This is a genomic window from Bradyrhizobium sp. CCBAU 65884, from assembly GCF_028128835.1.
GTDB lineage: Bacteria > Pseudomonadota > Alphaproteobacteria > Rhizobiales > Xanthobacteraceae > Bradyrhizobium > Bradyrhizobium ottawaense.
Genome location: NZ_LBJU01000089.1, coordinates 1 through 51,385, shown reverse-complemented (window position 1 = coordinate 51,385; position 51,385 = coordinate 1). Strand labels below are relative to the sequence as shown.

Below are 51,385 nucleotides of genomic sequence, written 5' to 3'. Positions count from 1 at the left end.
CCCGGCAAGCCTGCAGCCGGGCGACGAGGTCGTCACCGAGCCGCCGGCCCAGAAGATCGTGAACAAGAAGGCGACCTTCTCCGGGCTCGACAAGATCACCGGGCGCATCATCAATTTCGACGAGGAGATCGGCGAGACCGTCCAGTTCGGCGCGCTCAGGGTCAAGACCGACGCCTGCTACACGCGGCCGGCGACCGAGGCCACCAACACCGACGCCTTCGTCGAAGTCGACGAGATCACCTTGCAGGGCGAGGTGAAGCGGATCTTCTCGGGCTGGATGTACGCGGCAAGCCCGGGCCTGCACGGCGTCGAGCATCCGATCTACGACATCTGGCTCACCGACTGCAAAGAGCCGCAGCAGACCATTGCGACTGCAGCGCCGGATCCCGCGACCAAGCCCGCACCTCCGCCGCCGCCCGCGCAGAAGAAGGCCGCGCCGAAGCAGGTGCAGCAGCGTCCGCCGCAGCCTCTGCCGCCGATCCAGCAGCAGCAACCGGCACCGCCGCCGCCTCCGCCGCCGGAGCAGCGGCCGGGTCTGTTCGGTATCCCGGGGTTTGGCCGCTAGGCCAAATCCCCCCCCCGGGGTTGGGCCGCTAAGCCTGGCTGTCGATTATTGCCGCGCGGCGATGATCTCGAGCGCGCGTGCGCCCGGGATCGCCTCACCCGCAGAGAGCTTCAGGAAATCGCCGGGCTCGCCCGCAAGCGCCTTGTCGAGCAGCGCGGTGTAGCGCCGCCGCGAGATCTCGGCCGCGCCAAAGCTCTTCAGATGCTCCGTGACATATTGGGTGTCGAGCAGCTCGAAGCCGCCATGGATGAGCCGCGCGACGAGATGCACCAGAGCGACCTTGGAGGCATCGCGCGCGGTGTGGAACATGCTCTCGCCGAAGAAGGCTCGTCCGAGGCTGACGCCGTACAGCCCGCCGACGAGGTCCTCGCCCTGCCAGGCCTCGACGCTGTGGCAATGGCCGAGCTCGTACAGGCCGCCATAGAGGTCACGGATGCGCTTGTTGATCCAGGTGTCCTCGCGTCCGGCCTGCGGCGCGGCGCAGCCGGCGATCGTCGCCTTGAATGCGGTGTTGACGGTTACGCGAAACACATCCGAACGGACGGTGCGCGCGAGCCGCGAGGCGACACGAAATCCATCGAGGGGGATGACGCCGCGCAGCTCCGGCTCGACCCAGAACAGGGTCGGATCTTCGGCGCTCTCGGCCATCGGAAAGATGCCGCAGGCATAGGCGCGCAGCAGCACGGCCGGTGTGATTTCAGACGGGGCGGAGTCGCGCGAAGTCATGGTTCGCAACCATAGCAGGATCGCGACGCGGTTGCGATGGGGGTGAGCAGTTGGGGCAGCGAGATCAGCTCGCGGCGGCGGTGCTGGTCCTGCCGGGGGCTGCGGGCATGCGAGCGAATTTTAGCACGATCCGGGTTCCGGAATGGGCGGGATCGCGCTCGACCGTGGCGTCGAGCTTGGAGGCCATGGCCGCGACGATGCGCTGGCCCATGCCGGTGGAGCGCGGATCGGCCTTGACGTTGTCACCGACGCCGTCGTCGGTGATCGACAGCAGGACATCGTCGCCCTGCGCGTGCAGCTCGACATGGATCGGGCCGGCGCCGTCGGGATAGGCGTATTTCACCGCGTTCATCACCAGCTCGTTGACGATGATGCCGACGGCGACCGCGCGATCGGGATCGATCTCGATCGGCTCGGCCTTCAGCGTCAGGCGCGACATCCGGTTGCCTTCGGCCGAGCGGCGGAGATCCTCGAGCAGCGAGTCCAGATACTGGTTCAGGACCACGCTCTTCAGATCCTGCGAGGTGTAGAGGCGGCGGTGCACCTGCGCGACCGCGGCGACGCGGCCCATCGCGTTGGTCAGTGCCGCCTTGACCTCGTCCTGCGCGGCGGAGCTTGCCTGGAGGTGCAGCAGCGAGGCGATGATCTGGAGCGAGTTGCCGACGCGGTGGTTGACCTCGCGCAGCAGCAGCTCGCGTTCGGCGGCAAGGGCGGCGTAGCGGTCGCGCGAGGCATGGATCTCGGCCTCGGCTTCCTCGCGTGCCTTCTGCAATTCGGCCTGGCGCAGCGCGCCCTCGGTTGCGACGTGGAGCAGGGGGATGAAATCGCCCGTGACGTCCTTGACGAGATAATCGGCCGCGCCGGCCTTCAGCGCGGTGACGGCGATGCTGGAATCCTGCGAGGCCGTGACGAACACCACGGGCGGCGCACCCGGGATCGCCATGATCTGCTCCAGCGTCTCCAGCCCGTCGAGGCCGGGCATGTACTGGTCGAGCGCCACCACGTCGATGCCGCCCTCAACCGCGGCGCGGCGGATGCGCTCCAGGCCTTCCTCGCCGCTCGCGGCATGGACGACCCTGTAGCCGCGCCGCGTCAGGCCGCGATCGACCAGGCGCGCCAGCGCGCTATCGTCGTCGATGTAGAGCAGTGTTGGCGTGCGCTGGTTCATGGGGCGGCGGGAGGGACCTGGATGACCGAGAAGAACAGGCCAAGCTGCCGGATGGCATTGGCGAAATTCTCGTAGTTGACGGGCTTGGTGATGTAGACGTTGCAGCCGAGCTCGTAGCAACGCTTGATTTCCTGGGAATCGTCGGTGGTGGTCAGCACCACCACGGGCGAAGCCTTCAGATATTTGTTTTCCTTGATCTGCCTCAGGATGTCGATCCCGGTCATGTCGGGCAGGTTGAGGTCGAGCAGGATCAGCAGCGCGTTGCCCTTCTGCACGAGCCCGCTGCCGTCGGCGCCGAACAGATGCTGCATCGCGTCCGTGCCGTTGGGAAACGAGACGATCTCGTTATTGACTCCCGAGCGGCGGATGTTGCGCTCGATCAGGCGGGCGTGGCCCTCGTCGTCCTCGATCATGATGATGGTGACAGGCTGGGTCATCGATCTGCGTTCCGGTTGCTCACATTCCAGGCGATCGGCAGCGTGATCGTGAAGGTGCTGCCCGCGTCCAGTTCCGATGATACCGACATGGTGCCGCCGAGGCGACGCACAAGTGCACGCACATGCGCAAGACCAATGCCCTGGCCGGGCTTGTCCTGGGTTCCCGCGCGGCGGAACAGGTCGAATATCCGCTGATGATCCTTCGGATCGATGCCGCGGCCATTGTCGCTGATCTCGAAGATAGCGTAGCCGAGTTTGGTCCGCCCGCGAATTCTGATTTCGCCGGGCACCCCGCGCTTCAGGTACTTGATCGCATTGTCGATCAGATTGGAGAAGATCTGCTCGAGTGCGAGCCGGTCGCTGACGATGTCAGGCAGGGGCTCGAGGTGAATCTGGGCCTGTGCCTCGGCGGCCTGGTGCGCCAACGTCGACACGATGGCCTCGATCAGCTCGCTGGTGTCGATCTTCACCGGCTGGAATTCGCGTCGGCCCTCGCGGGTGAGGTTGAGGATGGCCGAAATCAGCCGGTCCATCTTGGCGATCGACGTCTTGATGAAGCCGAGCGCTTCGGAAAAATCCTCCGAGAGCTGCTTGTCGGCGCCTTCGAGCACGATCTCGCCGGGCGCGCCAGGCGCCAGCGGCGGCCCGCCGGCGGGGACTTGGGTGAGGCTGCCGAGGCGGCGGAAGACATCGCCGCTGAGCTCTTCGAGCTCGCTGGTGAAGCCCATGATGTTGACGAGCGGCGAGCGCAGATCGTGGCTGACGATATAGGCAAAGCGCTGGATCTCTGCGTTGGCCTCGCGCAGGTCCGCGGTGCGCTCGTCGACGACGGACTCCAGGTTGACGTTGGCATCGCGCAGGCGCGCTTCGGCCTCGTCACGGGCGCGGGCCGAGCGCCGCACCAGCCAGGTCGAGATCAGGGCCAGCAGCACGACGAGGCCGGAGCCGATGCCGGTCATCGATGCAGCCAGGGTCTGACTCCGGTCGGAGTTGGCGGTTCGAACCCGGAACAGCCGCTCCTCTTCGCGGATCATCGCGTTGGCCAAGTTGGTGATCGTCGTCGTGGTGTTGCCGGCCGCGGCCTCGCGGATCAGCGCCGTGGCCCTCTCCGGTTGGCCCTCCTTCACGAACTTCATCTCGCGCGAAAACTGGTCGAGCCGGGTCGCAATCGCCGCACTCAGCTTCTCGATGCTGTCGCGTTGCGCCGGATTGTCGCCGATCTGGCGCGTGAGCTTATCGAGTGCCGGAATGATCGCTGCGACGGCCTTCTCGTGGTCCGACTGGAAATCCGGTCCCTGCGTCAGGAGAAAGCCGCGGGCGCTGCTCTCGGCGCGGCGGATTTCGAGCAGCAGGGCGTTGATTTGGCTCTCCGCCTCGATGGTGTGAACCACCCATTTGCTGTCGTCCCGCGCCTTGTTGACGAGGTAGACCGAGCCGGCGCTGATCACAGTCAGAATCAGGAGGCCCGCCGAGATCAGCAGGATCTGCCAAAATGCGCGCCGTCGTTGGGCCTCGGCCGTCACGACGGCCTCGCTCTGTCACGTTCAGCGGAAGTCAAAACGCCCCCTTGGACTGTCCCCGCGTCGAGAACGCGATAAGGCCCAAAGGGTTCCACGACGCAAGTGGATTTATCGCGGAGCGGGTTCCGTCTTGCCGGCCAGATACTGTTCCAGCCAGTGGATGTGATAATCGCCGTTGATGATGTCGTCTTCACGGACCAGCGCGCGGAACAGCGGCAGCGTGGTCTCGATGCCTTCCACCACCATCTCGTCCAGCGCCCGGCGTAGCCGCATCAGGCATTCGGCGCGGGTCTTGCCGTGCACGATGAGCTTGCCGACCAGGGAATCGTAATAGGGCGGGATCGTGTAGCCCTGGTAGACCGCGGAATCGATGCGGACGCCGAGTCCACCGGGCGGATGGTATTGCAGTATGCGGCCGGGCGAGGGCCGGAAGGTCTGGGGATTTTCGGCGTTGATGCGGCACTCGATCGCATGGCCGATGACCTGGACCTCTTCCTGCCTTGCCGGCAAATCGCCGCCCGCGGCGATGCGGATCTGCTCCAGCACGAGGTCGATGTCGGTGATGCTCTCGGTGACGGGATGCTCGACCTGGATGCGGGTGTTCATCTCGATGAAGTAGAACTCGCCGTCCTCGAACAGGAACTCGATGGTGCCGACGCCGAGATATTTCATCTCGCGCATCGCCTTGGCGCAGGTCTCGCCGATCTTGGCGCGCGCGGCGGCGGCAAGGACAGGCGAGGGGCCTTCTTCCCAGACCTTCTGGTGGCGGCGTTGCAGCGAGCAGTCACGCTCGCCGAGATGGATCGCGCCGCCGCGGCCGTCGCCGAGAATCTGGATTTCGATGTGACGCGGCTTCTGGAGGTATTTCTCCAGATAGACCGAGGCATCGCCGAAGGCGGATTTGGCCTCGTTGGCGGCCGTCGACAGCGCCACCTGAAGGTCGACCTCGCTCTGCGCGACCTTCATGCCGCGGCCACCGCCGCCGGCCGCCGCCTTCACCAGTACCGGAAAGCCGATCTTTTTGGCGATCGCCAGCGCGTCGTCATCGGGACCGACCGCACCGTCGGAGCCGGGCACCACGGGGATGCCGAGCTTCTTGGCGGTCTTCTTTGCCTCGATCTTGTCGCCCATCAGGCGGATGTGCTCGGCCTTGGGGCCGATGAAATGCAGATTGTGCTCGGCGAGGATCTCCGCAAAGCGGGCATTCTCGGACAGGAAGCCGTAACCGGGATGCACGGCATCGGCCCCGGTGATCTCGCAGGCCGCGAGCAACGCGGGCACGTTGAGATAGCTGTCCTTGGATGCCGGCGGTCCGATGCAGACGCTTTCGTCCGACAGGCGCACATGCATGGCATCGGCGTCGGCGGTGGAGTGCACGGCGACGGTGGCGATGCCGAGCTCCTTGCAGGCCCTGAGGATGCGAAGGGCAATCTCGCCGCGATTGGCTATGAGGATCTTGTCGAACATGGTGCCTCAGGGGGCGAACGGGGAATAGCGATTGGCGAACAGGGAAGAGTAACTATTCGCTCCTCGCTATTCGCCAGTCCCTCACTCAATGATGACGAGCGGCTCGCCGTACTCGACCGGCTGACCGTCCTCGACCAGGATCTGCGTCACCGTGCCGGCGCGCGGCGAAGGGATCTGGTTCATGGTCTTCATGGCTTCGATGATCAGCAGGGTCTGTCCGACCGAGACCTTGCTGCCGACCTCGATGAACGGCTTGGCGCCGGGCTCCGGTGCCCAATAGGCGGTGCCGACCATCGGCGAGGAGACAGCGCCAGGATGCTTCGACAGGTCGGGACCGGCGGCGGCAGGCACGGCGGAGGCGACCGGCAGGGCGGCGGGAGCGGCTGCCATCTGCATCGGCATGGTCGCGGCAACGCTGACGTTGCGGGCGACGCGCAGGCGCAGGCCCGCACGTTCGATCTCGATCTCGGTGAGGCTGGTCTCATCGAGCAGCAAAGCGAGCTCGCGGATGAGCGCGGAATCCTCGCTGGAAAACTTTGCGGCTGCTTTGTCGTCTGGCGGGCGCGCCATGTTCTTTGATCCGAATGTTCTGTTTGATGAAGGGGGCTTCAGGCTTTGGGCTTGATGGCAAGCTTGGCGGCAAGGCCCTGGATGGCGAGGCGATAGCCCTCGATGCCGAAACCGCAGAGCGAGGCGAAAGCCGCGCGTGCGGTGTAGGAGTGGTGACGAAAGCTCTCGCGGGCGTGGATGTTGGTCACGTGCACTTCGACCGTCGGGATCTGCACCGCGAGCAGCGCGTCGTGCAGCGCGATCGAGGTGTGCGAATAGCCACCTGCATTGACGATGATACCCTTCATCTTGCGCGCATGCGCCTCGTGAATGAAGTCGATCAACTCGCCCTCGCGGTTGGACTGCCGGCAATCGGCCTTGAGGCCGTACGTTGCCGCGGTCTCCCGGCACAGTGCCTCGACGTCGGCCAGCGTGGCGTGGCCGTACTTCTCGGGCTCGCGGGTCCCCAACATGTTGAGGTTCGGCCCGTTGAGGACGAGGATCGTATCGGTTGCAGGTTCTGCCATTCCAATCCCGGGAAGAGGTGCTCGGCGTGGCGGGGTTATAGGTAACAAAGCGGCCTAGGGGAAGCCTTGAAGGGCCTCCCAAGGGGCTTCAGGTAGCTCATCCCCGGTGCAAAAACCTGTGCGGAAGCTACGGAAATTGCTTGTTAACCAGTTCTAATCGTGGCTGCCGGAGGGAGGCTCGCAGGGGAGGGCGTCGCATCGGCCAAAGGCCCCTGCCGATCTCTCGGCAAGGGCCCATTTGGGCTTCAGCGAAGCAGCTTAGCCTTCGATGATGTAGACGATTTCGCGCGTCTGCGGACGGACGATCACGTACTGACCGCGGACGAAAATCACCTCATAGCCACGCCACTCCGGGTAGATCTCCACGATCCGGGGCGGAAGCGGATGGACTCGAACGGAGGCCGGGATCGCGGTGCCGACCGAGATGTTGAAGTTGACGTTCGTCGTCTCTTCGATCTTGGTCGACTTGATCGCCGTCGAGATTTCAGTCCGCTTTTCGGCCGGCGGCGCGGAAGCCGTCGCGGAGGCGGTGCCGGTCGTGGTCTGGGACTTGTCGGTCGTAGCCGCATTATTGGTCTTGGCGGCGCCGCCGGCCTTGTTGTCCTCGGCCTTCATGTCCTTGGCAGACTTGGCGGGGTCAGACTTCGTCGTCGAATCCGAGCTCATGCTCTTCGACTTGTCCTGCTGGGACTTGTCCTGCGCGCGTTCGTCAGTGCGCTGGCCCTTGGTGGCGCCGGCCTTGTCCTCGGCCGCGTTCTTGTTCATCGCGCCGCCCGGGCGCTCGTCCTTCATCGCGCCGGATTTGTCCTCGGAAGGCCGATCGGACTTCATGGTGCCAGCGCCACCGGCCTGGCCGACGGTGCCCTTGTCATGGCTCATGGAATCGCGGCCCGTCGAGCCGCGCTCGGCGGCGCCGCCGGAGGGCTGCGAGTGCTGCATCTGCTGCGAGCCAGCGCCGCTGTCACGGCCCTTGTCTTGTGCGTTCGCCAGACCGGCGCCCGCGACCAGGGCGACTGCGGCGACAGAAATCATAAAGCGGTTCAACATCGAATTCTCCTCACGTGTTTCTTTGCGTCATTGCCCGTGCGCCGACAACGAAAGGAGATTTGAGTTGTTCCGGAACTTCGCCTGTTCCGCGGCATTTGTTTGTTGAATGCCAGATGAATGACTTTGCACGAACGTTCGGCGCAAGAGAAAGGCCGGCTTGCCAGCCGGCCTTTTCGGGGTTTCAGGATCGTAAAAAGTATGATCAGCAGGTTGCCTTGCCGCAGCGGGCAATGCCGATCTTTTCCTTGAGGCCTTCGACGCCGACGGCGCCAATCACGATCTGCTTGCCGATGACATAGCTCGGCGTGCCGTTCATGCCCATCGCTTCGGCGAGCTTGAAGTTCTCCTCGATGGTGGCGCGCACCTCGGGGCTGGCGATGTCCTTTTCGATTTTTGCGGTGTCGAGGCCGGCTTCCTTGGCGGCTTGAAGCGCGCGCGCCTTGTCGGCAGCGCCGCGGCCGCCGAGCAGCTTCTGGTGGAAGTCGAGATATTTCTTGCCGGAGGGGTCCTGCATGCGCACGGCGACCGCGACCTGCGCCGCCTCGACCGAGCCCTGGCTCAGCACCGGAAATTCCTTCAGCACCACCTTCAGCTTCGGATCGGCCTTCATGAGGGTGAGCATGTCGTCCATCGCGCGCTTGCAGTAGCCGCAATTGTAATCGAAGAACTCGACGAAGGTGACGTCGCCGTCCTTGTTGCCGAGCACGACCTGGCGCGGCGAGTTGAAGATCGCGTCCGCATTCTGCGCGATGCTGGCCTCGTGCTTCTGCGTCTCGGCCGCGGCCTGCCGCTTGCTGAGCTCGGCCATCGCCTCCTCGAGCACCTCGGGATGGCTGATGAGATAGTTCTTGATGATATTCTCGATGTCGGTGCGCTGGGTGTCGGAGAAACTGTCGGCCGACGCGGGCACGGCTGCGCCGAACAGGGCGAGCGCAAACAACGCGGGAGCAATCAGGCGCAGCGAAGGCATAGGTAAATCCTCTTATCCAAAGCAGGTTTCGGAATACGTCCCGGCGGACTTAAGCTCGGTGTCGTGACGTCGTGGTATCGGGCGTCGTTCGAGTTGCGTCAGTTGCGCGGCGGCTTCGCCGCCACGATGTCGTCGGCCTTGACCCATCCGGGCGTGCCGACGGCGAAACGGGTTTTCGCGCGCGTAGCGAGCTCGCGGGCGGTCTTGTTGTCGCCGCGCAGGTAAGCGGCTTGCGCCGAGGCGAGATCCGCTTCGGCATAGTCGCCCTTCCGGCCATAGGCCATCGCGAGCTGGGTATAGCCGAGCACCGCCTCGGGTTCTCGCGCCACCGCGGCGCGGAGAATCCGAACGGCGTCGTCGGTGTAGGTCTTATTATCGGTTCCAACCAGAGCCTGCCCAAGTAACATCTCGATGAGGGGCGCGTTGTTGGAAAGCTGTGCGGCCTTGCGCAGCGGAGCGATCGCCTCGGCGGCCTTGCCGCTCTCCAACAGGGCCTGGCCGCGCACCTCGTAGAAGTACGGATTGTTGGGTTGGACCTGGATCAGCGCGTCGATCTGGGCGAGCGCGCTGCGCAGATCGCCGTGCAGATAGGTGCTGATGGCGCGGGCATAGCGCGCCGGCATGCTGTCGTTGGTCTGGGGATAGCGGCGGTACACAGTCTCCGGCCGCTCCATGAACGCGGAGATCTTGGCGCGAACCATGTCGTGGCGGAGCTGCAGCGCGGGATCGTCCTTCTTGTTCCAGTAGGAGCTGGAGCTGGCGAATTCCTGAAGCGCGGCGACGCGCTCGGCCGGCATCGGGTGCGATTGGAGATAGGGATCGGCGCCGCGCGCGGCGAACAGGCTCTCACTGGTGAAGCGCTTGAAGGTCTCGTACATGCCCTTCGGCGATTGCTGGGTCGCGGTCAGGAATTTCACGCCGGCGCGGTCGGCGTTCTCCTCTTGCTGGCGCTGATAGGACAGCAGCGTCCGGCGGATCACCTCCTGGGGAGCCGAGATCGCGGCGGCGCCGGCATTGGCGAGCCCGTTGTTGCCTGCGCTGCTGCGCTGGGTGCTGCCTGCGGCGATCGCGCCTGCGCCGAGCAGCATCGCGATGATCATCTGGGTCTGGGCGGCGGCGAGCTGCTCGCGCAGCTTGGACAGATGGCCACCGGCCAGATGCCCGGTCTCGTGCGCGAGCACGCCGATGATCTGGTTCGGGGTCTCCGATTGAAGGATCGCGCCGTAATTGACGAAGATGCGGCGGCCGTCGGCGACGAACGCGTTGAACGAGCCGTCGTTGAGGATCACCATCTGGATGTTCTGCTTCTCCAGACCCGCGGCGCGCAGGATCGGGCGCGTATATTCGCGCAGCAGTTGCTCGGTCTCGGTGTCGCGCAAGACCGGCGGCCCCTTCTGCTGCGCCCGCGCCGCCGGGAGCGGCAGCAGCGCGATCGCCGCAGCCGTAACGAGGGCGGTGAGGGCGGAGGCCTTCTTGCGCAATGCGATCTGGAGAAACATCAAACGGTCTGGAGAGCAGTTTCGTGATTGGTTTTGGCGATTGGCGGCGAACCGGATACGCGATATGCCCTTGTGAGCGTTACCCTTATGAGCCGTACAATGCGGCCAGTCTGGGGCGCAAGCGCCCCGTTCCCGGGCCGGACGCTCCGGCCCGCCAGCGAAATAGCAGAAATCGATGCACGATGCGACATTGAGGAACCGGTTGGGGCAGTGGCTCGAGCCCTCCCGCCGCAGCGATGTTCCCCCGTTCATGGTGATGGACGTCATGGCCGCGGCGGCCCGAATCGAGGCCGCCGGCGGCCATGTCGTCCATATGGAGGTCGGCCAGCCCGCGGCGGGGGCGCCCAGCACCGCGATTGCGGCCGCCCACGCGGCGCTCGAGGCCGGGCGGATCGATTATACCTCCGCGCTCGGCATTCCCAGTCTGCGCGAGCGCATCGCGCGCCATTATCGCGATGCCTATGGCTGTGCCATCAGCCCTGACAGGATCGTGGTGACCACCGGCTCCTCCGGCGGGTTCATCCTGGCCTTCCTGTCGATGTTCGAGCCTGGCGACCGCGTCGCCGTGACGGTGCCGGGCTATCCGCCTTATCGCCATATCCTCACTGCGCTCGGTTGCGAGCCGGTGCTGATCGAGACCACGAACGAGACGCGCCATGCGCTCACCGGCGAGGCATTGCTCGCGGCGCATCGCAAGGCGCCGCTGAAGGGCGTGCTGGTCGGCAGCCCCGCCAATCCGACGGGGACGATGATGTCCCGCGAAGCGCTCGCCGGCTTGATGGCGGCCGCCGAAGATGCCGGCATCCGGTTCATCTCGGACGAGATTTATCACGGGCTTGATTATGCGTTTCCAGCGGTCACCGCGGCCGCGCTGTCCGAGCACGCACTCGTGATCAACTCGTTCTCGAAGTATTTCTGCATGACGGGCTGGCGCGTCGGCTGGATGGTCGTGCCTGAAATTCTGGTGCGGCCCATCGAGCGGCTGCAGCAGAACCTGTCGATCTCGGTGCCGTCGCTGTCGCAGATCGCGGCAGAAGCCGCCTTCGACGGCGCGGCCGAGATGGAGGCGATCAAGCACGGCTATCAGGAAAACCGGCGGATTTTGATCGAGGGATTGCCGAAGGCGGGCCTCAGCAAATTCCTGCCCGCCGATGGTGCATTTTATCTCTACGCCGACGTCTCGGACTTCACCTCCGACAGTTTCGAGTTCGCCAAGCAGATGCTGGAACAGGCGCGCGTCGCGGCTACGCCCGGGCTCGATTTCGATCCCGTTCACGGCCGCTCGTTCATTCGTCTTTCCTATGCGCGCTCGCCCGGGGAGATGCGAGAGGCAGTTGACCGGATCGCTCACTGGCTTAAATAGCCGCCAGTTTTCGACCACCTCCGGAGTTCATCTTGTCTGACCGATCTGTCCCGACCGCTGCCACACCGCATTTTCCTCTCGCCGCATTGATGTGGCCGACCCGACCGGGCGAAACCGTCGGCGCAGTGCGCGCCGTCGTGCTGGTTGCGCTCGGCACTGCGTTGATGGCGCTGTCAGCCAAGGTCAGCCTGCCGCTGCCTTATGTGCCCATGACGTTGCAGACGCTGGTGGTGCTGATGATCGGCGCCGCCTATGGCTGGCGCCTTGGGAGCGCAACCATGATCGCCTACCTCGCCGAAGGCGCGCTTGGCGCGCCGGTATTCGCCGGGCCGGTGGGTGGAATTGCACCGCTGGTTGGCCCGACTGCGGGCTATCTGTTCGGTTTCATTGCGGCCGCCTTCGTGACCGGCTGGCTCGCCGAGCGCGGCTGGGATCGCAGTGTCATGCTGCTTTTCGCAGCGATGGCCGTCGGCCATATCGTCATTCTGGCCGCCGGCTTCGGCTGGTTGGCGTTCGGCCTTGGCCTCGGCATTGCGAAGGCCTGGCAGGTCGGCATCGTGCCGTTCATTGCCGCTTCGCTGGTCAAGAACGCGCTTGGCGCGGCGTTGATGCCGGCGGCGCGCAGGCTGATCGATCGCCGCCGGTAAAACGCGCAACAGCAAGCGGTTCCAATTGACAGGGCCGGCCAAGTTGATCTTGGCTGGCCCAGTGTTTTGAGGGGGAGTGAAACGATGACGACGACAACGATGGCGGGGGCGCCGGTCGCGCCGCTCGTCGCCAAGCCGTGGTACAAGGTTCTCTACGTCCAGGTGCTGATCGCCATCGTGCTCGGCGCCATCGTCGGCTGGCTCTGGCCGACGGTTGCCACCAACGAATGGATCAAGGCGCTCGGCGACGGCTTCATCAAGCTGATCAAGATGGTGATCGCCCCGATCATCTTCTGCACCGTCGTCTCCGGCATCGCCCACATCCAGGATGCCAAGAAGGTCGGCCGCATCGGCGTCAAGGCGCTGGTCTATTTCGAGGTCGTCTCGACCTTCGCGCTGGTCATCGGTCTCATCGTCGGAAATCTCGCCAAGCCGGGTGCGGGCTTCGGCAATGCGGCGGCAAACGAGGCCGCCGTTGCAAATTACGCCAAGCAGGCCGCCGGCCAGAAGTCCGTCGACTTCGTGCTGCACATCATTCCGGACACCGTGGTCGGCGCCTTCGCGCAAGGCGAGATCCTCCAGGTGCTGCTGTTCTCGGTGCTGTTCGGCTTCGCGATCATGAGCCTCGGCGAGCGCGGCCACACCATCCGCAGCTTCATCGATGATGCCGCCCATGCCGTGTTCGGCGTCATCTCCATCGTGATGCGCGCGGCGCCGATCGGTGCGTTCGGTGCGATGGCCTACACGATCGGCAAGTTCGGCACCGGCGCTATCCTCAACCTGGTCGGGCTGATCGCCACCTTCTACCTCACTGCGGCGCTGTTCGTTTTCGTCGTGCTCGGCATCATCGCGCGCCTGGCAGGCTTCTCGATCTTCAAGTTCCTGGCCTACATCAAGGACGAATTGCTGATCGTGCTCGGCACCTCGTCCTCGGAAAGCGCGCTGCCGTCCCTGATGGAAAAGCTGGAGCGGCTCGGCTGCTCCAAGTCGGTGGTCGGACTCGTGGTGCCCACGGGGTACTCGTTCAACCTCGACGGCACCAACATCTACATGACGCTGGCGACGCTCTTCATCGCACAGGCGCTCGGCTACGATCTCAGCTTCAGCCAGCAATTGACCATCCTGGTCGTGGCGATGCTGACCTCGAAGGGCGCTTCCGGCATCACCGGTGCGGGCTTCATCACGCTGGCGGCGACGCTGGCCGTGGTCGATCCGCGCCTCGTGCCGGGCATGGCGATCGTGCTCGGCATCGATAAGTTCATGAGCGAGTGCCGCGCGCTGACCAATCTGTGCGGCAACGGCGTCGCCTGTGTGATCGTCGCCTGGTGGGAGGGTGAGCTCGACCGCGACAAGCTCAACGCCAACCTCTCCAAGCAGATCGATCCGACCGACATGGAAACGGCGATCACGACGGACTGATCAGGATCCGACGGCGCGAGCTGCGCTGTCGGACTTTGAAGTCATAGGGCTGGTCGAGATCCTCGATCAGCCCTTTTTCTTTGGGCTAGAACCGCTCCGGCCGGTACGGCGTCGGATCGATCGCGGGCGTCTCGCCGCTCATCATCTCCGCGAGCAGGCGCCCCGTCGCGGGTCCGAGGGTAAAGCCCTGGTGGCCGTGGCCGAAATTCATCCAGAGGCCGGGATGCTGCGGAGCTTGCCCGAGCACCGGCAGCATGTCGGGCGTGCAGGGGCGGGTGCCGAACCACGGATCCGGCTCGACGCGCTTGCCGAGGTTGATCAGCTCGCGTGCGGATGCTTCCGCACTGGCAAGCTGCACGGGCGTCGCGAGCGCATCCGGGCTCGTCAGCTCGGCTCCGGTGGTGATGCGAATGCCCTTGGCCATCGGCCCCATGGCATAGCCGCCGGCCTTGTCGATCAGCGGCAGGTCGAGCGACGCGCCGCCGCTGTAATGCATGTGGTAGCCGCGCTTGCGCACCAGGGGAATGCGATAGCCGAATTTGTGGAGGAGATCGGGCGACCACGGCCCGAGGGTCACGACGGCGTGGGCGGCGTCGAGACGCCCCTGGTCCGTGTCGACCGACCAGCCGGTCGCGGTCTGCTGCAGCGATTGTGCATCGCCGAGCACAATGGTGCCGCCGCGGCGCTCGAACAGCTCGGCATAGGCCGTGACCAGCGCGCCGGGATCGGACACGGTCCAGGTGTCGAGCCAATGAATCGCGCCGGGAAGATCGTCGCGCAGGACCGGCTCGGCTCTCGCGAGCTCCTTGCCGGAGAGCACGCGAAAATTCACGCCGAACTCGCGCCGGTCTTCTTCCGCCGTCTTGATCGCCAGATCGAACGAAGCGGCATCGCGATGCAGCATGCGATAGCCGGCGCGGCGGATGAGATTGTCGGCATGGGCCTCGCGAATGAGGATGTCGTGCTCGCTCGTCGCGTAAGCGATCAGCCGCGCCCACGCGTCGACCGCCTCGCGATGACGCTTCGGCGCCGAATGCCACCAGTAGCGGAGCAGGGGCTCGATATGGAGATGAAGCGACGACAGACTGTAGCGCACGTCGTTGGTGCGGCCGGTCGCGATCTTCAGCAGCGTCGCAAGGTCGCGCGGCATCGGATAGGGGCGGACCGCTTCCGCCTGGATCATCCCGGCATTGCCGTAGCTGGTCTCGCGGCCCGGCTCCCTGCGGTCGACGAGCGTGACGGCCCAGCCGCGCTGCTGGAGGTGCAGCGCCGCGCTCACGCCGATCATGCCGCCGCCGAGAACGATTGCGCTTTGCATTGGAACTGACCTCGCCAAATCAAAAAACGCCCGGCTTGACCCGGGCGTTTTCTCTTGAGTGTTCGGCTTTATTCACCGCCGCCGAAGCGGCGCGACCACCAGCCGGCGCGGCGTGGCGCGGCCGGCGTTTCGCTTGCCGGTTCCGGCACGGGTTGAGCTGCCGGCGGGACGGCCGGCTCGGGCGCCTGCGCAACCGGGGCCGCCGGCTCGCTCGGGCTGCTCGACAGGAAGCTCACTTTTTCCCGGACCGTGGAGCGGCGCCGCGCGGCCTTGTCGTCGGCGGGCTCTTCCTCAGCGGCAATCGGCTGAGGCTGGGCCGGCACCGCCTCGGTCTGCACCTCGACGCGCGGCTCGGGCTGCGAGACCTCATGCTCAGCGGTGTGTTCGGCCTGGGCAATCGAGGGCGCAGCCTCGCCGCCGAAGCCGTCGAAATCGGCGACTGCGTCGGACGCTTCCGGCGGCGCATTGGCCGCGAGCTCGTCGCTGATGGAGCCGGCGAGACCGTCCTCGCTGCCGCCACGCCGACGGCGTCCGCCGCGGCGACCACGCCGGCGGCGGCGATCACCGCTGCCCTGCTGCTCGCCCCGGACCGCCTGTTCCTCGCCTTCTTCGCCATCCTGCTCGGACTCGGCATCCTCTTCGCCTTCGCCGGCCGCAACGGCCGCCTCGGGAAGGGTCGCGGGGCTATCCTCACGCAACTCGCCGTCGCGCTGGCCACCGCGGCCGCGCCGGCGACGGCGGCGCTTGCGGCGCTGGCCGTCCTGGTCGGAGGCTGCCTCGCCCGCAGCCTGCTCCTCGGTGAGACCTTCGGTCTCCTCGGTTTCGACCTCGGATTCGAGTTCGGAATCGAATTCCTCGTCGTCATAAGCTTCTTCAACGATCGGCGGCGGGCTTGCTGCCGCCTGCGCCACCAGTAGGGCCTTGGCGGCTTCCAGCGTATGCACCTGCTCGCCGCGGTCGATGAGATAGGCCTGCGGTCCGCTGACGCTCGCGTCGGCGATGACCGACAGCGTCACCTTGAAGCCGTTCTCGAGATCGCGCAGATGGCCGCGCTTGTGGTTCAGCACATAGAGCGCGACGTCGGTGCGGGTGCGGACCACGAGATTGTGGGTCGCGCCCTTCATCAGGATCTCTTCGAGGCCGCGCAGCAGCTGCAGCGCTACCGAAGACACCGAACGGACATGGCCGGTGCCGCCGCAATGCGGGCACGGATCGGTCGAGCTCTCGAGCACGCTGGCGCGGATGCGCTGGCGCGACATCTCGAGCAGGCCGAAATGCGAGATGCGGCCGACCTGAATGCGGGCGCGGTCCTGCCGCAGGCAATCGGACAGCTTGCGCTCGACCGCACGGTTGTTGCGCTTCTCGTCCATGTCGATGAAGTCGATGACGATCAGGCCGGCGAGGTCGCGCAGGCGAAGCTGGCGGGCGACCTCTTCGGCCGCTTCCAGATTGGTCTTGAGCGCGGTGTCCTCGATATGGTGCTCGCGGGTCGATCGTCCCGAGTTGACGTCGATCGAGACCAGCGCCTCGGTCTGGTTGATCACGATGTAGCCGCCGGAGCGCAGCTGCACTGTCGGTGAGAACATCGCGTCGAGCTGGCTCTCGACGCCCATGCGCGAGAACAGCGGCTGGCCGTCCCGATACTGCTTCACCGCGCTGACATTGGCGGGCATCAGCATCTTCATGAAGTCGCGGGCTTCGCGGTAACCGGCTTCACCGGCAACCGAGATCTCGTCGATCTCCTTGTTGTAGAGGTCGCGCAGCGAGCGCTTGATCAGCGAGCCTTCCTCGTAGACGAGGGTGGGGGCCTGCGACTTCAGCGTCAGGTCGCGAACCGTCTCCCACATCCGGATCAGATATTCGAAGTCGCGCTTGATCTCGGGCTTGGTGCGGGCGGCGCCGGCGGTGCGCAGGATGATGCCCATGCCCTCGGGCACGTCCAGATCCTGCACCACTTCCTTCAGGCGCGAACGGTCCTGAGCGCTGGTGATCTTGCGGCTGATGCCGCCGCCGCGGGCGGTGTTCGGCATCAACACGGCATAGCGGCCGGCGAGCGAGAGGTAGGTGGTCAGCGCCGCGCCCTTGTTGCCGCGCTCTTCCTTGACGACCTGCACCAGCATCACCTGGCGGCGCTTGATGACTTCCTGGATCTTGTACTGGCGGCGCGGGCGGAAAGTGCGCTCCGGCACTTCCTCCAGCACGTCGTCGCCGCCGACGGATTCAACGACTTCCTCTTCGGCTTCCTCGCCGTCTTCGTCTTCGTCCTCGTCGTCTTCGCCGGTCGTTTCCGCAGCCTCGGCATGCGGCGTCTCGGCGCTCTCGCCCGCTGCATACACGGCATCGGCCGGCTCGGCGGCGGAGGTCACGGCCTCAGCCAGAGCTTCCGCATGCGCTTCGGGGGCGGCGGTCTCCTGCAGTTCGGCAGCGACCACGGGCTCGGCGCCAATCGTTGCGACAGGCGCGGGCGTGTCATCGGCGTGATCGTGGTCGTGATGATCATGCTCGCCGTCGTGACCATGGTCATGATCGTGAGCGTGATGGTGCCCGTCATCATGGGCATGATGATCGTCGTGATCATGCTCGCCATGGTCATGATCGTGGTGATCGTGAGCTTCGTGCTCGCCGTGATGCTCCGCGTCGGCGTGCAGATGCTCGCCTTCGTGCAGGGCGCCCTCGGCATGCTCCGGCAGCGCCGCGCCTTCGATCGGTTGGGCCGCCGGATCTGCGCCTTCGACGATGTCGCTGCGCACGCGCTCGCCATGACCGCGGCGGCGGGCGTTGCGGTGGCGCGAACGGCGGCGGCCGTGGGAGCGGTTCTCGCTCTCTTCCTCGGCCTCGCGATGGGCCTGTTCCTCGGCCTCGATCAGCGCCTGCCGGTCGGCAACCGGGATCTGGTAGTAGTCGGGATGGATTTCGCTGAAGGCGAGGAAGCCGTGGCGGTTGCCGCCATATTCGACGAAGGCGGCCTGGAGCGAGGGTTCGACCCTTGTGACCTTGGCGAGGTAGATATTCCCGCGCAGTTGCTTGCGTTGCGCGGTCTCGAAATCAAACTCTTCGACGCGATTGCCGCGGACCACGACGACCCGGGTCTCTTCCGGGTGGGTGGCATCGATCAACATCTTGTTGGGCATGTCTTAACTCTTGGCGGCGGCGGGCGCGATTCACCGTGGGCGCGAGCTGCGCTGCCGGGTGACGCGACGGTCCACCTGATTCGGGGGTGAGGGGAAGGCCGAAACGCCGTCTCTCGCGCCTTGCCGAACCGGAAGCTTCAGGATCAAGGCGGCGCGCGGGATTTTCACTCCGCAGCGTCGCGAATGATCCTTCAGAATTCGTCGGCACAGTCTGGCGCATCAAGCGTCGGCCCGTATGAAACATTGGGCGGCGAGGCCGCCCTTCAATCAGTTGCTGCTGGCCAGGCATGGCGCGAGCGCGCTCGCCTTGGGGATCACGAACCGCTCCCCTGGGATCAAGGGACCGGGTAATGGGTTACGTCGCTGTCAGAACTGTCCAGGTAACGCGAGAGGTAACCCAGGACCGTCCGCCGCCGGCGCTTGACCCGCTCCACCTCGCTGCCGCGCACCGCGCTGGTCTTAGAGGGGAACGGAAAACGCTGGAATTCCCAAACCTTGAGAGTTCCGGCGCTGCACCGGGAGGCTGAATGCGACACAACCGGAAATATCGGCCGTCAGCATTCCGTACATACGAGGAATGAGCCATCGGTGCAAGGGAGCGTCGCACGGCGGTCACAGTCAGCGAGTTTCGCGTTTCTGTCATTAAGGATCGATTAACCCTGTGGTTCTATTGCGTTAAAAGGGCTGCTCGGAGGCACGGAATCGGTGGCGAGCCGCACAAATCAACGGGTTTTGCTGGGATGCGCACTTCTGTGCGCCGCGGCGTTGCCGTGCGCTGATTCCTCACGCTTGAGCGCCGCGGAAAGCCAGCCGCAACCCACTGTTGCGGTAGCGAATTTTCCAGTCGCCTCGGCCGCCCGGCTGGCCGGCGATGGCAAGCAGACACGCTTCATTCTCGACATCGACCAGACCGTCACCTTCCGTGCGGTCACGCTCGCGGACCCGTACCGGGTCGTCGTTGACGTGCCGCAGGTCAATTTTCAGCTGCCCGCGGGCACGGGGGTCGGGGGGCGCGGCCTGGTGAAGGCCTTCCGCTACGGGCTCGTCATGCCCGGCGGCTCGCGAATCGTGTTCGACCTGACGGGACCGGCCCGGATCGCCAATTCCTATGTGCTGGAGGCGGCCAACGGCCAGCCGGCTCGGCTCGTGCTGGAGCTGGAGGAGGTCGACCGGACGGCCTTCGTGCAGTCGCTCGCACCCGAAAATCGCCCCGAACTGCGGCCCACGATCGCCGAGGCGCAGCCCGCAACCGCTCCCGCGACGACAACCCCTGATACGGCGCAGCAGAAGGCCGATGGCCGCCCGGTGGTCGTGATCGATCCCGGTCATGGCGGCATCGACAACGGCACGCAGTCGAGCGGCGAGAGCGAGAAGAACCTGGTGCTGGCCTTTGGACTGGCGCTCCGCGACAAGCTGGAGAAGGCCGGCAAATACCGTGTGGTCATGACGCGGAACGACGACACCTTCATTCCCCTCAATGACCGCACCAAGATCGCCCGGAATCTGAAGGCCGCCTTGTTCGTCTCCATTCATGCCGATGCGCTGCCCCGTGCCGAGGGCGATGCGCAGGGCGCGACCATCTATACGCTGTCGGACAAGGCATCCGACGCCGAGGCCCAGCGGCTGGCGGACGCAGAAAATCGAGCGGACGCGATCGCCGGCTTCAACCTCGCCGAGGAGCCGACCGACGTCGCCGACATCCTGATCGACCTCACGCAGCGGGAAACCCGCACCTTTTCAAACCGTTTCGCCCGTCTTCTGATGGGCGAGATGAAGTCGACGGTGCGGATGCACAAGCATCCCCTGAAGTCGGCGGGCTTCCGGGTGCTGAAAGCGCCTGACGTGCCCTCGGTGCTGGTCGAGATCGGTTATGTCTCCAATAAGGGCGACCTCGAGCATCTGGTCTCCGAGGGCTGGCGGTCGCGTGCCGTGGGCTCGATGGCGCAGGCCATCGACGGGTTCTTGACCAAGCGGATGGCCACGGCGGGATCGTCAAATTGACGACCCCGGGATCGTCAAATTGACGACCGGGGGATCGTCGAATTGAAAGGGTTTTTCCGTCCCGCCGCAAAAGCCCTAGTTTGGCCACAGCGGGCGCTTTATAAAAACGCCGCAGGGGGTTCCGGAATCGGAGAGAATCCCGCTCGGCAAGCGTCTAAAGTCCGGCACTGATGGTATTGCGTAAGCCGGTGAATTGGTGACGTGAAGGTTGGCCCCTGTTTGGGTGCCAAGGGGCTGATACTGAGCTGATCCAGAGATTGAACGGATAAACACATAATGCGCTTGCTGGTGCGGTTCATGGGCTTCCTGTTCGCCGCGGGAACGGTGGTGTTCCTTGTCGGTGTCGGGGCCGTGGCAGGCCTGATCTGGCATTTCTCCAAGGACTTGCCGGACTACTCTCAGCTTCAGGATTACGAGCCGCCGGTGATGACCCGCGTGCACGCGGTCGACGGCTCGCTGCTCGGCGAATACGCCAAGGAGCGGCGGCTGTATCTGCCGATCCAGGCGGTGCCGAAGCTCGTGATCAATGCGTTCCTCGCGGCCGAGGACAAGAATTTCTACGAGCATGGCGGCATCGACTACACCGGCATGGCGCGCGCGGGCGTGGTCTACATCCAGAATTACGGCTCGAACCGGCGTCCGCAGGGTGCCTCCACGATCACCCAGCAGGTCGCCAAGAACTTCCTTTTGACCAACGAGGTCTCCTTCGCCCGCAAGATCAAGGAAGCCTTGCTCGCGATGCGGATCGAGAAGACCTACTCGAAGGACAAGATCCTCGAGCTGTATCTGAACGAAATCTATCTGGGCCTCGGCGCCTACGGCATCGCGGCCGCTTCGCTGGTCTATTTCGACAAGTCGGTGAACGAGCTGACGGTGGCGGAAGCGTCCTATCTGGCCGCGCTGCCGAAGATGCCGGCGACGCTGCATCCGGTCCGCAACCGCGACCGCGCCATCGAGCGCCGCAATTACGTGATCGACCGTCTGGTGGAGAACGGCTGGATCAAGCAGGCCGACGCCGACAAGGCGCGCAAGGAGCCGCTGGCCGTCACCAACCGCTCCAACGGAGCCCACACCTTCGCCGGCGAATATTTTGCCGAGGAAGTCCGCCGCGACATCTTCGAGCGCTACGGCGAGAAGAAGCTGTATGAGGGCGGTCTCTCCGTCCGCACCACGCTCGATCCGAAGATCCAGGTGATGGCGCGCAAGGCCATGGTCTCGGGCCTCGTGAACTATGACGAGCAGCAGGGCTATCGCGGCGCCATGAGCAAGCTCGATACGTCGGGCGATTGGGGCGTGAGGCTCGCCGAGATCAAATCGCTCTCCGACATCTCGCCATGGCGTATGGCGGTCGTGCTGGAGACCAGCGACCAGTCGGCGCGCATCGGCTTCCAGCCGAGCCGTGAGCTTGGCGGCGCCGTGAGCAAGCAGCGCGAGACCGGCATCGTCACGGTTGACGGCGTGCGGTGGGCGCGAGCCGTGCAGGGCGGAACCAAAGGCAAGACGCCGACGGCGGTGTCGCAGGTGCTGCAGCCCGGCGACGTCATCTATGCCGATCCGCTCTACAAGGACGGCCAGCCTGTCGAGGGCCAGTACCGGTTGCGCCAGATCCCCGAGGTGTCGGGTGCGATGGTGGCGATGGATCCCTGGACCGGCCGCGTGCTCGCCATGGTCGGCGGCTTCTCGTTCGACCAGAGCCAGTTCAACCGCGCCACGCAGGCCTATCGGCAGCCGGGCTCGTCGTTCAAGCCGATCGTCTATTCGGCGGCGCTCGACAATGGCTATACGCCCTCGACCGTCGTGCTCGACGCCCCCATCGAAATCGACCAGGGGCAGGGCGCCGGCGTGTGGCGGCCGGAAAACTTCTCCTCGGGCAAATTCCAGGGACCGGTGACGCTGCGCAACGCGCTGCGGCAATCGCTCAACACCGTGACGGTGCGGCTGGCGCAGGACATCGGCATGCCCTTGATCGGCGAATATGCACGCCGTTTCGGTGTCTATGACGAGCTGCCGAACTATCTGTCCTACGCGCTGGGCGCCGGCGAGACGACGGCGATGCGCATGGTCACGGCCTACTCGATGCTTGCCAATGGCGGCCGCCGCGTGAAGCCGACGCTGATCGATCGCATCCAGGACCGCTACGGACACACGATCTTCAAGCACGACCAGCGTGAATGCCGCGGCTGCGACGCGCCGGGCGGCTGGAAGAACCAGGCCGAGCCGCAGCTGATCGACCGCCGCGAGCAGGTGCTGGACTCCATGACCGCCTATCAGATCACAGAGCTGATGGAAGGCGTGGTGCAGGCCGGTACGGCCACGGTCATCAAGGAAGTCGGCAAACCCGTCGCCGGCAAGACCGGCACCACCAACGAGGCCAAGGACGCTTGGTTCGTCGGCTTCTCGCCCGACGTCGCCGTCGCAATCTACATGGGTTACGACAAGCCGCGTCCGCTGGGTAAGGGCAATGCCGCAACCGGCGGCCATCTGGCCGCTCCGATCGCGCGCGATTTCCTCAAGCTCGCGCTCGCCGACAAGCCCGCCGTTCCCTTCAAGGTGCCTGCCGGCATCAAGCTAGTGCGCGTCGTCTCCAAAACCGGCATGCGCGCAGGTCCGGGCGAGACTGGCGGAACCATTCTCGAAGCCTTCAAGCCGGGCACGGCGCCGCCGGACAATTACTCGGTCATTGGCGTTGCCGATGCCGACGGGCGCGGCGGCGTGCCGGCGTCGCAGCAGCAGCAGCCGGATTCCGGCTTCTTCATGCGGCCGGGCACCGGCGGGTTGTACTAAGGCTTAGGACAAGACAAACGATCCCGGTTCCGGCGGTTGCGCTTTGGTGCTGCCGCCGCTACATCCCGTTGCAATCTAACGCGGACCAATTCCGCGACATCAGAGAACGACATGCGCGCCGAAATCGAACGGTTGGTAGAAGAGATCAAGCAGTCAGTCGGGCTGCTGAGGAGGCATCTTTGACGTCGAGAAATCGACGGCGCGCCTCGCTGAGCTGAACAAGCTCGCAGAAGATCCCAATCTCTGGAACGATCCCCAGAAAGCCCAGAAGCTGATGCAGGAGCGGACCTCGCTGGAGGATTCGCTCTCGGGCATCGGCAAGGTCGAGCAGGAGCTCGAAGACGACATCGGCATGATCGAGCTCGGCGAGGCCGAGGGCGATGTGGGCGTCGTCGCGGAAGCCGAAGCGGCTCTCAAGAATCTCAAGAAGGAAGTGGCACGGCGCGAGCTCGAGGCGCTGCTGTCGGGCGAAGCCGACCGGTTCGATTCCTATCTCGAAGTCCATGCCGGCGCCGGCGGCACCGAGAGCCAGGACTGGGCGCAGATGCTGTTGCGCATGTATACGCGCTGGGCCGACACCCACGGCTTCAAGGTCGAGGTGCTGGAAGAGTCCGAGGGCGAAGAGGCCGGCATCAAGTCCGCGACGATCCAGGTCTCAGGCCACAACGCCTATGGCTGGCTGAAGACGGAAGCGGGCGTGCATCGTCTGGTGCGCATCTCGCCGTTCGATTCCAACGCGCGGCGGCACACCTCGTTCTCGAGCGTGCAGGTATTCCCCGTCATCGACGACAGCATCAAGATCGACATCAAGGAAGCCGACGTCCGCGTCGACACCATGCGCTCGGGCGGCGCCGGCGGCCAGCACGTCAACAAGACGGAATCCGCGGTGCGGCTGACGCACATTCCGACCGGTGTCGCCGTGGTCTGCCAGGCCGGCCGCTCCCAGCACAAGAACCGGGCTCAGGCCTGGGACATGCTGCGCGCGCGCCTGTATGAAATCGAGCTGAAGAAGCGCGAGGAGAAGGCCGCCGCCGACCAGGCCGCCAAGACCGACATCGGTTGGGGTCATCAGATCCGCTCCTACGTGCTGCAGCCCTATCAGATGGTGAAGGATCTGCGCACGGGGGTGCAGACCTCGGACACCTCGGGCGTGCTCGGCGGCGATCTCGACGACTTCATGGCCGCAACCTTGGCGCAGCGCGCCTTCGGCACCACTGGTGCCGACATCGAGGACGTGGATTAGCGATGACACGCGTCGCCTTCATCGGGCTTGGGCGGATGGGTCATGGCATGGCCGGCCGCTATCTCGATGCCGGCTTCACGGTGACGCTGTGGAATCGCAGCAAGGCCAAGGCTGAAGATTTGATCGCGCGCGGCGCGCTTTGGGCGACCTCGCCCGAGGACGCCGCAATCGATGCCGACGCGGTCGTGACCATGGTTGCCGATGACGAAGCCTCGCGCGCGGTCTGGCTCGGGCCGAAGGGCGCGGCCAAGACGGCGAAATCAGGCACCATCGCGATCGAATGCTCGACCGTCTCCTATGACCATGCCCGCGAGATGGGCCGCGAGCTGAATGCGCGCGGGCTCATCTATATCGATTGCCCCGTGACCGGATTGCCGGATGCCGCCGCCAGCGGAAAGCTGACGCTGCTGGTTGGCGCCGATGCGGCCGATCTCGAACGCGCGCGGCCGTATCTGACGCCGATCGGCTCGACCATCCGCCATTTCGGCGCGGTCGGCTCCGGCACCGTCTACAAGCTCATCAACAACCTCATGGGCGCGATCCAGATCGCCGGCCTCGCCGAGGGCCTCGCGATCGCCGAGCAGGCCGGGCTCGACATGAACCTCGTGCTGGAATCGATTCAGGCGGGCGTCGCCGCAAGTCCGCAGGTAGCGCGCCACTCCAAACGCATGGTTGCCCGCGACTTCAGCGGCGCGACGTTCACGGCAGCGCTGCGGCACAAGGATGCCGCCTATGCCGTCAAACTCGCGGAGAGCCTGCTGGCCGACAAGCCGCTGGTCTCGCAGGCCGCGGTCGAGGCCTACGCGCAGGCGAAGGCGGCGATGCCGGATGATGATGAAGGCAAGATGATCGAGCTGGTGTCGCGGCCGAAGAAGCCGTCCTAGCCGGTCGCATCCACATGGGGCAGCCTCGTTCGGAACGCGGTCTCGGCATTGCCCTCGTCGTCGCCGCTGCGATTGCCTGGAGCACGGCGCCGTTCTTCACACGCCTTTTGCCGTTTGATCCCTGGACCATTCTGTTCTGGCGCGGCCTGTTCGCCGGCAGCCTGATCACGGTGCTTCTCGTGGTGATGCAAGGCCGCGCCGGGCTCGCGCTTGCTGCCGTCAGGACAGGCCTCCCTGATCGCGACGCTGGAAACGCCGCTGATGCCGTTCTGGATCTGGGTTGCCTTCCGCGAGATACCGGCCGTCCACGCGCTCATTGGCGGCGCGTTGGTGATTGGGGCGGTTGTTGCCGATATCGCGGGCGATCGGCGGTGACGGGAATGATCTCGAGTAATTCTGTCGGAAACCGGGTGGCGAAATTTTCCGCGTTGTCCTAGGCGAGCAACTGCGCCGAGGTGAAACGCATGCCCCCAAACGACAACAGGATCGACGCGCGCGATTGGTCGCTGCTCGCGGTGCTCTCCGTCCTCTGGGGCGGCTCGTTCTTCTTCAACGGCGCGGCGTTGCGGGAATTGCCGCCGCTGACGCTGGTGTTTTTGCGTGTCGCGCTCGGGGCGGGCATTCTGCTGCCGCTGCTGCACATGCAGGGGATCGGCTTGCCCAAGAGCATTGTGGGCTGGAAGCCATTCGTTGCGATCGGGTTGCTGAACAATGTCATCCCGTTCTCACTGATCGTGGCCGGACAGACTTTCATCCCGAGTGGACTGGCGTCGATCCTGAATGCGACGACACCGCTGTTCACGGTGGTCGTGATGGCCGCGGCGGGCGAAGAGGCCTTGCAGCTGCGGCGGGTGGCCGGCGTGGCGCTCGGCCTTGCCGGCGTGATCATCCTGCGCGGATGGGGTCTCGAGACGAGGCCGGGGCAGGGGCTCGGCATCCTGCTCTGCCTTGGCGGCGCCTTCAGCTATGGATTCGCCGCACTAGCAGCGCGGCGAATGCTGAAGGACTCAGCACCGCTCGGCACCGCGACGTTTCAACTGATGGCGTCGACGGTGATGATGGCGATCGTCGCCGGCGTAGTGGAGCAGCCTTGGCGTCTTCCGGTGCCGGGCCTGACGACCTGGCTCGCGGTGCTTGGCCTTGCGGGCCTCTCGACGGCGCTCGCTTATATCGTCTTCTTTCAGATCATACGGCGCTCCGGTGCGACCAATGTCATGCTGGTGACGCTGCTCATTCCCGTCACCGCCATCCTGCTGGGATGGCTGGTGCTGGATGAGCCGATCTCGATGCGCGAGATCGCAGGCGCCATCGTCATTGGCAGCGCGCTGCTCGTGATCGACGGACGCGTTTTGAACCTGCCGCGGCGCAGCGCGTAAATTCCGGATTCGCCGTTTCATCTCGCGGAAAATCGAAGCGCTTGCCAGCCGCCAACGGCCTTGCGACACTCTCCTCAAAACAAGACTACAAAACAGGGGAGAGACCGATGCCGGGTCGTCGCGAAAGCCTTGCTGCCCTCGCCATGATTGCTGCCGGAGTGCTCATCACGACACCGGCCTCGGCGCAGAAAAAATATGACCCCGGCGCCAGCGACACCGAAATCAAGATCGGCAACATCATGCCCTATAGCGGGCCGGCGTCGTCCTACGGTGTGATCGGCAAGACCGAGGCCGCCTATTTCAGGATGATCAACGACCAGGGCGGGATCAACGGCCGCAAGATCAACTTCATCAGCTATGACGACGCCTATTCGCCGCCGAAGGCGATCGAACAGGCGCGCAAGCTGGTGGAGAGCGACGAGGTGCTGCTGATCTTCCAGCCGCTCGGTACGCCCTCGAATTCCGCGATCATGAAGTACATGAACGCCAAGAAGGTGCCGCAGCTGTTCGTCGCCTCCGGCGGTACCAAGTTCGGCGACCCCAAGAACTTCCCGTGGACCATGGGCTTCCAGCCCAACTACCAGAGCGAGGGACGGATCTACGCCAAGTACATCCGCGATCATTTCCCGAGCAGCAAGATCGCCGTCTTCTGGCAGAACGACGACGCCGGCAAGGACCAGTTCAAGGGTTTGAAGGACGGGCTCGGCGACAAGGCCAATATGATCATCGCCGACAAGTCCTACGAGGTCAGCGATCCCTCGATCGACTCGCAGATCGTCGCCCTGCACGACTCTGGTGCGGACATCTTCTTCTCATGGGCCGCCCCGAAGGGCTCGGCGCAAGCGATCCGGAAGGTCGGCGAGCTCGGCTGGAAACCGAAATTCTTCCTCGCCAACACCGCGACTTCGGTCGCCTCGGTGCTCAAGCCTGCCGGGCTCGACTATTCCAAGGACATCATCTCGACGGTCTATCTGAAGGACCCGACCGATCCGACCTGGGACAAGGATCCGGCCGTGATGAAATGGCGCGAATTCATGGACAGATACTATCCCGACGGCGACAAGGCCAATTCCAACAACATCTACGGTTATGTCCAGGCCGAGGCGATGGCGCAGGTGCTGAAGCAGTGCGGCGATAATCTCACCCGTGAGAACGTCATGAAGCAGGCCGCGAACCTGAAGGATTTCCACACCGACCTGATGCTGCCCGGCATCATGGTCAACACCTCACCGGACGATTATTTCCCGATCGAGCAGATGCAGCTGATGCGCTTCAACGGGCAAGCCTGGGAGCTGTTCGGCGACGTCATCACCGGCGAGGTTGGCCACGAGCGCAGCCAGTGATCATGCACAGGCGCCTTTGGTCGCGGGCTTAGCCCGCGCTGAGACGCACGCCGGCGCGCAGGAACTTCTGCGGATCGACCGCTTCGCCCTCGATGCGGGTCTCGTAGTGCAGATGCGGACCGGTGGAGCGACCGGTCGACCCGACCAGACCGACGACCTGGCCGATCTTCACGGTCTCGCCGACCCTGACGTTGATCTCGGAGAGATGGCCGTAGCGGGTCGAAAGCCCGTTGCCGTGGTCGACCTCGACCATGCGGCCGTAACCGCCGGACCAGCCGGCGGACACCACCTTGCCGTTGGCGGTGACGCGAACCGGATCGCCGGTGGCGGCGCGGAAATCGAGCCCGGTATGCATCGCGGGCCGGCCGAGGAAGGGATCGCTGCGGACGCCGAAGCCGGAGGTGAATTCGACCTCGCCGATGACGGGCTTGCGATACGGCACCAGCGCCAGCGTGCGGTTGAGACGATCCATCTCGGCGCGCGTGGTGTTGATGCGAGAGAGCTGCTTCTCGAACGGTCCGGCATTGGCCGTCAGTTTGACCGGTACGAACGGCCCACCCATCGCGCTGCGCGGCACGGCGGATTCGAGATTGGCGAGATTCAGGCCGAGATCACTGACCACGCCGCGCATCCGGCGCATGCGTGAATCCATGCCTTCCTCGACGGCGCTGAGCGCCGCCATCTGGCGCCGTTCAACCTGGTCGAGCGAGGTCGTGAGCCGAACCAGGACGTTGTCGAAACCCTGATTCTTGGCGAATTGGCTGGTCGGGGGAGCAGCCACGGTCGGCGCGCGCGATTCCAGCCGCGCCTCACGGTCCGGCGGTGCCACGAAAATCACGGTGTCGCTGATCGGCGAGGGTTTTGGCGTGCTCTGGCTCGCCTCGCCGCGCTGCGGGGCCGCGCGGGGGATCGAACCGGTCACGTCAGGCATGGCCCCGAGCGCCGTCGCCCGGGACTCCAGCGCCGTCTGGCGCTTCATGATCTGGTCGAGTTTCTGGTCGAACTGTTCCTGGTCGAGCAACTGGCGGCTGGTGGTGCGGTCGACCTTGGCGCGCAGCTCGGCGATGCGGTCCTCATAGGCGTATTGCATCTCGGCCTGGCGGGCGATCAGCCGGGTCAGGACGTCGTCACGGAAGGCGAAATAGGTGGCGGTTGCCGCCGACCAGAGACCGAGCAGCACCACCGTGCCGACCACGATCCAGAACACCACGGGCCCGAAGCGGACCTGCTTGCCGGCATGGACGATGGTGTAGGCGTCGTCGGTCGCGGGAAGGGGAATCGCTGCGGCTGCCGCGAGGGCAGGACGGCGTTGGAAGGCCCGTCCGTGGTCGTGAGGATGATGTTGGGCGTACTGCGAGTATTGGGCAGAACTTTTCGACATCGGCACTCCCGCGCCGGTCGGATGAGTCCGTACGGCCTAATTGCCGCAGCAATCTGGGCCGGTCATGGTTAATTTTCCGGAAATGGGAACGCGCGAATTGAAAGGACTGGTTAAAGACTCCTTGCCGCTTCCAGCACCTCGTCGGCATGGCCGTCGACCCGGACGTTGCGCCAGATCCTGGCCAGTTTGCCATCCGCCCCGACCAGTATCGTGGTGCGAAGAATCCCAAGGAAGCTCTTGCCATACATGGATTTTTCGCCCCACGCGCCATAGGCTTCCAGCATCTGGTGCGTCTCGTCCGAGATCAGGGGTATACCGAGCTTGTGCTTGTCGCGGAACTTCTCCTGAGCCTTTAACGGATCGGCGGAGACGCCGAGCACGGCGGTATCGGCGGCCGCGAAGGCACTGGCGAGGCGAGTGAAGTCGATCGCCTCCCGGGTGCAGCCCGGGGTGTCGGCGCGGGGGTAGAAGAACAGGACGAGCTTTCGGCCGGCATAGTCCGCCAATGTGACCACCTCGCCGCCGTCGCGGGGAAGGCGAAAGGCGGGGGCCTTCTGGCCTTCGGCCAGGCCCGACTTCGCCTTGGCGGGCGGAGCCACTGATTTGGAGGAATTTAACTGTTTCGATGCGGCCTTATGTGATCCTGCCTTTGCTAAGGTCCCGGTTGATTTGGTCGCCGGTGTCCGCTGTGTTTTCGCGGGCTTTGTCGGAGTAGAGGCCCGCGGTTTGAGGGCCTTCTTTTTAGCCGTCGGACTGCCGGAGGGCGTTTTGGACGATTTCGTTCGGGATTTCTTGGACATACGCCTTCCTTTCGACGCTTTCGGCGGGTCAACCGAAACGGTATTGCAGCTCTCGTCCGGTGTGCCGGAATCGCGCCCTCGGCTGGGCAAGTCTGGCGGCGCCGGAGTATGGTTACAAGGAATTCCACGCACCACCCCACTGCTCGTTGAACGCGCTCCCGGGGCGAAATGACGAACAGCAGGAATATTCGAGGTATGGCGGCAATGCCGGCGCAGGGAGCTTCGCTTCCCGTGGACGGCTGCGGTCCCGGCGGCGCTCAATCCTCTGACGGGCGCCTGTATCGAGAGGCAATGGCAAGGAATAAGTCGCCCCAGGATTACAATCGGGACTTCGATCGGCGCGGCGTTCAGCAACAGCCGCAGGAATGGGACGACGCCGATTGGGATCCGGATCAGGAGGCGGCCGCGGGCCATCGCGCGCGCCGGCTGTTGTCGCGTTCCAATTCGGGCTTTCATCGCTTCGGTGACGGTTTTGGCGCGTTGCGGCGCTGGCTGGCGGCCGATCGCTGGCTAAAGCGCGTCGTCCTTGTCGTCGGGACTCTCGCCGTCATCTTCATCGGCTGCTTCGGCGCGCTGTGGTGGCGGCTCGGTGCCGGCCCCATCAATCTCGACATTGCAACGCCGTGGCTGGCGGCCGCGATCGAGGACAATATCGGTCACGGCAACACGGTTGAGATCGGAGGCACCCAGATCGAGCGCGCCGGCCGGGTCCGCATCGCCGTCCGCATCCGGGACATCATCGTCCGCGATCGCGATCACGCCGTCGTTGCCAGCGCGCCGAAGGCTGAAGTGAAGCTATCGGGTGCGGGCCTCTTGATGGGGCATCTGCGCGCCGAGAGTCTCAATCTGGTCGATGCCGAACTCGCGATCCGCATCGCGCCCGACGGTACCGTCACCGTGTCCGCCGGCGATACCGCAAAGCCGCTGGCAACCGGCGTCGCCTCGAAGAAGGACGCGGGTCTGCCGCCGACGTTCCCGCGCAATGGCGTCCCGCCGCCGCCATTCGCCACGGGGCCCGCGAGCCAGGATCCATCACAATCCGCCTCTCAAGGCCCGCCTCAGGCGACGGCGCAGAGCGGCATCCTTCAGGGCCTCGACTGGCTCGACAGTCTGAGCATGACCGGCCTCGACGGCCAGAACCTCAACGAGATCGGTCTGAAGAACGGCAACCTGATCGTCGACGATCAGCAGCGCGGCAGCAAATGGTCGTTTGAGAACATCACGCTCAGCCTGCGCCGGCCGAGCCGCGGGGGCGTCACGCTCAGCCTGGGCGAAGAGGGCGCGCGCCCATGGATGCTGCGCGCCACGATCGGGCCGGCCGAGAACGGCGTGCGCTCGGTCGACATCAAGGCCGACAAGGTCTCGACCTCCAACATCCTGTTGGCGTTGCGGGTCAAGGATCTTACCTACACCGCCGACCTGCCGCTGACGGGCGAGCTCAAGGGCGAACTCGGCCGCGATGGCGTGCCGACCTTCTTCCGCGGCAAGCTCGCGGTCGGTGCCGGCAATATCATCGACACCGACACGCCAGACTATCCGATGGCGATCGACCAGGCCGAGATCAACGTCGAGTGGGACGCCAATCGGCGGGTGCTGGTGGCACCGTTTAAGATCCTGTCGGGCGCGAACCGCCTGACGCTTCTGGCCCATCTCGAACCGCCCAACGGCACCATCAACGACTGGCAGCTCGGCTTCAGCGGCGGTTCGATCCTGCTCGGCGGCATCGACAACGAGCCGCCGCTCGTCTTCAACCGCATCGCGATCGGCTTCCGCTTCGACACCGACCACAAGCGCCTCTTGCTGACCCAGGCCGACATCAGCAATGGCGAGATCGGCGTCGCCGGCACGGGCGCGATCGACTATTCCGGCGAGCCGCGGCTGACGCTGGGCTTTGCGGGAACGCCGATGTCGGCCTCCGCGCTCAAGCGGATGTGGCCGACGCTGGTCGTTCCCGAGTTGCGCGAATGGGTGATCGAGCGGATCGAGCGCGGAACGCTCCAGCGCATCGAGATCGGCGTCAATTCGCCCACGAAAAACCTTCCGCGCAAGGGGCCGCCCATTCCTGACGACGGCCTCTCGGTCAACATCGTGGCGAGCGGCGTCGCGGTCCGTCCCGTGGACGGCATGCCTGTTGTGCACGATGCCGATCTGAAGGCGCGCGTGACCGGCCGCACCGCGACCGTGACCATCGGGCAGGGCATTGCCGATACGCCCGCCGGCCGCAAGGTCACGATTTCCGATTTCGTCTTCGAGGTGCCTGATATGGCGCCCAAGCCGTCGCCGTCGCGGACCAGGTTCCGCGTCGAGGGGCCTGTGCCGGCGGCTGCCGAGATGCTCTCGAATGATCGCCTGAGCGATCTGTCGTCGACAGTCGTCGATCCCAACACCAGCAAGGGGACGTTCACGGCGAATATCCAGCTCGGCCTCCCGGTCAAGGGCGAGCTGACCAAGGCGGACACGACCTACGCCGTCACCGCCGACCTCAACGGTTTTGCCGCCGACAAGCTGGTGATGAACCAGAAGCTGGAGGCCAACACTCTCAAGATCGTCGCGAGCAACACGGGCTATCAGGTCAAGGGCGACGTCAAGATCAACGGGCAGGCGGCCTCGCTCGACTATCGCAAGCCCGCCGAGGGCGACGCGGATGTCAGGTTGCAGGCGACGCTGGACGATGCGAGCCGGGCGCGCCTGGGATTCGATCTCAGCCCCGCCGTCAGTGGATCGTTGCCGATCAAGCTGTCGGGCAAGATCGCCGGCGGCCCCGACCAGACGACGAAGCTCGGCGTCGAGGCCGACCTGACCTCGGTGAAGCTCGACAACATCCTGCCCGGCTGGGTCAAGCTGCCGGGCAAGTCGGGCAAGGCCAGCTTCAAGGTCGTGCCGACCGCGCAATCGACGCGCCTGGAGGACATCGTCATCGAAGGTGGTGGCGCCTCGATCAAGGGCTCGCTCGAGGTCGACGCGAACGGCGATCTCATGAGCGCGAACTTCCCGACCTATTCGCCGTCCGATGGCGACAAGGCGTCGCTGAAGGTGGAGCGCAGCCAGGATGGCGTCGTCAAGGGCACCATGCGCGGCGACGTGTTCGACGGCCGTGGCTTCCTGAAGTCGGCGATCTCCGGCAATTCCAAGGACGACAAGAACAAGATGAAGAACGTCGATTTCGACATCGACGTGAAGCTCGGCGCCGTCGCGGGTTTCAACGGCGAGGCCATGCGCAGCGTCGATGCCAAGATGTCGAAACGCAATGGTGCCATCAAGGCCTTCACATTGAGCGGCAAGGTCGGCAAGGACACCCCGGTGGCGGCTGATCTGCGCGGCGGGCGTGCACAGGGCAACCGCGAGGTGATCTACCTCCAGACCAACGATGCCGGCGCGCTGCTGCGCTTCACCGACACCTATACCAAGGCGGTCGGCGGCCAGATGGTGGTGGCGATGGAGCCGCCGACATCCGAGCCGAACACCTCGCGCGAAGGCCTCATCAACGTCCGCGACTTCACGGTGAAGGGCGAGGCGCAGCTCGAGCGCGTTGCCGCCGGCGCGCCCAACGGCACCGGCAACGGTGTCTCGTTCAGCGCGCTCCGCGCCGAGTTCACCCGGCAGAACGGCGCGCTCACGGTCCGTGACGGCGTGGTCAAGGGTCCCATGATCGGCGCCACCATCGAGGGCTCGATCGACTATCCCGGCAACCAGGTCTGCATGAGCGGCACCTTCGTGCCGATGTATGGCGTCAACAACATCTTCGGCCAGATCCCGTTGTTCGGCATCTTCCTCGGCGGCGGCAACAATGAAGGGTTGATCGGCGTGACTTATGAGGTCGTCGGCACGCCGGCTGCGCCCGTGATGCGCGTCAATCCGATCTCGGCGATGGCCCCGGGCCTGTTCCGCAAGATCTTCGAGTTCAACACCGGCAAGCAGAACTCGCCGTTCGAAGAATTCCCCTCGCAGTCAAACGACGGTTCGACCGGCTCGACGCGCCAGCTCTCGAGCGGCTGCAGCCTGACGCGGCGGCAGTAGGGGCTGCTGTCTCCGGCGTCACGGCCGGGCTGTCCCGGCCATCCACGCCTCACACACGGCACCAGGAACGTGGATGCCCGGGCCTTCGCCTCGCCGAAGCGGCTTCGGCCGCGCAGGCGGGACAAGCCCGGGCATGACGGAGATCGCTTGGAGTGTTGTCGGCCGCCTAAGCCGCGCGCACGCCTGCGAGGAATGTCCCGACTTCGCCGGAGAGCTGCTCGGCCTGCTTGGAGAGGTTCGAGGCGGCGGCGAGCACCATGCCGGCGGCGTTGCCGGTCTCGTTCGCGGCGGTAGAGACGCCGCCGATATTGGTGGTGACTTCCTTGGTGGCTTCCGCGGTCTGCGAGACGCTGCGGGCGATCTCGGCGGTGGCGGCGCCTTGCTCCTCGATGGCGGCACCGATCGAGGTGGCGATGCGGCTGACCTCCTCGATGGTGGCGGTGATGCCGCCGATGGCGTCCACGGCCTCCTTGGTCGCGCCCTGGATCTGCGCGATCTTGTCGCCGATCTCGCGGGTGGCTTCGGCGGTCTGGCTCGCCAGCGACTTCACCTCGGAGGCGACCACGGCAAAGCCGCGGCCGGCTTCACCGGCGCGCGCGGCCTCGATGGTGGCGTTGAGTGCGAGCAGATTGGTCTGGGCGGCAATGCTGGAGATCAACTCGGCGACATGCTCGATCTGCTGGGCACCGTCCGAGAGCGCGCGCACGATGGTGTCGGTGCGGCGCGCGCTGTCCACGGCGCGTCCCGTGACTTCTGCGGACTGGGCGACCTGGCGGCTGATCTCGGTGATGGAGGAGGAGAGCTCTTCGGCGGCGGCCGCGACGGTCTGGACGCGCTGGCTGGCCTCGGTGGCGGCCGTGCCGACCACGGCGGCGCGGCGGTTGGTGCCCTCAGCCGTGGATGACATCGATTTCGCGGTGGTCTCGAGCTCGCCGGAGCCGGAGGCCATCAGGCCGACGAGCTGACCGACGGAGGCATCGAAGCGATCGGCGAGGGCGATCAGGGCGTCGCGCTTCTCCTGCTCGCTGCGGGTCTTGGCGGCGACCTGCTCGGCTTCCAGGTTCCGCGCCGTCAGCGCGGTCTGCCTGAGCACTTCGAGTGTCTCGGCCATGCGGCCGATCTCGTCGCCGCGGTCGGTCTCCTCGACCGGCTTGTCGATGGCGCCTTCCGAAATCTCCTGCATGCGGTTCTTCTGGCGGTCGAGCGCGCCGAGCACGTCGCGAGCGATCAGCCAGGACAGCGTCGCCATCAGCAGCATCAGGCCGACGCCGATCGCGCCGAGCTCCAGCGTCAAGGCGCGCACGTCGGCGTCGATGTCGTCGACATAGAGACCGTAGCTGATGGTCGCGTTCCAGGGCGCGAATTTGCGCGCGAAGACGGTCTTGCGTACGGGCTCGGTCTGGCCGGGGCGGGGGTAGAGATAGGAGGTCACTCCGCCCTGCGCGGTCTCGCCGCCAGCCTTGATGATGGCGTCGGCGATCAGGACGCCGTTGGAGTCTTTGGCCCCGGTGATCTTGCCTTCCAGCTGCTGGTTGGCGCCGTTCACCAGGATGGAGGTGTCGGGGTTGTAGACGACGGGGTAGCCCTGGTTGCCGTTGAAGTTCATGCGGCGGCCACGCTGGTGGAACTGGGCTTTGGCGTCGGCCGACGTCAGCTTGCCGGCGGTAACCTCTTCCTGAAGAGATTGCGCGTAGTTGTAGAGCAGCTCTACCGCAGTCCGCATCTGCTGGACCCGGTCCTCCATCATGCGGCTCTTGCTGAGGACGGACGATACGCCGATGATGGCTGTGACTGTGAGAGCTGAAAGACAGACCATGCTGGCGAGCTTGGTCCGGATCTTGAGATGACTCATCAGCTTCATCGCAGCCTCGAAAAAAATGGTTGTTATTGCTCGCGTCGGTAGCATGAAGTTCTTACCAATCATGAATGGACGCGTGCGACGTGCTGCCGCGCGCGCAGCGTCCGCAACCGGATGCGCAAGCATGCAGGCGGAAGCGCGCCTCGCCGGCGCGTGGCGCGTCAGGTCGCCGAGACGGATGATGTCGGAATGTGGTGGTGACCGAGCCTGGCTGGAACGGCAATGAACCGATTCGTTCACCGCATCGTCATGGCCGTGCTGCTCGTGGCCGCCCTCGTCCTGATCTGGAACGTGCTGGGCGCGCGCTGAGTCGGCACCGGCAGATCCGCCGGTGCCGTCTTGCGTTCAGGTTAATTTGCGAGCGCCTCAGCGCCGTGCGTAGGCATCGCCCGCCGCGTCACTCTCCTTGCCCATCAGCGCATCTACGCTGACCGAACCGCCGCCGGCGGCCGCGAGGTAGAGGCAGGCGAAGCAGAACAGGATTGCTGCGGTGCCGCCATTGAGCAGCGGCAAGAGCACCGGCGTTTCGCCTTTGAGCATGTGGCCCATGAAGTAAGCGAAGGCCATTTCGCCCGAGAGAATGAAAGCGGTGAGGCGGGTGAACAGGCCGAGCATCAGGAGCGCGCCGAGCACGAGTTCGAGCGCACCTGCCGTCCAGATCAGCGGCGGGATGTTGGCGAAGTAGGGGAGCACCGGAAACTTGAAGATCTTTGCGATGCCGTACTGGAACAGCAGCAATCCGGTGACGAAGCGAAACAGGCTCAAGAGAACCGGTTGAAAGCGAGTGAGATACGGAAAGTTCATTGGTTTGTGCCCTCCATCCAATGCTGCGACTTGGACCGCATTCGGTTTCGCCCTGCAAGCCGTGCGCACTCGATTCGTCCTGACATTTTCGTCATGTCGGACAAAACACCGCAGGCCAGGATTTCAGCCGCGTACGACCGCAGCTTTCGCGCGTATTCCGCGTCGCGCCCATCCGTAATTTCCCGGTGACGCGGATGCGCGCAAGTTACCTCCAGGACACCTACCGCCGCAAGGCGGGCACGATCAGGAACGGGATCATCCCGAGCACCACGCTCGCAAGTGCGAAAGCAAGCAGCGCGTTATACCCGTGGGTCGCGTCATGGATCAGGCCGCCGCTCCAGGAGCCGAACGCCGAACCGAGGCCACTGCCGATCGAGATGGTGCCGTAGATGGTCCCGACCCGCTTGCCCTGGAAAATCCTCATCGCCGTGGCGCTGATCAGCGGGCCGCGCGAGCCCATCATGCTGCCGAAGCAGACGACGAAACCGGTGAGCAGCAGGATGTTCGGAGAATACTGCAACAGCCAGAGCAGGACGATGCCGAGGATCGAGATCGCGTAGCTCAGCAGCACCGACGGCCGGCGCCCGATCAGGCCGTCGAGCGCGGAGACGCCGAGCATGCCGAACACAAGCACGACGCCGGAGAAACCCCAGGCGGTCGCAGCCTGCAGCGGCGGAAAGCCGGCGTCGATCAGATAGGCCACGATCTGCGCGGCAATTGAGTACATGCCGACGGCAGTGAAGAAAAAGGTCCAGAACAGCGCCCAGAAGGCGTGATGGCGCATGGCACGGAGCAGGGTCCAGCCATTGTCGACGAAATCAGGGTCGGTCCTCTTCACGACATGCGGCGAGCCCGCGGCGAACAGCCGCCACGGCAGCAGCATCAGCGGGAGCAACAGGCCCAGTGCCGTAAAACCGAATAGCTGGTAGGTGTCGCGCCAGCCGATGTGATCGATCAGGAGCTGCGAAGCCGGCAGCAGCGCCAGCACGCCGCCGCCCATCGCTGAATACACCACCGACATTGCCGTCGGCAGACGAGGGCCGAACCAGCGGCCGAGCAGGATCGAGTTCGGCACGATGCCGATGAAGGCAACGCCGATGCCGACGCAGAGGCCGATCGAGAGTTGGAATTGCCAGAGATGTTGCGCGTGGGCTGCGACCAGGAACGCCGCGCCCAGCAGCAACAGCCCGAGCGCATAGACGATGCGTGGTCCGGAATGGTCGAACAGGCGTCCGACGAAGGGCGCGGTGAGACCGCTCGCGAGCCAGGTCAGTGAATAGACCGAGACGATCTGCGCGCGGTCCCAGCCAAAACTTTCCGAAATCGGTTTCAGGAACACCGTAAAGCTGTCGCCGAGCCCGCGGCCGAGCACGGCCAGCGTGAAGCACAGAGCGAGCACGACGAGCGCGGTGCGAACAGCGTCCCGCTGATCGCTCGCGACGTTCTCCCTGGGCGTGTTCTGATCCATTGCCCGTCAGGGAGCGCGCATCCGTGCGCCCTGACAAGCAGCGAAAAGCTCATACGCCTATGCAGGCTTAAGGAGGACGTGCTTCTTCTTGCCGAAGGACAGCTTGATCACGCCCTCGGGCGTCAGATTGTTTGCCGACAGTGCCATCTTTTCGTCAGTGACCGGCTCGTCGTTGACGCGAAGGCCGCCGCCCTTGATCTGGCGCCGGGCTTCGCCGTTGGATGCAACGAGGCCCGCCTTGACGAAGGCGTTGAGCACGCCGAGGCCGGCGTCGATCTCACCCTGCGGAATTTGCACCGTCGGCAGGGTTTCGGCCAGCGCGCCTTCCTCGAAGGTGCGGCGCGCGGTCTCCGCCGCCTCGTTCGCGGCCTCGCGGCCGTGCAGCAGCGCGGTCGCTTCAGTGGCGAGCACCTTCTTGGCCTCGTTGATCTCCGAGCCGCCGAGCGTTTCGAGCTTCTTGATCTCGGCCATCGGCAGCGTCGTGAACAGCTTCAGGAATTTGCCGACGTCGGCATCCTCGGTGTTGCGCCAGTACTGCCAGAAATCATAAGGCGAGAACGCGTCGGCGTTGAGCCAGACAGCGCCTTGCGCCGTCTTGCCCATCTTGGCGCCCGATGCCGTCGTCAGCAGCGGCGTCGTCAGTGCGAACAGCTGATGGGTGCCCATGCGGCGGCCGAGATCGACGCCCATGATGATGTTGCCCCACTGGTCCGAGCCGCCCATTTGCAATTTGCAGCCGGTGCGCTTGGCGAGCTCGACGAAGTCGTAGGCCTGGCAGACCATGTAGTTGAACTCGATGAAGCTCATCTCCTGCTCGCGCTCGAGGCGCAGCCGCACGGAGTCCATGGTCAGCATGCGGTTGACCGAGAAGTGCCGGCCGACGTCGCGCAGCATCTCGATCCAGTTCAGCTTGGTCAGCCACTCCGCATTGTCGAGCATGATGGCGTCGCTCTTGCCCTCGCCATAGCGCAATACCTTGGCGAACACGCCGCGGATCGATTCCTTGTTGGCCTCGATCTCGGCGACGGTGCGCATCGCGCGCGTCTCGTCCTTGCCGGAGGGATCGCCCACCATGGTGGTGCCGCCGCCCATCAGCGTGATCGGCTTGTTGCCGGACTCTTGGAGCCAGTGCAGCATCATCATGGTGAGGTAATTGCCGATATGCAGCGAGCGGGCGGTGCAATCGTAGCCGACATAGGCGGTCGCCTCGCCCTTGGCGGCGAGCGCGTCCAGCCCCTCGAAATCGGAGCACTGGTGAATGAATCCACGTTCCTGCAGGGTGTTGAGGAAATCCGATTTAAATGCAGTCATCTGTCGGCGTGCCTGACAATTCTTGGTTTACTGTTTTGGGCGCAATTTAAGGGTCTTCCGTGGGAACTCGATTGCTGCCCGCCACTTTGGCCTGTGGCATTATAAGATGTGTCCCTCTGGCACAAGATCGGCATGCCGGAGGGGGTCTCTTGAGGACGCTGATCCATGATGTTGACGGCACTCGGTTTGATGAGCGGCACCTCGCTGGACGGGGTGGATGTCGCGCTGATCGAAACCGATGGAAAACAGGTGAAGGCATTCGGGCCGTCCGGCTACCGGGCCTATAGCCCTGCGGAACGCAATCTGCTGCGCCAGGCGCTCTCCGAGGCTGTGCACCTGCTGCAACGTGACGCCCGGCCAGGCGTCCTGGCCGAGGCCGAGCGCGCGGTGACACGGGCCCATGCCGAGGCGGTTGCCGCCTTCTTTGCCCAGAACCGCATGAAGCCCGAGGACATCGACATCGTCGGCTTCCACGGCCAGACCGTGCTGCACCGCCCCGAGAAACGGCTGACGGTGCAGATCGGCGACGCGCCGGCGCTGGCGAGAGCGATCCATATCCCCGTGATGCATGATTTCCGCGCCGCCGACGTCGAGGCTGGCGGGCAGGGGGCGCCCTTCGTACCCGTCTACCACCGCGCGCTCGCCAACTCGCTGGATCGCGAGGGGCCGATCGTCGTGGTCAATATCGGCGGCGTCTCCAACATCACCTATATCGACGGCAACGACACGCTGATCGCCTGCGACACCGGCCCCGGCAACGCGCTGCTGGACGATTTCATGTACCGCACCATGAACCAGGCGTTCGATGCGGAAGGAAAGTTCGCAGCGCTCGGGAAGGTCGATGAGGCCTGGATCGCGCGCGCGCTCGAGCTGCCGTTCTTTGCATTGCCTCCGCCGAAATCGCTCGACCGCAACGATTTCGCCGCGCTGAAGCTCGGCGAGGTGGCGCCGGCTGACGGCGCCGCGACCCTGACCGCCTTCACCGCGACGGCGATCGCCCGCATCATCCCGTTGCTGCCGCGTCGGCCGCGGAGCTGGATCGTCTGCGGCGGCGGCGCCCGCAATCTCACCATGCTGCGGATGCTGCGGGAGCGGGTGGGATCGGCGACCGTCGAGGCCGCCGAGACGCTCGGCTGGGCCTCCGACGCCATCGAAGCCCAGGCCTTCGGCTTCCTCGCCGCGCGTGGGCTGAAGGGCCTGCCGCTGTCCTATCCGGCCACCACGGGCGTGCCGATGCCGATGACGGGCGGGGTGATCGCGCGGCCCTGAGGGTGGCTTCCCGAATTGGGGCACTGCCTCGCCCTTCCAATCGGCTTTCAAGATTGCAGACACGCCTTCGTACTCTCGCGGCAGGTTTCGCCCGAGCCTTGCTGTCGTTCGGCGCCCTCAATCGGACCAGAGGACGCAGGGAAGGCCGGGCGCCGGCGGCACCCGCAGGTCCGTGGGCGATTAGAACGCACACGGGGTGGACCACAGGTGTGCCGGTCGCCCGGCCTTCCCTGCGCGGATGGTTTTAACGGTGTCCTTCGTGCTCTCCTCGGGGAGCGTTGCACTATTGCCCCCGTCGCCTTGCGGGTGGCTGATGCACGTGCCCGGTCGGGCCGCCGCATCACCGCAAGCCTTGACGCCAGAACCCCGGGCGTCGGGACCACACGACTTCTCCGTCCGCGGACGGCTTGGTCTCAACATCCGGGGCTTGCGTGTGCCCGCCCCAGAGCATCGACCAATCCGCTGTGACCGCGCCGTGTCGTATGCGCGTTGTGCCGGGACTCACGGTCGCCCGCCCTGTCCTCACGCACATCGCGCCGGCGCTACCGCGTCCACCGCACCCCGGCCCGCATCTCGTGACGATCGCGAAGCGCCCTCTGGCAGGGCCGGGATGGCGTGTGTATGCCATAAATCCGAAATTCGGGAAAGTGGAATATTTTTGCGGACGGGGATTGACGGGTTTTGGGTGTTTTGCCCGACGCGTGCCGATGCCGATAACGGCAGGGTGATCGGCCGGCGCCAAATTAATGCAATTGCATTGATCTTGACAGTTGCATGCAAGTGCATCTATATGGGTGCAGCTGCATCGAAACGCCGGGATCTTGGCCATGACCGCTTCGCTCAAACTGATCAGCCACAAGCTTTGCCCCTACGTGCAGCGCGCCGTGATCGCGCTGACGGAAAAAGGCGTGCCGTTCGAGCGGATCGACATCGATCTCGCCAACAAGCCCGACTGGTTTCTAAAGCTCTCGCCGCTCGGCAAGGTGCCGGTGCTGGTGGTGACGACCGATAGCGGCGAAGTCGCGCTGTTCGAGAGCAACGTGATCTGTGAATACATCGAGGAGACGCAAGCGGGCCTCAAGCTGCATCCGGCGGATGCGCTGAAGCGTGCCGAGCATCGCGCCTGGATGGAGTTCGGCTCGGCGATCCTCGGCGATCTCTGGGGGCTGGAGACGACGACCGATCCTGCGACGTTCGACAGCAAGCGCCGGGCGCTCGTGGCGAAATTCGCGCGTGTCGAGGCTGCGCTTGGCGCAGGTCCATATTTTGCGGGCGAGGCGTTCAGCCTGGTCGATGCGGTGTTCGCCCCGATCTTCCGCTACTTCGATCTGTTCGACGGATTGACCGAGCACGGCATCTTCAACGATGTGCCGAAGGTGCGCGCCTGGCGCGCCGCGCTCGCGAAACGTCCGAGCGCGCGCACCGCAGTCGGCGCGGACTATCCGCAATTGCTGCGCGCCTTTCTTGTTCGCCACGACGCGCATCTGCTCAAGCTCGCGGCCTGAGCGTAAGCCGATGTCGCAATCCGTGGCCTGGCTGATGCTGGTGGTCGCCGGCGCGCTCGATGTCGGCTGGGCGATCTCGATGAAATATGCGGAAGGCTACACGCGGACGGGCTGGAGCATCGTCTCGCTCGTGCTGCTCGCCGCTTTCGTCTTCCTGCTCGGGCGGGCGCTGAAGGTGCTCGAGGTCGGCGTCGCCTATTCGGTGTGGACCGGCATTGGAGCTGCCGGCACCTTCGTCATGGGCGTCGTGCTGTTCGGCGAGACCTTGAGCGCGATGAAGCTTGCGGGCATCGCGCTCGTCTTGATGGGGATCGCCGCGCTAAAGCTCGCTTAGCGCACGTTGGCCAGACGCATGTCCAGATAGGCCGTGATGGTCTCCATCAGCGGCTCGAGCTTGGCGTCGAAGAAATGGTTGGCGCCGGGGATGACCTGCTGGTCGATCACGATGCCCTTCTGCGTCTTTAACTTCTCGACCAGGGTGTTGACGTCCTTCGGCGGCACCACAGCGTCCTTCTCGCCATGCACGATCAGGCCCGACGACGGGCAGGGCGCAAGGAACGAGAAGTCGTAGAGATTGGCCGGCGGCGCGATCGAGATGAAGCCCTCGACCTCGGGGCGGCGCATCAGGAGCTGCATGCCGATCCAGGCGCCGAAGGAGAAGCCGGCGACCCAGCAGGCGCGTGCTTCGGGATTGATGGTCTGTGCCCAGTCGAGGGCTGCCGCCGCATCCGATAGTTCGCCGGTGCCGTGGTCGAACGAGCCCTGGCTGCGGCCGACGCCGCGGAAATTGAAGCGCAACACCGAGAAGCCGCGATGCGCGAACGCATAGTAGCACTGGTACACGATCTGATGATTCATCGTGCCGTGAAACTGCGGATGCGGATGCAGGATCATCGCGATCGGCGCGTTCTTCTGCTTGGCCGGGTGATAGCGGCCTTCGAGACGGCCGGCAGGGCCAGTGAAAATAACTTCAGGCATCGATGATCTCTTGATTGATGTGCTGGAGAGACGATCCTCGGCAATCAACCGATTGTGGCCTCATCGGCAGGTACCGACGGAAGCGCGAATGAAGGGTGAGAAGGCGCGCCTTGCGGTGATGCGCTGAAGGCGTGCGGTGACTTGACGGTGCGGGTTCTAACATAGGCTGAGGGTCAAAAAGCAAGCATCTTGAACATCACTCAATGGGCTCAAGATGTTAGCGTGTCTTGGTCGCGTCATCAGCTGCCGCGGGTATGGAATCGCCCGTTGCCAAGCGCGTGTTGGGGCGCCATGTCGGGCTGGATGGGCCCAACGGGTTAGGTTTCCCAAGTAAGGTAATATAATACTAAATGCGGAACCGCGCTTATCTCGACTGGAATGCGACCACGCCGCTGCGTGCGGAAGCGCGACGCGCAATGCTCGCCGCCTGGGATCTGGTCGGCAACCCGTCATCGGTCCATGCCGAGGGGCGGGAGGCGCGACGGCTGGTCGAGGAGGCCCGCGCCACTCTGGCGATGGCGGTAGGGGCGCTGCCGCGGAACGTCGTCTTCACCTCCGCTGGCACGGAAGCCAACGCGCTGGCGCTGTCGCCTGGCCTGCGGCGGTCATCCGGCGGCCCGGTCGAGCGGCTGCTGGTCTCGGCCGTGGAGCACGCTTCGGTGCTGGCCGGTGGCCGGTTCGCGGCGGACAAGATCGGCCTGATCCCGGTGACGCGTTCCGGTGTGGTTGACCTCGACCATCTCAGGAGCCTGCTCCGCGACGGCGCTCCGGCACTGGTTTCCGTCATGGCGGCGAACAACGAAACCGGCGCGCTCCAGCCGGTCGCGGAGGTCGCCCGGATCGTCCATGAGGCCGGCGGCCTCCTGCACGTCGATGCAATCCAGGCGCTTGGCAAAATCCCATTCGAGATCAACGCTATGGGCGCGGATCTTGCGACTTTTTCTGCACATAAGGTCGGCGGCCCCAAGGGCGTCGGCGCCCTGGTCGTGGCGGAGGGACTGACGGGATTGGAGCCGTTGTTGCGGGGAGGCGGCCAGGAGCTGAACCGGCGCGCCGGAACCGAGAATATTGCGGGAATCGCGGGCTTTGGCGCAGCGGTGAAGGTCGCGCTTCAGACTCTTTCGGAAGATGCGGAGCAGATGGCAACCCTCAGAAATCGCTTGGAAAATGGCATCCGGGGAATCGCCGGCGCAACGATCTTCTCGGATGAGGTGAAGAGGTTGCCAAATACCGTCCTTTTCACCGCGCCCGGCCTCAAGGCTGAGACCGCCGTGATCGGCTTTGACCTCGAAGGCATCGCAGTCTCCTCGGGTTCGGCCTGTTCCTCGGGCAAGGTCCAACCCTCTCACGTGCTGTCGGCCATGGGGTACGATGCCGCCGTGGCCCAGGGAGCGGTGCGTCTCAGTCTGGGCTGGTCCACGGAACCGGATGACATCAACAGGGCGTTAGAGGCTTGGCGAAAGCTCGGTAATACCCTACTTAAGAGCTAAGCGATGAAACACGGCTTGAACGGTTCTAAGCGCGTGCTTTCCGCCAAAAAACATCGTAATAGACACCGTAATAATCGTTCGAGTTTGATCCACCGCGGTCCTTGAAACCGCGAGCGGAGGATGGAATGCCAGCCGTACAAGAGACGGTCGAGCGCGTGAAGCGTATCGACGTCGACCAATACCGCTATGGGTTTGAGACCCTGATCGACACCGAGAAGGCCCCCAAGGGGCTATCGGAAGAGATCGTAAAGTTCATCTCGCAGAAGAAGAACGAACCGGACTGGATGCTGCAGTGGCGGCTGGAGGCCTATCGGCGCTGGCTGACCATGACCGAGCCGACCTGGGCGCGCGTCGATTATCCCAAGATCGACTTCCAGGACCTCTACTACTACGCGGCACCGAAGCCGAAGAAGACGGTCACCTCGCTGGACGAGATCGATCCGGAGATCCTGAAGACCTATGAGAAGCTCGGCATTCCCTTGCGGGAAGTCGCCATGCTCGAGGGCGTGGAACCGAAGCCCGGCGAGGAAGATCCGGCGCGCCGCAAGATCGCGGTCGATGCGGTCTTCGATTCGGTCTCGGTTGCGACCACGTTCAAGGCGGAGCTGAAGAAGGCCGGCGTGATCTTCATGCCGATCTCGGAGGCGATCCGCGAGCATCCCGAGCTGGTGCAGAAATATCTGGGCTCGGTGGTTCCGACCTCGGACAATTTCTACGCGACGCTGAACTCGGCGGTGTTCTCCGACGGCTCGTTCGTCTACGTGCCGCCGGGCGTGCGCTGCCCGATGGAGCTGTCGACCTATTTCCGCATCAACGAGCGCAACACCGGCCAGTTCGAGCGCACGCTGATCATCGCCGACAAGGGCTCCTACGTCTCCTATCTCGAAGGCTGCACCGCGCCGCAGCGCGACGAGAATCAGCTGCACGCCGCCGTGGTCGAGCTCGTCGCGCATGACGATGCCGAGATCAAATATTCGACGGTGCAGAACTGGTACCCCGGCAATGCGGAAGGCAAGGGCGGCATCTACAATTTCGTCACCAAGCGTGGCGACTGCCGCGGCGACCGTTCGAAGATCTCCTGGACCCAGGTCGAAACGGGTTCGGCGATCACCTGGAAGTATCCGAGCTGCATTCTCCGCGGTGACAATTCGAGCGGCGAGTTCTACTCGATCGCGATCTCGAACGGCTTCCAGCAGGTCGATTCGGGCACCAAGATGATCCATCTCGGCAAGAACACGTCGAGCCGCATCATCTCCAAGGGCATCGCCGCCGGCAAGTCGCAAAACACCTATCGCGGCCTCGTCACCGCGCACCGGAAAGCGACCGGCGCGCGCAACTTCACCGCCTGCGATTCCCTGCTGATCGGCGATAAATGCGGCGCGCACACCGTGCCGTACATCGAGGCCAAGAACTCCTCGGCGACGTTCGAGCACGAAGCGACGACCTCGAAAATCTCCGAGGACGTGCTGTTCTACTGCATCCAGCGCGGCCTTTCGCAGGAGGAGGCGGTCGGCCTCGTCGTCAACGGCTTCGTCAAGGACGTGCTGCAGCAGCTGCCGATGGAATTCGCGGTGGAAGCGCAGAAGCTGATCTCGATCTCGCTTGAAGGGTCGGTCGGTTAATACCGACCCTCGCGGTGCGCTTAAGCGCTCCATGCATCATTTGAATAGACTGGACACCAAAATGGCTTTGCTTGAAGTGAAAGACCTCAAGGTTCGTGTCGAGGAGCGTGAGATCCTCCACGGGCTGACGCTGACCGTGAACGAGGGCGAGGTCCACGCGATCATGGGGCCGAACGGCTCCGGCAAATCGACGCTCTCCCACGTCATCGCCGGCAAGCCCGGCTACGAGGTCACCGACGGCCAGATCCTGTTCAAGGGCGAGGATCTGCTCGAGATGTCGCCGGACGAGCGTGCCGCCAAGGGCGTGTTCCTGGCGTTCCAGTATCCGGTCGAGATTCCCGGCGTCGCCACCATGAACTTCCTGCGCACCGCGCTGAACGCCCAGCGCAAGGCACGCGGCGAGAGCGAATATTCGACGCCGGACTTCCTGAAGAAGGTTCGCGAGGTCTCGAAGTCGCTGAACATCCCGCAGGACATGCTCAAGCGCGGCGTCAATGTCGGCTTCTCCGGCGGCGAGAAGAAGCGCAACGAGGTGCTGCAGATGGCGCTGTTCGAGCCGAGCCTGTGCATCCTCGACGAGATGGATTCCGGCCTCGACATCGACGCGCTGCGCATCGCGGCCGACGGCGTCAACGCGCTGCGCTCGCCCAAGCGCGCGATGGTCGTCATCACCCATTATCAGCGGCTGCTGAACTACATCGTGCCCGACGTCGTGCACGTGATGTCGAAGGGCCGTGTCGTGAAGAGCGGCGGCAAGGAATTGGCGCTGGAGCTGGAAGCCTCCGGCTATGCCCAGTTCGAGGACGCCGCGTAAGGAATTTTGCGATGAACGTTGCTGTGGCAAAGACCGGAAAGGGCCGCGCGGTGAGCGATCTCTTCACCAGCGCCGAGGGCCGGCTGCCGGGTTCGACCGCGGTCACCGCCGTGCGACGCGAGGCGTTCGAGACCTATGAGCGTCTCGGCCTTCCGCACCGCCGGATCGAGGAATGGAAATACACCGACTTGCGCGCGCTGGTCGGCGAGGTGCTGCCGCTTGCGGCCGCGCCCGACGCGGCCGCGCTGAAGCGCGCCGCGGACGCTGTGAAGGTGCATGCGATCGCGGGCGCCCGCAAGCTGGTGCTGGTCGACGGCGTGTTCGCGGCCGATCTCTCCGACGTGAAGGCGCTGGCCGCCGAGGCGGGCTTCAGCACGTTGCGGGAAACGCTGGAGAAGGATGCCGGTCTGCTGAAGACCGCGTCCACCGATGCCGTGATCGCGCTGAACGCTGCGATGGCGACCGATGGCGTGGTGCTGTCGATTGCCGACGGCGCGCAGCTGTCCGCGCCGGTCCAGATCATCCACATTGCGACGGCCGCGTCGGCGTCGGCCTTCACCCGTTCGCAGGTCGCGGTCGGGAAGGGCGTGCGCGCCACCATCGTCGAGAGTTTTGTCGCGGCTGGCGCCAAGACTTACCAGGTCCATGACGCTGTGTTGGTGACGGTCGGCGACGATTCCGACGTGGCCCATATCCGCCTGATGGATGATGCGCCTGACGCGCTGAATGTCTCGTCGCACTTCGTCACCGTCGGCGCCAACGTGAAGCTCAACTTCTTCAACATGACGACCGGCGCCGCGGTCAGCCGCCTCCAGGGCTTCATCACGCTGGCGGGCGAGGGCAGCGAGCTCTCGGCCAACGGCGTCAACCTGTTGCAGAAGACCGAGCACGGCGACACCACGCTGGTGGTCGACCACGCCGTGCCGAACTGCGTCAGCCGCGAGATCTTCCGCGCCGTGATCGACGACCGCGCCCATTCGGTTTTCCAGGGCCGCATCATCGTCCGTCCCGATGCGCAGAAGACCGACGGCAAGATGATGACGCGCGCGCTGCTGCTCTCGGATGAGGCGGAGGCCGACAACAAGCCCGAGCTCGAGATTTTTGCCGACGACGTCTCCTGCGGCCACGGCGCCACCGCCGGCGCGCTCGACGACAGCCTGTTGTTCTATCTGAAGGCCCGCGGCCTGCCGGAGAAGCAGGCCCAGGCGCTGCTGATCCAGGCGTTCGTGGGCGAGGCAATCGAGCAGATCGCCGATGACGGCTTGCGCGAGCACGTGATCGGGATCGCCGAGCGCTGGCTGGAGCGCCGCCAATGAGCACGCATCCCGCAGTCAGGAACGGTGCCTATGACGTCGCGCGCGTGCGCCAGGATTTTCCGGCGCTCGCCATGCAGGTCTACGGCAAGAAGCTGGTCTATCTGGACAACGCCGCCTCGGCGCAGAAGCCGAGCGCCGTGCTCGATCGCATGACGCAGGCCTACACGAGCGAATACGCCAACGTGCATCGCGGCCTGCATTACCTCGCCAATGCCGCGACCGAAGCCTATGAGGGCGGTCGCACCAAGGTGGCGCAGTTCATCAACGCGCCCCGTACGGAAGAAGTGATCTTCACCCGCAACGCGACGGAGGCGATCAATCTGGTCGCCTCGTCGTGGGGCGGGCCGAACATCGGGGAAGGCGACGAGATCGTCATCTCGATCATGGAGCACCACTCCAACATCGTGCCGTGGCACTTCCTGAGGGAGCGCCAGGGTGCCGTGATCAAATGGGCGCCCGTGGACGACGAGGGCAACTTCCTCATCGACGAGTTCGAGAAGCTGCTGACGGCCAAGACCAAGCTGGTCGCAATCACGCAGATGTCGAACGCGCTCGGCACCATCGTGCCGGTCAAGGAGGTCGTCAGAATCGCCCACGCGCGCGGCATTCCCGTGCTGGTCGATGGCAGCCAGGGCGCGGTGCATCTGCCCGTCGACGTCCAGGACATCGGCTGCGATTTCTACGTCTTCACCGGCCACAAGGTTTATGGGCCGACCGGCATCGGTATCCTCTGGGCCAAGTACGACCATCTCGTCGCGATGCGTCCCTTCAACGGCGGCGGCGAGATGATCCGCGAGGTCTCGCGCGATGTCGTGACCTATGGCGACCCCCCGCACAAATTCGAGGCGGGCACGCCCGCGATCGTCGAGGCCGTCGGCCTTGGCGCTGCCATCGACTACGTCAATTCGATCGGCAAGGAGCGCATCGCCGCCCACGAGCACGATCTCACCACCTATGCCCAGGATCGGCTCCGCGAGATCAATTCGCTGCGGCTGATCGGCACGGCACGGGGCAAGGGCCCGGTGATCTCCTTCGAGCTGAAGGGCGCTCACGCCCACGATGTCGCCACCGTGATCGACCGCCAGGGCATCGCGGTGCGCGCCGGCACCCATTGCGTGATGCCGCTTTTAGAGCGGTTCAACGTAACGGCCACCTGCCGAGCCTCGTTCGGCATGTATAATACGCGGGAAGAAGTCGATCATCTGGCACAGGCGCTTTTGAAGGCGCGGGATTTGTTCGCATGAGTGACACGGCCGAAATCAAAGCTAGTCCGATGGAGACCCATTCGGCGCTGCCGCCGGAGGAGACCGAGCGGCTGACCACGGAGATCATCGCCGGGCTGAAGACCGTGTTCGACCCGGAAATCCCGGCCGACATCTACGAGCTCGGCCTGATCTACAAGGTCGAAATCAAGGACGATCGCTCCGTCGACGTCCAGATGACGCTGACGACGCCGAACTGCCCGGCCGCCGGCGAGCTGCCGACCATGGTCGAGAACGCGGTTGCCAGCGTCCCCGGCGTCGGCGTGGTCGACGTCAAGGTCGTTTGGGAGCCGCCGTGGTCGCCCGAGCGCATGAGCGACGAGGCGCGCCTCGTGCTCAACATGTGGTGACGCGTAATCTCAGCATTGAATTTGCTCCGCAACGGACCAGATAGATAAGATGACCCAGGCGACACCAGCATCCACTCCGAAGCCGCGGCGGCCGCGCCCGCAGGTGATGCGGCTGACGGACGCTGCTGCCCAGCGCATCACCGAGCTGACCCAGCGCGCCGATTCGGAGATCGTCGGCCTGCGCGTCGGCGTGAAGAACGGCGGCTGCGCCGGCCAGTCCTACACGGTCGAATACGCCCACGACGTCCGCCCGACCGACGAGGTCGTCGAGGACAAGGGCGTCAAGATCCTGGTCGATCCCAAGGCCGTGCTGTTCCTGCTCGGCACCGAGATGGACTACAAGGCCGACAAGATGCAGGCCCAGTTCGTCTTCAACAATCCGAACCAGATTTCCGCCTGCGGCTGCGGCGAGTCGGTAGAGCTGCGGCCGGCCAAGATCGACGGATAACGCCTTCCCAAGACTCTCGTGTCCCGGACGCGCCGCAGCGCCCTTGCGCTGCCGCGCAGAGCCGGGACCCACGTTATAGTCACCAGCGCAAAAGACTGGGCCCCGGCTCAGCAGCGCATCGTTACACGCTGCGCTGCGTCCGGGGCACGAGGGGGCCCATGGACCGCGAATTCCTGACCGACCTGTTTGCCGATTTCGGGCCCGTCACCATCCGGAAAATGTTCTCCGGCTACGGCATCTCCGCCGACGGCATCAACTTCGCGCTGTCACTGCGTGCCGGCCTGTTCTTGCGCGCCGACGAGGTGACGATCCCGGACTTTGAAGCCGAAGGCTCAAAGCCGTTTCAGTACTCGACCCGCGCCAGGACCGTGGTGGTCAACTCCTATTGGGAGCTGCCGGCGCGCCTGTTCGACGATTCCGCCGAGCTCGCCCAATGGGCGAGGGCGGCACTCGCCGCCGCCCAGCGCGCCAAGGTGAAGACGCGGCCGAAGAAAAAGGCGGCGGCAAAAAAAGCCGCGCCGAAGAAGCGGTTGGCCAAGAAGGCAGCCAAAAGGAAGGTGCGGTAGGGTGGGCAAAGCGGAGCGTGCCCACGATCAGGATGTCATCGCGAGAGATCGTGGGCACGGCGCTACGCGCCTTTGCCCACCCTTGTATTAGCGCGCCGGATTAGAATGGCCTGGTTCCGTGAGGAATGGCCCAGCCCGGGTG

At 64.8% G+C, this 51,385-nt stretch carries 41 protein-coding genes and 1 pseudogene; 22 read left to right on the top strand and 20 right to left on the bottom strand.

What is annotated here, in order from left to right; translation table 11 throughout:
• The coding region (locus XI03_RS06435; protein ID WP_271591648.1) for a DUF2155 domain-containing protein at window positions 1–565 on the top strand (565 nt) is incomplete at its 5' end.
• 45 nt (window positions 566–610) lie between these two features.
• Here the strand turns inward: XI03_RS06435 and aat are convergent.
• The 10 genes from aat to XI03_RS06385 all read right to left on the bottom strand — a co-directional run bounded on the left by aat (window position 611) and on the right by XI03_RS06385 (window position 10,475).
• Window positions 611–1,291 carry a leucyl/phenylalanyl-tRNA--protein transferase gene (gene aat / locus XI03_RS06430; RefSeq protein WP_028144855.1) on the bottom strand — a complete coding sequence of 227 codons (681 nt, stop codon included), beginning with the start codon at window positions 1,289–1,291 and terminating at the stop codon, window positions 611–613.
• Between the two features lie 64 nt (window positions 1,292–1,355).
• On the bottom strand, window positions 1,356–2,459 hold the full coding sequence (locus XI03_RS06425) for a sensor histidine kinase (RefSeq protein WP_038970183.1): 1,104 nt from the start codon (window positions 2,457–2,459) through the stop codon (window positions 1,356–1,358).
• A complete protein-coding gene (locus XI03_RS06420) occupies window positions 2,456–2,896 on the bottom strand; it encodes a response regulator (RefSeq protein WP_018323001.1) in 441 nt (146 codons plus the stop codon). Before XI03_RS06420 ends, XI03_RS06425 begins: the two co-directional genes overlap by 4 nt.
• The gene (locus XI03_RS06415) at window positions 2,893–4,419 is read right to left on the bottom strand and encodes a sensor histidine kinase (RefSeq protein ID WP_028144853.1); all 1,527 of its coding nucleotides are present in this window, start codon (window positions 4,417–4,419) and stop codon (window positions 2,893–2,895) included. The genes XI03_RS06420 and XI03_RS06415 overlap by 4 nt, the downstream gene beginning before the upstream one ends.
• A 105-nt stretch (window positions 4,420–4,524) precedes the next feature.
• Window positions 4,525–5,883, bottom strand: a complete 1,359-nt coding sequence (gene accC, locus XI03_RS06410) for an acetyl-CoA carboxylase biotin carboxylase subunit (protein ID WP_028144852.1) — start codon at window positions 5,881–5,883, stop codon at window positions 4,525–4,527.
• An 81-nt stretch (window positions 5,884–5,964) separates the two neighbouring features.
• Window positions 5,965–6,453, bottom strand: coding sequence for an acetyl-CoA carboxylase biotin carboxyl carrier protein (gene accB / locus XI03_RS06405; protein WP_271591647.1), 489 nt, complete (start codon window positions 6,451–6,453; stop codon window positions 5,965–5,967).
• Window positions 6,454–6,491: 38 nt separating this feature from the next.
• Window positions 6,492–6,959 (bottom strand): type II 3-dehydroquinate dehydratase, encoded by a 468-nt coding sequence (gene aroQ / locus XI03_RS06400; protein ID WP_028144850.1) that lies wholly within the window; start codon window positions 6,957–6,959, stop codon window positions 6,492–6,494.
• Between the two features lie 258 nt (window positions 6,960–7,217).
• Complete coding sequence (locus tag XI03_RS06395) at window positions 7,218–8,006, bottom strand: DUF1236 domain-containing protein (RefSeq protein WP_271591646.1); 789 nt, start codon at window positions 8,004–8,006, stop codon at window positions 7,218–7,220.
• Window positions 8,007–8,208: 202 nt separating this feature from the next.
• On the bottom strand, window positions 8,209–8,976 hold the full coding sequence (locus tag XI03_RS06390) for a DsbA family protein (RefSeq protein ID WP_271591645.1): 768 nt from the start codon (window positions 8,974–8,976) through the stop codon (window positions 8,209–8,211).
• Between the two features lie 98 nt (window positions 8,977–9,074).
• Entirely contained in the window at window positions 9,075–10,475 is a 1,401-nt protein-coding gene (locus XI03_RS06385; protein WP_271591644.1) for a M48 family metalloprotease, read from the bottom strand.
• A 175-nt stretch (window positions 10,476–10,650) separates the two neighbouring features.
• Here XI03_RS06385 and XI03_RS06380 point away from each other — a divergent pair, with 175 nt between their 5' ends.
• The 3 genes from XI03_RS06380 to XI03_RS06370 all read left to right on the top strand — a co-directional run bounded on the left by XI03_RS06380 (window position 10,651) and on the right by XI03_RS06370 (window position 13,904).
• Window positions 10,651–11,838: a pyridoxal phosphate-dependent aminotransferase gene (locus XI03_RS06380; RefSeq protein ID WP_271591643.1), complete on the top strand. Its 1,188-nt coding sequence runs from the start codon at window positions 10,651–10,653 to the stop codon at window positions 11,836–11,838.
• Window positions 11,839–11,927: 89 nt separating this feature from the next.
• A complete protein-coding gene (locus XI03_RS06375; RefSeq protein WP_028144845.1) occupies window positions 11,928–12,485 on the top strand; it encodes a biotin transporter BioY in 558 nt (185 codons plus the stop codon).
• A gap of 84 nt (window positions 12,486–12,569) precedes the next feature.
• Window positions 12,570–13,904, top strand: a complete 1,335-nt coding sequence (locus XI03_RS06370) for a dicarboxylate/amino acid:cation symporter (protein ID WP_271591642.1) — start codon at window positions 12,570–12,572, stop codon at window positions 13,902–13,904.
• 85 nt (window positions 13,905–13,989) lie between these two features.
• Here the strand turns inward: XI03_RS06370 and XI03_RS06365 are convergent, their stop codons facing one another.
• Complete coding sequence (locus tag XI03_RS06365) at window positions 13,990–15,222, bottom strand: NAD(P)/FAD-dependent oxidoreductase (RefSeq protein ID WP_271591641.1); 1,233 nt, start codon at window positions 15,220–15,222, stop codon at window positions 13,990–13,992.
• A 68-nt stretch (window positions 15,223–15,290) separates the two neighbouring features.
• Window positions 15,291–18,353 carry an Rne/Rng family ribonuclease gene (locus XI03_RS06360; protein WP_271591640.1) on the bottom strand — a complete coding sequence of 1,021 codons (3,063 nt, stop codon included), beginning with the start codon at window positions 18,351–18,353 and terminating at the stop codon, window positions 15,291–15,293.
• A 705-nt stretch (window positions 18,354–19,058) separates the two neighbouring features.
• Between XI03_RS06360 and XI03_RS06355 the strand changes: the two genes are divergently transcribed.
• The 4 genes from XI03_RS06355 to XI03_RS06340 all read left to right on the top strand — a co-directional run bounded on the left by XI03_RS06355 (window position 19,059) and on the right by XI03_RS06340 (window position 25,265).
• Window positions 19,059–20,354, top strand: coding sequence for an N-acetylmuramoyl-L-alanine amidase (locus tag XI03_RS06355; RefSeq protein ID WP_038946641.1), 1,296 nt, complete (start codon window positions 19,059–19,061; stop codon window positions 20,352–20,354).
• Between the two features lie 276 nt (window positions 20,355–20,630).
• Window positions 20,631–23,138, top strand: coding sequence for a penicillin-binding protein 1A (locus tag XI03_RS06350; RefSeq protein WP_028144840.1), 2,508 nt, complete (start codon window positions 20,631–20,633; stop codon window positions 23,136–23,138).
• A gap of 111 nt (window positions 23,139–23,249) precedes the next feature.
• Window positions 23,250–24,381 (top strand): peptide chain release factor 2 gene (gene prfB / locus XI03_RS06345; protein WP_271591639.1). Its coding sequence is split into 2 segments (ribosomal slippage): window positions 23,250–23,318 and window positions 23,320–24,381, totalling 1,131 coding nucleotides; the frame shifts between segments, so codons are not numbered across the junction.
• 2 nt (window positions 24,382–24,383) lie between these two features.
• Window positions 24,384–25,265 (top strand): NAD(P)-dependent oxidoreductase, encoded by an 882-nt coding sequence (locus XI03_RS06340; protein ID WP_271591638.1) that lies wholly within the window; start codon window positions 24,384–24,386, stop codon window positions 25,263–25,265.
• Here XI03_RS06340 and XI03_RS06335 read toward each other — a convergent pair.
• Window positions 25,262–25,582: a hypothetical protein gene (locus XI03_RS06335; protein ID WP_271591637.1), complete on the bottom strand. Its 321-nt coding sequence runs from the start codon at window positions 25,580–25,582 to the stop codon at window positions 25,262–25,264. The genes XI03_RS06340 and XI03_RS06335 overlap by 4 nt on opposite strands.
• Window positions 25,583–25,729: 147 nt before the next feature.
• Here XI03_RS06335 and XI03_RS06330 point away from each other — a divergent pair, with 147 nt between their 5' ends.
• Window positions 25,730–26,641, top strand: a complete 912-nt coding sequence (locus tag XI03_RS06330) for a DMT family transporter (RefSeq protein WP_271591636.1) — start codon at window positions 25,730–25,732, stop codon at window positions 26,639–26,641.
• Between the two features lie 107 nt (window positions 26,642–26,748).
• Window positions 26,749–27,984, top strand: coding sequence for an ABC transporter substrate-binding protein (locus XI03_RS06325; RefSeq protein WP_271591635.1), 1,236 nt, complete (start codon window positions 26,749–26,751; stop codon window positions 27,982–27,984).
• A 28-nt stretch (window positions 27,985–28,012) separates the two neighbouring features.
• Here the strand turns inward: XI03_RS06325 and XI03_RS06320 are convergent, their stop codons facing one another.
• Window positions 28,013–29,365, bottom strand: a complete 1,353-nt coding sequence (locus XI03_RS06320; RefSeq protein ID WP_028144835.1) for a M23 family metallopeptidase — start codon at window positions 29,363–29,365, stop codon at window positions 28,013–28,015.
• Between the two features lie 110 nt (window positions 29,366–29,475).
• Complete coding sequence (locus XI03_RS06315; RefSeq protein WP_271591634.1) at window positions 29,476–30,165, bottom strand: peroxiredoxin; 690 nt, start codon at window positions 30,163–30,165, stop codon at window positions 29,476–29,478.
• Between the two features lie 204 nt (window positions 30,166–30,369).
• Here XI03_RS06315 and XI03_RS06310 point away from each other — a divergent pair, with 204 nt between their 5' ends.
• Window positions 30,370–34,182 carry a YhdP family protein gene (locus XI03_RS06310; RefSeq protein WP_271591649.1) on the top strand — a complete coding sequence of 1,271 codons (3,813 nt, stop codon included), beginning with the start codon at window positions 30,370–30,372 and terminating at the stop codon, window positions 34,180–34,182.
• Between the two features lie 166 nt (window positions 34,183–34,348).
• On the opposite strand, the gene XI03_RS06305 is transcribed toward XI03_RS06310, so the two are convergent.
• From XI03_RS06305 to tyrS, 4 genes are all read right to left on the bottom strand, one after another.
• Window positions 34,349–36,043, bottom strand: a complete 1,695-nt coding sequence (locus tag XI03_RS06305) for a methyl-accepting chemotaxis protein (protein ID WP_271591633.1) — start codon at window positions 36,041–36,043, stop codon at window positions 34,349–34,351.
• Between the two features lie 363 nt (window positions 36,044–36,406).
• A complete protein-coding gene (locus tag XI03_RS06300; protein ID WP_028144830.1) occupies window positions 36,407–36,844 on the bottom strand; it encodes a DoxX family protein in 438 nt (145 codons plus the stop codon).
• A 220-nt stretch (window positions 36,845–37,064) separates the two neighbouring features.
• Complete coding sequence (locus XI03_RS06295) at window positions 37,065–38,312, bottom strand: MFS transporter (RefSeq protein WP_095424240.1); 1,248 nt, start codon at window positions 38,310–38,312, stop codon at window positions 37,065–37,067.
• A 57-nt stretch (window positions 38,313–38,369) separates the two neighbouring features.
• Complete coding sequence (gene tyrS / locus XI03_RS06290) at window positions 38,370–39,623, bottom strand: tyrosine--tRNA ligase (RefSeq protein ID WP_271591632.1); 1,254 nt, start codon at window positions 39,621–39,623, stop codon at window positions 38,370–38,372.
• A 165-nt stretch (window positions 39,624–39,788) separates the two neighbouring features.
• Between tyrS and XI03_RS06285 the strand changes: the two genes are divergently transcribed.
• The 3 genes from XI03_RS06285 (at window position 39,789) to XI03_RS06275 (ending at window position 42,731) form a co-directional block, all read left to right on the top strand.
• Entirely contained in the window at window positions 39,789–40,892 is a 1,104-nt protein-coding gene (locus XI03_RS06285; RefSeq protein WP_152103016.1) for an anhydro-N-acetylmuramic acid kinase, read from the top strand.
• 827 nt (window positions 40,893–41,719) lie between these two features.
• A complete protein-coding gene (locus tag XI03_RS06280; protein ID WP_271591631.1) occupies window positions 41,720–42,397 on the top strand; it encodes a glutathione S-transferase family protein in 678 nt (225 codons plus the stop codon).
• Between the two features lie 10 nt (window positions 42,398–42,407).
• Window positions 42,408–42,731: a DMT family transporter gene (locus XI03_RS06275; protein ID WP_271591630.1), complete on the top strand. Its 324-nt coding sequence runs from the start codon at window positions 42,408–42,410 to the stop codon at window positions 42,729–42,731.
• Here XI03_RS06275 and XI03_RS06270 read toward each other — a convergent pair.
• The gene (locus tag XI03_RS06270) at window positions 42,728–43,375 is read right to left on the bottom strand and encodes an alpha/beta hydrolase (RefSeq protein ID WP_014495555.1); all 648 of its coding nucleotides are present in this window, start codon (window positions 43,373–43,375) and stop codon (window positions 42,728–42,730) included. The two genes, XI03_RS06275 and XI03_RS06270, sit on opposite strands and share 4 nt — an antisense overlap.
• A 350-nt stretch (window positions 43,376–43,725) precedes the next feature.
• Here XI03_RS06270 and XI03_RS06265 point away from each other — a divergent pair, with 350 nt between their 5' ends.
• From XI03_RS06265 to XI03_RS06230, 8 genes and pseudogenes are all read left to right on the top strand, one after another.
• A complete protein-coding gene (locus XI03_RS06265) occupies window positions 43,726–44,865 on the top strand; it encodes a cysteine desulfurase family protein (protein WP_271591629.1) in 1,140 nt (379 codons plus the stop codon).
• A gap of 125 nt (window positions 44,866–44,990) precedes the next feature.
• Window positions 44,991–46,487 (top strand): Fe-S cluster assembly protein SufB, encoded by a 1,497-nt coding sequence (gene sufB / locus XI03_RS06260; protein WP_271591628.1) that lies wholly within the window; start codon window positions 44,991–44,993, stop codon window positions 46,485–46,487.
• 61 nt (window positions 46,488–46,548) lie between these two features.
• Window positions 46,549–47,301 carry a Fe-S cluster assembly ATPase SufC gene (gene sufC / locus XI03_RS06255; protein ID WP_165637354.1) on the top strand — a complete coding sequence of 251 codons (753 nt, stop codon included), beginning with the start codon at window positions 46,549–46,551 and terminating at the stop codon, window positions 47,299–47,301.
• A gap of 11 nt (window positions 47,302–47,312) precedes the next feature.
• Complete coding sequence (gene sufD, locus XI03_RS06250) at window positions 47,313–48,617, top strand: Fe-S cluster assembly protein SufD (RefSeq protein ID WP_271591627.1); 1,305 nt, start codon at window positions 47,313–47,315, stop codon at window positions 48,615–48,617.
• Window positions 48,614–49,861 carry a cysteine desulfurase gene (locus XI03_RS06245; protein ID WP_038946653.1) on the top strand — a complete coding sequence of 416 codons (1,248 nt, stop codon included), beginning with the start codon at window positions 48,614–48,616 and terminating at the stop codon, window positions 49,859–49,861. The genes sufD and XI03_RS06245 overlap by 4 nt, the downstream gene beginning before the upstream one ends.
• Window positions 49,858–50,229 (top strand): SUF system Fe-S cluster assembly protein, encoded by a 372-nt coding sequence (locus XI03_RS06240; protein ID WP_018323035.1) that lies wholly within the window; start codon window positions 49,858–49,860, stop codon window positions 50,227–50,229. Before XI03_RS06245 ends, XI03_RS06240 begins: the two co-directional genes overlap by 4 nt.
• Window positions 50,230–50,278: 49 nt before the next feature.
• Window positions 50,279–50,677 carry a HesB/IscA family protein gene (locus XI03_RS06235; protein ID WP_018323036.1) on the top strand — a complete coding sequence of 133 codons (399 nt, stop codon included), beginning with the start codon at window positions 50,279–50,281 and terminating at the stop codon, window positions 50,675–50,677.
• A 158-nt stretch (window positions 50,678–50,835) separates the two neighbouring features.
• Window positions 50,836–51,334, top strand: a pseudogene (locus XI03_RS06230) (TfoX/Sxy family protein).
• Window positions 51,335–51,385 lie beyond the last annotated feature (51 nt).

Excerpts from the sequence above, each read along its gene's own strand:
- aat (WP_028144855.1), bottom strand. The coding sequence starts at position 1,291 with ATGACTTCGCGCGACTCCGCCCCGTCTGAAATCACACCGGCCGTGCTG.
- XI03_RS06425 (WP_038970183.1), bottom strand. The coding sequence starts at position 2,459 with ATGAACCAGCGCACGCCAACACTGCTCTACATCGACGACGATAGCGCG.
- XI03_RS06420 (WP_018323001.1), bottom strand. The coding sequence starts at position 2,896 with ATGACCCAGCCTGTCACCATCATCATGATCGAGGACGACGAGGGCCAC.
- accC (WP_028144852.1), bottom strand. The coding sequence starts at position 5,883 with ATGTTCGACAAGATCCTCATAGCCAATCGCGGCGAGATTGCCCTTCGC.
- accB (WP_271591647.1), bottom strand. The coding sequence starts at position 6,453 with ATGGCGCGCCCGCCAGACGACAAAGCAGCCGCAAAGTTTTCCAGCGAG.
- aroQ (WP_028144850.1), bottom strand. The coding sequence starts at position 6,959 with ATGGCAGAACCTGCAACCGATACGATCCTCGTCCTCAACGGGCCGAAC.
- XI03_RS06395 (WP_271591646.1), bottom strand. The coding sequence starts at position 8,006 with ATGTTGAACCGCTTTATGATTTCTGTCGCCGCAGTCGCCCTGGTCGCG.
- XI03_RS06390 (WP_271591645.1), bottom strand. The coding sequence starts at position 8,976 with ATGCCTTCGCTGCGCCTGATTGCTCCCGCGTTGTTTGCGCTCGCCCTG.
- XI03_RS06385 (WP_271591644.1), bottom strand. The coding sequence starts at position 10,475 with ATGTTTCTCCAGATCGCATTGCGCAAGAAGGCCTCCGCCCTCACCGCC.
- XI03_RS06380 (WP_271591643.1), top strand. The coding sequence starts at position 10,651 with ATGCACGATGCGACATTGAGGAACCGGTTGGGGCAGTGGCTCGAGCCC.
- XI03_RS06375 (WP_028144845.1), top strand. The coding sequence starts at position 11,928 with ATGTGGCCGACCCGACCGGGCGAAACCGTCGGCGCAGTGCGCGCCGTC.
- XI03_RS06370 (WP_271591642.1), top strand. The coding sequence starts at position 12,570 with ATGACGACGACAACGATGGCGGGGGCGCCGGTCGCGCCGCTCGTCGCC.
- XI03_RS06365 (WP_271591641.1), bottom strand. The coding sequence starts at position 15,222 with ATGCAAAGCGCAATCGTTCTCGGCGGCGGCATGATCGGCGTGAGCGCG.
- XI03_RS06360 (WP_271591640.1), bottom strand. The coding sequence starts at position 18,353 with ATGCCCAACAAGATGTTGATCGATGCCACCCACCCGGAAGAGACCCGG.
- XI03_RS06350 (WP_028144840.1), top strand. The coding sequence starts at position 20,631 with ATGCGCTTGCTGGTGCGGTTCATGGGCTTCCTGTTCGCCGCGGGAACG.
- XI03_RS06340 (WP_271591638.1), top strand. The coding sequence starts at position 24,384 with ATGACACGCGTCGCCTTCATCGGGCTTGGGCGGATGGGTCATGGCATG.
- XI03_RS06335 (WP_271591637.1), bottom strand. The coding sequence starts at position 25,582 with ATGAGCGCGTGGACGGCCGGTATCTCGCGGAAGGCAACCCAGATCCAG.
- XI03_RS06330 (WP_271591636.1), top strand. The coding sequence starts at position 25,730 with ATGCCCCCAAACGACAACAGGATCGACGCGCGCGATTGGTCGCTGCTC.
- XI03_RS06325 (WP_271591635.1), top strand. The coding sequence starts at position 26,749 with ATGCCGGGTCGTCGCGAAAGCCTTGCTGCCCTCGCCATGATTGCTGCC.
- XI03_RS06320 (WP_028144835.1), bottom strand. The coding sequence starts at position 29,365 with ATGTCGAAAAGTTCTGCCCAATACTCGCAGTACGCCCAACATCATCCT.
- XI03_RS06315 (WP_271591634.1), bottom strand. The coding sequence starts at position 30,165 with ATGTCCAAGAAATCCCGAACGAAATCGTCCAAAACGCCCTCCGGCAGT.
- XI03_RS06310 (WP_271591649.1), top strand. The coding sequence starts at position 30,370 with ATGCCGGCGCAGGGAGCTTCGCTTCCCGTGGACGGCTGCGGTCCCGGC.
- XI03_RS06305 (WP_271591633.1), bottom strand. The coding sequence starts at position 36,043 with ATGAAGCTGATGAGTCATCTCAAGATCCGGACCAAGCTCGCCAGCATG.
- XI03_RS06300 (WP_028144830.1), bottom strand. The coding sequence starts at position 36,844 with ATGAACTTTCCGTATCTCACTCGCTTTCAACCGGTTCTCTTGAGCCTG.
- XI03_RS06295 (WP_095424240.1), bottom strand. The coding sequence starts at position 38,312 with ATGGATCAGAACACGCCCAGGGAGAACGTCGCGAGCGATCAGCGGGAC.
- tyrS (WP_271591632.1), bottom strand. The coding sequence starts at position 39,623 with ATGACTGCATTTAAATCGGATTTCCTCAACACCCTGCAGGAACGTGGA.
- XI03_RS06285 (WP_152103016.1), top strand. The coding sequence starts at position 39,789 with ATGATGTTGACGGCACTCGGTTTGATGAGCGGCACCTCGCTGGACGGG.
- XI03_RS06280 (WP_271591631.1), top strand. The coding sequence starts at position 41,720 with ATGACCGCTTCGCTCAAACTGATCAGCCACAAGCTTTGCCCCTACGTG.
- XI03_RS06275 (WP_271591630.1), top strand. The coding sequence starts at position 42,408 with ATGTCGCAATCCGTGGCCTGGCTGATGCTGGTGGTCGCCGGCGCGCTC.
- XI03_RS06270 (WP_014495555.1), bottom strand. The coding sequence starts at position 43,375 with ATGCCTGAAGTTATTTTCACTGGCCCTGCCGGCCGTCTCGAAGGCCGC.
- XI03_RS06265 (WP_271591629.1), top strand. The coding sequence starts at position 43,726 with ATGCGGAACCGCGCTTATCTCGACTGGAATGCGACCACGCCGCTGCGT.
- sufB (WP_271591628.1), top strand. The coding sequence starts at position 44,991 with ATGCCAGCCGTACAAGAGACGGTCGAGCGCGTGAAGCGTATCGACGTC.
- sufC (WP_165637354.1), top strand. The coding sequence starts at position 46,549 with ATGGCTTTGCTTGAAGTGAAAGACCTCAAGGTTCGTGTCGAGGAGCGT.
- sufD (WP_271591627.1), top strand. The coding sequence starts at position 47,313 with ATGAACGTTGCTGTGGCAAAGACCGGAAAGGGCCGCGCGGTGAGCGAT.
- XI03_RS06245 (WP_038946653.1), top strand. The coding sequence starts at position 48,614 with ATGAGCACGCATCCCGCAGTCAGGAACGGTGCCTATGACGTCGCGCGC.
- XI03_RS06240 (WP_018323035.1), top strand. The coding sequence starts at position 49,858 with ATGAGTGACACGGCCGAAATCAAAGCTAGTCCGATGGAGACCCATTCG.
- XI03_RS06235 (WP_018323036.1), top strand. The coding sequence starts at position 50,279 with ATGACCCAGGCGACACCAGCATCCACTCCGAAGCCGCGGCGGCCGCGC.